The sequence below is a fragment of the Amycolatopsis sp. NPDC031561 genome (assembly GCF_055580625.1).
In genome coordinates, this window is record NZ_JBVILA010000019.1 from 79,220 (window position 1) to 128,194 (window position 48,975).

The 48,975-nt window shown below is 69.0% G+C and carries 43 protein-coding genes; 23 read left to right on the forward strand and 20 right to left on the reverse strand.

The window, feature by feature from the left end; all coding sequences use genetic code 11:
* Window positions 1-350: 350 nt before the first annotated feature.
* A complete protein-coding gene (locus ACZ5IK_RS30760; RefSeq protein WP_465490902.1) occupies window positions 351-2,048 on the forward strand; it encodes a DNA/RNA non-specific endonuclease in 1,698 nt (565 codons plus the stop codon).
* A 62-nt stretch (window positions 2,049-2,110) separates the two neighbouring features.
* Here ACZ5IK_RS30760 and ACZ5IK_RS30765 read toward each other — a convergent pair whose 3' ends face one another.
* Window positions 2,111-3,298 carry an MFS transporter gene (locus tag ACZ5IK_RS30765; protein WP_465490903.1) on the reverse strand — a complete coding sequence of 396 codons (1,188 nt, stop codon included), beginning with the start codon at window positions 3,296-3,298 and terminating at the stop codon, window positions 2,111-2,113.
* Window positions 3,299-3,351: 53 nt separating this feature from the next.
* Between ACZ5IK_RS30765 and ACZ5IK_RS30770 the strand changes: the two genes are divergently transcribed.
* The gene (locus tag ACZ5IK_RS30770) at window positions 3,352-3,741 is read left to right on the forward strand and encodes a MerR family transcriptional regulator (RefSeq protein WP_465490904.1); all 390 of its coding nucleotides are present in this window, start codon (window positions 3,352-3,354) and stop codon (window positions 3,739-3,741) included.
* A gap of 43 nt (window positions 3,742-3,784) precedes the next feature.
* On the opposite strand, the gene ACZ5IK_RS30775 is transcribed toward ACZ5IK_RS30770, so the two are convergent.
* On the reverse strand, window positions 3,785-6,454 hold the full coding sequence (locus tag ACZ5IK_RS30775; protein ID WP_465490905.1) for an NACHT domain-containing protein: 2,670 nt from the start codon (window positions 6,452-6,454) through the stop codon (window positions 3,785-3,787).
* A gap of 331 nt (window positions 6,455-6,785) precedes the next feature.
* Here ACZ5IK_RS30775 and pip point away from each other — a divergent pair, with 331 nt between their 5' ends.
* Window positions 6,786-7,727, forward strand: coding sequence for a prolyl aminopeptidase (pip, locus tag ACZ5IK_RS30780; RefSeq protein WP_465490906.1), 942 nt, complete (start codon window positions 6,786-6,788; stop codon window positions 7,725-7,727).
* A gap of 27 nt (window positions 7,728-7,754) precedes the next feature.
* On the opposite strand, the gene ACZ5IK_RS30785 is transcribed toward pip, so the two are convergent.
* A complete protein-coding gene (locus ACZ5IK_RS30785) occupies window positions 7,755-10,367 on the reverse strand; it encodes an AAA family ATPase (RefSeq protein ID WP_465490907.1) in 2,613 nt (870 codons plus the stop codon).
* Window positions 10,368-10,471: 104 nt separating this feature from the next.
* Here ACZ5IK_RS30785 and ACZ5IK_RS30790 point away from each other — a divergent pair, with 104 nt between their 5' ends.
* The 3 genes from ACZ5IK_RS30790 to ACZ5IK_RS30800 are packed head-to-tail and all read left to right on the forward strand — an operon-like array spanning window position 10,472 to window position 13,079.
* On the forward strand, window positions 10,472-11,545 hold the full coding sequence (locus ACZ5IK_RS30790; RefSeq protein ID WP_465490908.1) for an alkene reductase: 1,074 nt from the start codon (window positions 10,472-10,474) through the stop codon (window positions 11,543-11,545).
* Window positions 11,542-12,702: an MFS transporter gene (locus tag ACZ5IK_RS30795; protein WP_465490909.1), complete on the forward strand. Its 1,161-nt coding sequence runs from the start codon at window positions 11,542-11,544 to the stop codon at window positions 12,700-12,702. The genes ACZ5IK_RS30790 and ACZ5IK_RS30795 overlap by 4 nt, the downstream gene beginning before the upstream one ends.
* A 59-nt stretch (window positions 12,703-12,761) precedes the next feature.
* Window positions 12,762-13,079, forward strand: coding sequence for a hypothetical protein (locus ACZ5IK_RS30800; protein ID WP_465490910.1), 318 nt, complete (start codon window positions 12,762-12,764; stop codon window positions 13,077-13,079).
* 129 nt (window positions 13,080-13,208) lie between these two features.
* Here the strand turns inward: ACZ5IK_RS30800 and ACZ5IK_RS30805 are convergent, their stop codons facing one another.
* Window positions 13,209-13,628, reverse strand: coding sequence for a histone-like nucleoid-structuring protein Lsr2 (locus ACZ5IK_RS30805; RefSeq protein WP_465490911.1), 420 nt, complete (start codon window positions 13,626-13,628; stop codon window positions 13,209-13,211).
* 160 nt (window positions 13,629-13,788) lie between these two features.
* On the opposite strand from ACZ5IK_RS30805, the gene ACZ5IK_RS30810 reads away from it, so the two are divergent.
* Window positions 13,789-15,078 carry an FAD-dependent monooxygenase gene (locus tag ACZ5IK_RS30810; protein ID WP_465490912.1) on the forward strand — a complete coding sequence of 430 codons (1,290 nt, stop codon included), beginning with the start codon at window positions 13,789-13,791 and terminating at the stop codon, window positions 15,076-15,078.
* A gap of 118 nt (window positions 15,079-15,196) precedes the next feature.
* On the opposite strand, the gene ACZ5IK_RS30815 is transcribed toward ACZ5IK_RS30810, so the two are convergent.
* Complete coding sequence (locus tag ACZ5IK_RS30815; RefSeq protein WP_465490913.1) at window positions 15,197-15,412, reverse strand: hypothetical protein; 216 nt, start codon at window positions 15,410-15,412, stop codon at window positions 15,197-15,199.
* A gap of 95 nt (window positions 15,413-15,507) precedes the next feature.
* On the opposite strand from ACZ5IK_RS30815, the gene ACZ5IK_RS30820 reads away from it, so the two are divergent.
* The 3 genes from ACZ5IK_RS30820 (at window position 15,508) to ACZ5IK_RS30830 (ending at window position 20,329) form a co-directional block, all read left to right on the forward strand.
* The gene (locus tag ACZ5IK_RS30820) at window positions 15,508-18,183 is read left to right on the forward strand and encodes an AAA family ATPase (protein WP_465490914.1); all 2,676 of its coding nucleotides are present in this window, start codon (window positions 15,508-15,510) and stop codon (window positions 18,181-18,183) included.
* Between the two features lie 102 nt (window positions 18,184-18,285).
* Window positions 18,286-18,747 (forward strand): SRPBCC family protein, encoded by a 462-nt coding sequence (locus ACZ5IK_RS30825; RefSeq protein ID WP_465490915.1) that lies wholly within the window; start codon window positions 18,286-18,288, stop codon window positions 18,745-18,747.
* Between the two features lie 334 nt (window positions 18,748-19,081).
* Entirely contained in the window at window positions 19,082-20,329 is a 1,248-nt protein-coding gene (locus tag ACZ5IK_RS30830; RefSeq protein WP_465490916.1) for an HNH endonuclease signature motif containing protein, read from the forward strand.
* Between the two features lie 259 nt (window positions 20,330-20,588).
* Here the strand turns inward: ACZ5IK_RS30830 and ACZ5IK_RS30835 are convergent, their stop codons facing one another.
* Entirely contained in the window at window positions 20,589-21,365 is a 777-nt protein-coding gene (locus tag ACZ5IK_RS30835) for a S1 family peptidase (RefSeq protein WP_465490917.1), read from the reverse strand.
* A gap of 369 nt (window positions 21,366-21,734) precedes the next feature.
* On the opposite strand from ACZ5IK_RS30835, the gene ACZ5IK_RS30840 reads away from it, so the two are divergent.
* Window positions 21,735-22,208, forward strand: a complete 474-nt coding sequence (locus ACZ5IK_RS30840) for a Rossmann-fold NAD(P)-binding domain-containing protein (RefSeq protein WP_465490918.1) — start codon at window positions 21,735-21,737, stop codon at window positions 22,206-22,208.
* 42 nt (window positions 22,209-22,250) lie between these two features.
* Here ACZ5IK_RS30840 and ACZ5IK_RS30845 read toward each other — a convergent pair whose 3' ends face one another.
* Window positions 22,251-23,375 (reverse strand): serine hydrolase domain-containing protein, encoded by a 1,125-nt coding sequence (locus tag ACZ5IK_RS30845; RefSeq protein ID WP_465490919.1) that lies wholly within the window; start codon window positions 23,373-23,375, stop codon window positions 22,251-22,253.
* 95 nt (window positions 23,376-23,470) lie between these two features.
* On the opposite strand from ACZ5IK_RS30845, the gene ACZ5IK_RS30850 reads away from it, so the two are divergent.
* Window positions 23,471-24,028 (forward strand): PadR family transcriptional regulator, encoded by a 558-nt coding sequence (locus ACZ5IK_RS30850; protein WP_465490920.1) that lies wholly within the window; start codon window positions 23,471-23,473, stop codon window positions 24,026-24,028.
* A 303-nt stretch (window positions 24,029-24,331) separates the two neighbouring features.
* On the opposite strand, the gene ACZ5IK_RS30855 is transcribed toward ACZ5IK_RS30850, so the two are convergent.
* Complete coding sequence (locus ACZ5IK_RS30855) at window positions 24,332-25,561, reverse strand: serine/threonine protein kinase (RefSeq protein ID WP_465490921.1); 1,230 nt, start codon at window positions 25,559-25,561, stop codon at window positions 24,332-24,334.
* A 133-nt stretch (window positions 25,562-25,694) separates the two neighbouring features.
* Here ACZ5IK_RS30855 and ACZ5IK_RS30860 point away from each other — a divergent pair, with 133 nt between their 5' ends.
* Genes ACZ5IK_RS30860 through ACZ5IK_RS30870 form a run of 3 tightly spaced genes read left to right on the forward strand, consistent with a single transcriptional unit; the run spans window position 25,695 to window position 27,584 of the window.
* On the forward strand, window positions 25,695-26,435 hold the full coding sequence (locus ACZ5IK_RS30860) for a hypothetical protein (protein ID WP_465490922.1): 741 nt from the start codon (window positions 25,695-25,697) through the stop codon (window positions 26,433-26,435).
* A gap of 5 nt (window positions 26,436-26,440) precedes the next feature.
* The gene (locus ACZ5IK_RS30865) at window positions 26,441-26,836 is read left to right on the forward strand and encodes a hypothetical protein (protein ID WP_465490923.1); all 396 of its coding nucleotides are present in this window, start codon (window positions 26,441-26,443) and stop codon (window positions 26,834-26,836) included.
* Window positions 26,837-26,870: 34 nt separating this feature from the next.
* Window positions 26,871-27,584, forward strand: coding sequence for a hypothetical protein (locus ACZ5IK_RS30870; protein WP_465490924.1), 714 nt, complete (start codon window positions 26,871-26,873; stop codon window positions 27,582-27,584).
* Window positions 27,585-27,630: 46 nt separating this feature from the next.
* On the opposite strand, the gene ACZ5IK_RS30875 is transcribed toward ACZ5IK_RS30870, so the two are convergent.
* Window positions 27,631-28,395 (reverse strand): AfsR/SARP family transcriptional regulator, encoded by a 765-nt coding sequence (locus ACZ5IK_RS30875; protein WP_465490925.1) that lies wholly within the window; start codon window positions 28,393-28,395, stop codon window positions 27,631-27,633.
* A 165-nt stretch (window positions 28,396-28,560) separates the two neighbouring features.
* Here ACZ5IK_RS30875 and ACZ5IK_RS30880 point away from each other — a divergent pair, with 165 nt between their 5' ends.
* Window positions 28,561-30,429, forward strand: a complete 1,869-nt coding sequence (locus tag ACZ5IK_RS30880; RefSeq protein WP_465490926.1) for a hypothetical protein — start codon at window positions 28,561-28,563, stop codon at window positions 30,427-30,429.
* Here the strand turns inward: ACZ5IK_RS30880 and ACZ5IK_RS30885 are convergent, their stop codons facing one another.
* Window positions 30,430-31,086, reverse strand: coding sequence for a response regulator transcription factor (locus tag ACZ5IK_RS30885; RefSeq protein ID WP_101609134.1), 657 nt, complete (start codon window positions 31,084-31,086; stop codon window positions 30,430-30,432).
* A gap of 41 nt (window positions 31,087-31,127) precedes the next feature.
* Between ACZ5IK_RS30885 and ACZ5IK_RS30890 the strand changes: the two genes are divergently transcribed.
* The 6 genes from ACZ5IK_RS30890 to ACZ5IK_RS30915 all read left to right on the forward strand — a co-directional run bounded on the left by ACZ5IK_RS30890 (window position 31,128) and on the right by ACZ5IK_RS30915 (window position 39,466).
* Window positions 31,128-31,793: a response regulator transcription factor gene (locus ACZ5IK_RS30890; protein ID WP_410599509.1), complete on the forward strand. Its 666-nt coding sequence runs from the start codon at window positions 31,128-31,130 to the stop codon at window positions 31,791-31,793.
* Window positions 31,790-33,064 (forward strand): sensor histidine kinase, encoded by a 1,275-nt coding sequence (locus tag ACZ5IK_RS30895; RefSeq protein ID WP_465490927.1) that lies wholly within the window; start codon window positions 31,790-31,792, stop codon window positions 33,062-33,064. Before ACZ5IK_RS30890 ends, ACZ5IK_RS30895 begins: the two co-directional genes overlap by 4 nt.
* A 70-nt stretch (window positions 33,065-33,134) precedes the next feature.
* Window positions 33,135-34,088: an AAA family ATPase gene (locus ACZ5IK_RS30900; protein WP_465490928.1), complete on the forward strand. Its 954-nt coding sequence runs from the start codon at window positions 33,135-33,137 to the stop codon at window positions 34,086-34,088.
* Window positions 34,089-34,091: 3 nt separating this feature from the next.
* On the forward strand, window positions 34,092-36,188 hold the full coding sequence (locus ACZ5IK_RS30905; RefSeq protein WP_465490929.1) for a fibronectin type III domain-containing protein: 2,097 nt from the start codon (window positions 34,092-34,094) through the stop codon (window positions 36,186-36,188).
* A 9-nt stretch (window positions 36,189-36,197) separates the two neighbouring features.
* On the forward strand, window positions 36,198-37,370 hold the full coding sequence (locus ACZ5IK_RS30910; RefSeq protein ID WP_465490930.1) for a DUF58 domain-containing protein: 1,173 nt from the start codon (window positions 36,198-36,200) through the stop codon (window positions 37,368-37,370).
* Window positions 37,367-39,466, forward strand: coding sequence for a transglutaminase TgpA family protein (locus ACZ5IK_RS30915; protein WP_465490931.1), 2,100 nt, complete (start codon window positions 37,367-37,369; stop codon window positions 39,464-39,466). The genes ACZ5IK_RS30910 and ACZ5IK_RS30915 overlap by 4 nt, the downstream gene beginning before the upstream one ends.
* Window positions 39,467-39,468: 2 nt before the next feature.
* Here the strand turns inward: ACZ5IK_RS30915 and ACZ5IK_RS30920 are convergent, their stop codons facing one another.
* The 10 genes from ACZ5IK_RS30920 to ACZ5IK_RS30965 all read right to left on the reverse strand — a co-directional run bounded on the left by ACZ5IK_RS30920 (window position 39,469) and on the right by ACZ5IK_RS30965 (window position 48,039).
* Complete coding sequence (locus ACZ5IK_RS30920) at window positions 39,469-40,638, reverse strand: serine/threonine protein kinase (protein WP_465490932.1); 1,170 nt, start codon at window positions 40,636-40,638, stop codon at window positions 39,469-39,471.
* 51 nt (window positions 40,639-40,689) lie between these two features.
* Complete coding sequence (locus ACZ5IK_RS30925; RefSeq protein ID WP_465490933.1) at window positions 40,690-41,385, reverse strand: glycosyltransferase family 2 protein; 696 nt, start codon at window positions 41,383-41,385, stop codon at window positions 40,690-40,692.
* Window positions 41,382-42,662, reverse strand: a complete 1,281-nt coding sequence (locus ACZ5IK_RS30930) for a PIG-L family deacetylase (protein WP_465490934.1) — start codon at window positions 42,660-42,662, stop codon at window positions 41,382-41,384. Before ACZ5IK_RS30930 ends, ACZ5IK_RS30925 begins: the two co-directional genes overlap by 4 nt.
* The gene (locus ACZ5IK_RS30935) at window positions 42,659-43,654 is read right to left on the reverse strand and encodes an acyl-CoA dehydrogenase family protein (protein ID WP_465490935.1); all 996 of its coding nucleotides are present in this window, start codon (window positions 43,652-43,654) and stop codon (window positions 42,659-42,661) included. The genes ACZ5IK_RS30930 and ACZ5IK_RS30935 overlap by 4 nt, the downstream gene beginning before the upstream one ends.
* Before the next feature lie 14 nt (window positions 43,655-43,668).
* Entirely contained in the window at window positions 43,669-45,744 is a 2,076-nt protein-coding gene (locus ACZ5IK_RS30940; RefSeq protein ID WP_465490936.1) for a catalase, read from the reverse strand.
* A 63-nt stretch (window positions 45,745-45,807) separates the two neighbouring features.
* Window positions 45,808-46,200, reverse strand: a complete 393-nt coding sequence (locus ACZ5IK_RS30945; RefSeq protein ID WP_465490937.1) for a DUF4383 domain-containing protein — start codon at window positions 46,198-46,200, stop codon at window positions 45,808-45,810.
* 29 nt (window positions 46,201-46,229) lie between these two features.
* Window positions 46,230-46,664 carry an SRPBCC family protein gene (locus ACZ5IK_RS30950; protein ID WP_465490938.1) on the reverse strand — a complete coding sequence of 145 codons (435 nt, stop codon included), beginning with the start codon at window positions 46,662-46,664 and terminating at the stop codon, window positions 46,230-46,232.
* Window positions 46,665-46,693: 29 nt separating this feature from the next.
* Window positions 46,694-47,101: an SRPBCC family protein gene (locus tag ACZ5IK_RS30955; RefSeq protein WP_465490939.1), complete on the reverse strand. Its 408-nt coding sequence runs from the start codon at window positions 47,099-47,101 to the stop codon at window positions 46,694-46,696.
* Window positions 47,102-47,207: 106 nt separating this feature from the next.
* Window positions 47,208-47,534, reverse strand: coding sequence for a DUF6292 family protein (locus tag ACZ5IK_RS30960; RefSeq protein WP_465490940.1), 327 nt, complete (start codon window positions 47,532-47,534; stop codon window positions 47,208-47,210).
* A gap of 64 nt (window positions 47,535-47,598) precedes the next feature.
* The gene (locus ACZ5IK_RS30965; RefSeq protein WP_465490941.1) at window positions 47,599-48,039 is read right to left on the reverse strand and encodes an Hsp20/alpha crystallin family protein; all 441 of its coding nucleotides are present in this window, start codon (window positions 48,037-48,039) and stop codon (window positions 47,599-47,601) included.
* A 104-nt stretch (window positions 48,040-48,143) separates the two neighbouring features.
* Between ACZ5IK_RS30965 and ACZ5IK_RS30970 the strand changes: the two genes are divergently transcribed.
* A complete protein-coding gene (locus ACZ5IK_RS30970) occupies window positions 48,144-48,758 on the forward strand; it encodes an HSP18 transcriptional regulator (protein WP_465490942.1) in 615 nt (204 codons plus the stop codon).
* Window positions 48,759-48,975 lie beyond the last annotated feature (217 nt).

The following is a 48,975-nucleotide window of genomic DNA, read 5'->3' on the forward strand; positions in this document are numbered from 1 at the left end:
CACGTTTGCATTACCCCTCAAGAGAACCCGGGTGTCGCGAAAGCCACTTTCGGGACATCAGACGTCGCGAAAGTGGCTTTCGCGACACCCCGGAAAAGCTGGTGTGACCCTCACGGTGGCCTCTTGGTCGTGAGTGGCGTTTCGGGTTATTGAGGGGAAGGGCAAACGTGTTGTGTTCGCGGGCGGGCCGTGCCGGACTGAGGGCTCCTTTCACCGCGTCCGATGCGGCGAAGGGAGCCTTCGGCATCGCTGATCTGGACCGGCCACACCCTGACTGTCCACACGGGACATTCCCTGACGGCTGAATGTCCGATTGATGCCCATATGTACGCTTTGCAAGGGGGTCGTGAGTGGCAATGCGGGTTCTAAGCCTCTTTATCACTCACGACCCTCTCGAAAAACGCATATCTAGCCATCAATCGGACATTCAGCTGTCGGAACGTGTCCCTTGTGGACACTCAGGGAACGACTGGCGCCCGCGGGCCGATCCAGAACCATGCCGCGAAGGCCACCTCTCGACCTTGAAGCCAGCGACGGGTTCTTTCATCACAGAGGCTCTAGTCCGCCACCTTTGTCTTGCCCCTCAACAGAACCCGAAACGCCACTCACGACGAACCCGACCCACGCGAACAGGGCGGGAGCTGCGGGCAGTCGGCGGGAGCCACCGTAGGGCTGCTTCGAGCCGCGCCGGGATCGGCGATGGTCCGCTCGGCGCGGCCATGGGCGACGTGATGTCGCCGCCCGAACTTGCCAGCCGGATTCGTGCCGCACTGAATCGAACCACGGAGTTCCCACACGTCGAGGAGCCCGTCGACGGCACTCCCGCGCTGAAGGTCGCCACCCCGGACGGCGACCTGTTCATCACCAAGGACGCGCCCCACCACGTCCTCCGATTCGGCGATGCGGCATCCACACCTGCCGTACCGCCGCTCCCCACCCTGCCGCCCGGTGCGCCGACTCTTCCCGGTATGCCGTCGCTCCCCGTGGGTGGGGGAGCGGGAACGGGAGCGCACCAGCCCGGAAAGGTCCGCCTGGAGCTGTCGTACCCGGGTAAGTCGCGCGTCATCGGAGTGTACGAAAAACTGGTTGCCGAGGTAGGAAACCTTGAAGTCGCGATCGACGCCAGCGTGTTGTTCGAGGTCGACGCGAATGCCCGGTTCACCGACTGCGAAGCACTGGCGTGCACGGTGGCCGTCAAGGTGAAGGCGTCCTCGCCGGCAGGTCGCGTCGTCGGACCGGTGACCGCCGATGTCCGGCTCGACATGACGATCGACGGCATCCCGGCCGGTGAATGCCGCACGACCGGCCAACTACCCGCCACCAGGGTCGGCACCATTTCTTGCGTTCACGACGACCTCGAGTGGACCGCGATCTACACGCTGATGGAGGCGGCCAAGAAGGTCAAGCCGATCACGTTCATCCAAGCCAAGGGCGAACTCCAAGCCCGTGCTCTGATCAAACCAGACGTGGAGAAGCTCAAAGATCGGGTGCGCGAAGAACTCGCCGAACAACGTCGCGGGGGCGAGGAATGCGTCGGACTCGCGTCGCCGGCCGGTGAGCCGTGCCATGACCCGTGCCCACCCGGGACACCGGTCAATCAGTTCTTCCCCGCGGCCGTCGAGCCCGCCAGCGTCAACGGGAAGGTTTACGAAGACGGCAGGGCGATCGGTGGAGCGGTATGCCTGACCGCTCTGCGGCGTCCGCGCGGGCCGAAGCCGGAGGAACCGCACGACAAGATCTCCGGAATGGTCAAGGGTCACTTGGTGGCTGACCTGTTCTGGGGTTCGCGCATGATCGACAACGTGGTGGCGATGCACTCCCGGGCGAACAATCCCGGGATGCTGCACAACGTCGAGACGACGGTGCGCAAACATGTCGATGCCCACGAGAAGGTCTGGTATCGAGCGATCGCCCATTACCCGAACCCGCACACGCCGGTGCCGGACAGCGTCCTCATCGAGGTCGACGGAAGTCGTGGGCTGTCTTGCCGGATCACGGTCGCGAACACCCCGGAGGGCACCGCTTCAGGCAAGTGCAAGGGTTCGTAGGACGGCTGGGCGACGACCGGCGAGCGCGTCCGGTCCATGTTCCGGCGCGGTGGGGCAGGGGATCAAGCGGCGATCGAGGCTTCGCGTCCGGCCTCGTTCGCCGGCCTCCGTGTCCGGGGTAGCACGAGACAGGTCAGGGCCAAGCCGGTCAGGCTCAGTGCCGCGCCCGCCAGGCCGGTCCACCGCAGAGCGTCGGCGGCGACGATCGCGCCGCCGATGATCGAGCCCGCCGCGGCGCCGAGGTTGAAGGCGCCCACGTTGAGGGAGACCGCCAGGTTGGGCGCGGCGCCCGCGTGTCGCAGGATCATTCCCTGAAGCGGGGCGATGGTCGCGGTGGCGAGCAGGCCGAGCACGAGGACGGCCGCCACGGCGGTGGGCTGCCAGACCACGGCGAACGGGATGAGCAAGAGCGTTCCCGTCAGTCCGCCGAAAACTCCGCGTACGGTGGCGTTCAGCGACTTGTCCGTCAGCCTTCCGGCCGTGAGGTTGCCGAGGAAACTGCCCGCACCGTAGGCCAGTAGCAGACCGGAAACCGCCGCGGGGGAGAAGCCGGAGACACGGGTCAGCGGGGCGATGTAGGTGAACACCGTGGCCACTCCGGAGAAGCCCACCGCGGTGGTGAGAATGGCGAGCACGACCGGCCGACGTGCCACTACGCGTATCTCGTCACGCAGTCGTGTGGACGGCGCCTCCTGCCGGGGTAGCACGGCGGCCAGAAGCATGGTGCCCGCCAGGGACAGAACGGTCAGCACGACGAAGGGGGCCCGCCATCCGGCACTCTGCCCGAGCAGCGCCCCCAGCGGCACTCCGAGGAGCGTGGCCGCGGTGAATCCGGAGACCACGGTGGCGATGGCCGTTCCGGTCTTCTCGGCCGGCACCACCCGGGTCGCCGCTATCAGCGCCAAGGAAAGAAAAGCGGCGTGACTGAGCGAAGACATGACACGACCTGCCAGGAGCAGACCGAACGACGACGCCACAGCGCTGATCGCGCTCCCCGCGGCGAACAGCAGCATCAGTCCGATGGCGAGCCCCTTACGCGGCAGACGTGAGGTCAGCAGGGCCATGAGGGGTCCGCCGATCACGACTCCGAGCGCGTAGGCGGTCACCGCCTGCCCGGCGGTGCCCACCGAGACGTCCAGATCCTCGCCGACTTGGGGCAGCAGCCCGGCGATCAGGTACTCCGAGGTACCTACGACGAAGACGCTCGCGGACAATGCGCCGAGCGTCGCGAAACCCTTGTTCACCTTCATGCCGCAGACGCTAAACTCTCACATCGATATGAGAGTCAAGTCGGGAGGTCCACGTGCGCATCGGTGAGTTGTCCCGGCGGACCGGTGTGGCCGTGCATCTGTTGCGCTACTACGAGGAACAGGGGCTGCTCCACCCGCAGCGGCGCCCCAGTGGTTACCGCGAGTACGTCGATGAGGACGTCGCCGTCGTCCGCCGGGTCCGCAGCCTGCTGGCCGCCGGTCTGGGCACTTCGACGATCACCACGGTCCTGCCGTGCCTGCGGGATACCGGAGACCGTCTCGTCCCGACTTGTTCGGACCTGCTCGCCGATCTTCTCCAGGAGCGCGACCGCATCGCTCAGGGCATCAGCGATCTTCAAGCCTCCATGGACGCGCTCAACGACGTCATCGCGGCGGCTCCGGCCGACGTCACCCGCCAGGCACGGGCATCGCTAGGCGGGTGAACGAATCGGCACGCACAAAGCGACTCGGCCTGAGACAATTCTTTCAAGCGCTATCGATAGTAAAACGTTGCAACGCCTCTGAAGCACTAGGGCACCCTGTGATCGAAACCGTCTTCAGGGATTTCAGGAGCCGTTCGGCGCCGGCAAATGAAAGCAATTCTCCGCCTTCGATCCTAAGTTCTTCAATCGACTCCGTAAAAGTCAGGCAAGTGAGGTCGGCCAGCTCCATAAAGCGGAGACTCAGGGTTTCCAGCCGAAACTTTGTCCCGATCATCCACAGCTTTTCTTGTGGCCACCCGCAGAGTCTCAGGTCTGATACTTGTTGTAGAGAGCCATACTTGTCCGCGAGTACGGCGTCTGAGTCGGCGTCTGAGTCGAAGTAGACGAGCTCCAGTTGCTTGAGCGATTTCATGTACTGCGCTGGAACAAGGTCAAGAGCGCACTTCACTTGCAGGCTGGTCCGGGACGACTTCGCCAGTACCGCCTCGCCGAACGCGCGTTCGTCGAATCGTGACGTGCAGCGGAGGAGTTCTTCGGCCACGCGTGGGCGAGGATCGGAAGCGAACTTCGCGAGTAGCGGTAGCGCTTCTTCGAGCCTGGTCTCGGCCAGTGCCCGCATGGTGGCGGTAATCTCGTCGATGGTTTGCGGCTGGCATGCCGCAAGCAGGTCAAGCACGTACTCGCCGGCAGCCGCGACTTTCTGGGCCTGGGCCATCGAGGCCGGCGGAAGCAGCCGCGCCGTCTTGACCTGGATCTCCCGCCGCAGGTCACCGCTCAGTTCAGGCGCGGTCTCCAGGGAAGCCAGCACTAGCAAGTGCAGATCGCCTCGTTCGAGCAGGCGTGTCAGTAACTCCTCGCGTTGCTTCTGGGACGCATGTCCGACCGACATCACCACGACCTCGTGCCACTGGTCGAGGTGCGCATTCTGGACGACTGTGCCGACGTCGTCAGTGTTCATCGCATCCTGCGCCGCCAAGTACTCCTGGAAAGTTCGGTGGATAAAGTCGATCCGGCCCTGCACCGGCTGGCGAAGCAGGCCCGACCGTTCCAGCAAGTGGCGGTAGACATCCTGGTTGCCTGCCCTGACCTGCGGCATCTGGTGAAGCCGCTGAGAGATGCGGTAAAGGACGCGTGGCTCCTCAGCGTCGGCATAGCCGTTGCGGATGAGCCAGTAGGCGAGGTCGGCCAGCAGCAACGTCTTCTCGGTGCGCCCCAGCCCTTCGATGGACGAGATCCGCCGTTCGACGTCGCGGCGCTCCAGCAGCATTTGCAGTGCCACGTCATACAGTTCCATGCGGTTGCTGGGCAGCGTCGCCCGGCGGTCCTGGTGCAGGGCGCACAGCAAGGCGCACAACAGTGGGTATCCGGCCAGCTTGCGCAGGTGGCCACGGCTTTCCAGCTGCTCCAGCAACCGCACCTCGTAGTCATCGAGAGCTCGGTGCGACTCGTCGTCAGCGCGAGTCGACCGCATGGCATTGTGCCAGCGGCCGACGAATCGTCGGACGTCGCCGCGGCTCATGGGCTGTAGGTCCAGCACCTCGAACCCCGCGTCGGCCAGCCACTGGGGGTCGGTACCTGCGGGGCGAGATGTGACGATCATCCTGATCCGGGGGAACGCGTGGACGAGATCGCGCAGCCAAGTGCGTGCCTCGTCCCGGCGGTCCGCAACCAGCTCGTCCACGCCGTCGACCAGCAGGACCGCGCTGCCGTCACGTAGTTTTTCGAGGACGTATCCCGGCGGCATCGAATCGGCGACGTACCTGCCGCCTTCGTCGAGGAACTGCGCTGGCCCGGGAAGCTCGCGGCCGGCGTAACGGCGGAGTGGAATGAAGAAGGGGACTGTCCCGTTCCACCCCGCCAGTTGCTCAGGGAAGTCGCCCTGGGCGCTGCGCACGGCGACCCACTGCAGCAGAGTGGTCTTGCCCAATCCCGCGTCACCGCGGATAAAGACCCGCTGCGCATTCGCCAACAGACCCTCGACACGTCGCACAGGGCCGGATACATCGCTGGTAGCGGTCAGGCCGATGTAGGCCACGGAGAGCGGGTATCGGCGGCTCGCGTCGCCCAGGGTCACGCCGAACATCTCGACTTGGTCGAACTTCCGAGCAACGAGCTGGCGGTAGTCGTAGTCGAAGCCAGCCTCGCGATCGCGCTGCGGCAGGCGTGCCAGTACCTCACGGATGCCATCGAGCATTTCGCGGTCGCGCCGTAACACCTCGGTCAAAGCGTTCGCCGAGAATGCTGGCAAACCGCGGGAAATCTCGATGACGTAGCCACAGCACTCGCGCAGCAACAGGTCGTGCAACGCGGTTCCGTCCGCCGACAGCAAGGTGGTCCGCGACGAGACCCGGCGCCGAATCGCCCGGTCCAGGTGCCCGGCGTCGAGGTCGGCCGCGAACAGGTCGGCGTCGTCGAGCGACGCGTCTTCGAAAGTGTTGCGCACGGCCTCGACCGCAGCGAGCTTTTCGTTCTCCGGGAGCGATCGGAACTCGGCGTCGAGGATCGGCTCGATCCTGTCGACCACGGCCTCCGCAAAGTTGTCCAAGAGGCGCGCGAACCTGCGCCGGTCCCGCTCCTTCGTGAGCTGCCCGGACAGCTGATCGACCAAGGCGCCCCCGACCTCCGAGGCAACTTTGTGTTCACCGAGCCACAGCTTGGTGGCTGTCCGCACAGCCACGGTGCCAAGCGTAATCAACGCGGTTTCAATCGACATGAGCTCATCCAAGCCCATCCATACGATCCGGGACTCCTGACACGGGTGAGTTAACCTAGAAGCACTAAATCGCCGCCTTGAGCGATCCACCTCGACAAGTCACGCAGTGGCGGTGCTCGTGGGGCGCCGAACTGCGCTCGAAGACAGTGCTTCAGATACCAGCGCAGGCGCTGAGACTCATACACATTCAGGGAACACGCCAGCACGGTGAGCTTGACAGCCCTGCTGAAGACTTTTCAACCGGGCGACCGGAGCGGTCAGGCTGCCGCCGGAGCGTCCTAGTGGTCGACGTCTCGTCCGAGAACCGCGCCATATGAACGACGATAGGCTCATGTATCCGGAGATCGAGCCCCACGCGTCAGGCCACCTGGACACCGGTGACGGCAACCTCGTGTACTGGGAGGAATGCGGCAACCCCGACGGTAAGCCTGTGGTGTTCCTGCACGGAGGTCCCGGCGGCGGTTGCTCACCGTCGCACCGCAAGCTGTTCGACCCGTCCGCCTATCGGATCGTCCTGTTCGACCAGCGCGGGTGCGGGCGGTCGCTGCCGCACGCTTCGGCGTCGGGCGATCTTTCGTTGAACACGACCTGGCATCTCGTCGACGACATCGAGCGCCTGCGGGAGTCGCTGGGCGTCTCGCGGTGGCAGGTGTTCGGCGGGTCCTGGGGGTCGACGCTGGCGTTGGCGTACGCCGAGAAGCACCCGGAACGCGTGTCAGAGCTGGTGCTGCGCGGGATCTTCACGCTGCGTTCGTCCGAAGTGGACTGGTACTACCGGGGTGGCACGGCGCACGTCTTCCCGGACTTGTGGGAGAAGTTCACGGCGCCGATCGCCGGGCTCGACGGCGATCCCGTCGAGCTGTACGCGAAGCTGCTCGCCGACCCCGACCCCGAGGTGCACGGGCCGGCCGCTGTCGCGTGGAGTACCTGGGAGGCCGCGACGGTGACACTGCTTCCCAGGCCCGAACATGTGGCGGAATTCGCCGATCCGGAATACGCGCTGGCGTTCGCGCGGATCGAGAACCACTACTTCGTGAACAACGGGTGGCTCGAGGAGGGGCAGCTGATCCGGGACGCTGACGCCTTGAAGGACATTCCCGGCGTGATCGTGCAGGGGCGATACGACCTCGCCACGCCCGCGATTTCCGCGTGGGACCTGCACAAGGCGTGGCCGGAGTCGGAGCTGGTGATCGTGCCGGGTGCCGGGCACGTGTACGACGAGCCCGGCATCCTGGCCGCGTTGCTGGAGGCGACGGATCGGTTCCGCGACTAGCTCATCCGGGGTTGCCGCACAGCCAGGTCAGCACACTCGGCCGAGGTCCAATCGGGACAGCTCCCGGCGCGTCCGCACGCCGAGTTTCGGGAACGCCCGGTACAGGTGGTGTTCGACGGTACGCGGGCTGAGGAACAACTGTGCGGCGATCTCGCGGCTCGTACCGCCGTCCGCGGCCAGCCGGACGACCTGGAGTTCTTGTGGGGTAAGGCGGTCCAACAGGTTCTCGGCGGTGGGTTCGGCGGCCGGGCCGGAGTCGCCCGTGGCCTCGAGTTCGATCGACGCGCGGTCGGCCCACGGTTTCGCGTGCAGCCGCGAGAAGATCTCCAGTGCCGAGCGCAGCGGAACGCGTGCGTCACTGCGACGTCTGGCTCGGCGCAGCCATTCGCCGTAGAGCAATTCCGTGCGTGCTCGTTCGAAGGGGCGTTCGCCGGGTGTGTGGATTTCCAGTGCGCGTAGGTAATGCGCTTCGTCGTCGCCCAGAATGGCGCGGCAGCGCGCCGCCACGGCCTGGGCCCACGGCTGTCCGCCCGCCGTCGCCCACGCTTCGAATCGGTGGAACGCGGGTTCGGCCCGGCCTGGATCGCCCAGGCGCACCGCCGCCTCCAGCTGGTCCGCGGCGGCCGTGATCACCACCGTCGTGTACGCGAGCGGTCCGCGCTGCACGGTTTCCAGACGGTCCAAAGTGGACTGATAGCGGCCGAGGCCGAGGTCGAGCAGTGCGAGCGCGGCGGTGCTCGCCGCACCGCCGGCGTCCGGTGTCGCTTCTGCCAGCTCCTGGCAGCGCCGCTCGTCACCTTCGATCGCCGCCATCCGCGCCATCACGGCGTTCAGCCGCGGTAGCCGCCGGTGCGACCCGGTGTCGCGGGAGATCCGCGCCGCTTCGGCCACCGACGCGGCGGCGTCCTGGTGCAGTCCGGCCGAAATCTGCGCGCCCGCGAGGTCATGCAGTACCTGGGGGAGTACGCCGATCAGCCCGTCACGTCGGCAGCGGGCCACTTCGGCGGACGCGAGTTCCCTGGTGGTGGTGTCGTCACCGAGGATCATCGCGCTGTAGGTGCAGGCGAGATCGGAGTTCGGAGCGCGCCCGACGAACTCGGCCAGCAGCGGCAATCCGGTCGCGAAGTCGTCGTCCACCAGGCAGGCCATACCCCGTACCAGCGGATCGGTGCCGTCCAGCGCGTCGTTCGCGGCGCGCACGGTTTCCCGGTCGCCGGAGAACCAGGCGTACCGGGCACCGGTGCGCACCATCGCCACCGCATCGGCGGGTTCGGCGGACCGGGCGTGCTCGACGAGCAGACGCGCGGCCGCGCGCCCGTCTCCCCGTTCGAACTCCACGGCGGCACGCACCTGCGCCATGCCCGCGCGCGCCTTGGTGTCCTCGGTCAGCGGCTCCGCCTCGCGGACCAGTTCGGCGGCCTGCTCTCCGTGCCCGGCGGCGAGTGCCAATGAGGCCGCCTCTCCCAGCCGTGCCGCTCGCATCCCGGTTTCGGCGGTGAGTTGCGCGGCTTGCCGGTACAACCCGGCGGCCGCGGAGAACGCCGTACGCGCCCGCGCTCGTTCGGCCGAGCCGGCGATCTCGGCGGCGACCCGCTCATCGGGAGCGGTGGTGGCGGCCGCGAGATGCCGGACCCGGCAGTCGGCGTCCGAAGTGGATTCGGCGAGCGCCTGGTGCACCGAGACCCGGCGCGCGAGCACGGCACCCTGGTAGGCGGCGGTGCCGATCAGCGGGTGCCGGAAGGTGATCGTCGTTCCGGTGACGTCCAGGAGCCGCGCGGTCTCGGCCTGTTCCAGATCGGCGAGCCCGACGCCCAGCGCCTCGGCGGCACCGAGCAGCGTCGGCAGGTGCCCGCGTCCCTCGGCCGCCGCGAGGAGCATCATCAGCCGGGTCCGCGAGGGCAGCGCGCTGATCTGCGCGCGGAAGCCCGCCAGCACGCGGTCGCCCACCGGCAGCGGTCCGGCGGCGACGTGGTGTTCCCGTTGCGCGGCGGCGAATTCGAGCAATGCCAGTGGATTACCCGCCGATTCCTCGAATATCTGCGACGGCGACGGCGGTGTCAGCCCGCGTTCGGCGAGCAGCCGACCGGCGTCTGCCGCATCGAGCCTCGCCGGGCGCAGTTCGGGAAGATCCGGTGCGGTGAAACCGGTGTCCCTCGCTCCGAACAGCATCGCGACGCGGTCCGCGGCCAAGCGCCGGGTGGCGAACAGCACCGCGTCGGCGGTCGCGCGATCCAGCCACTGCGCGTCGTCGATCAGGCACAGCATCGGACCGTCGTCGCCGAGGTCGGAGAGCAGGGTGAGCACGGCGAGCCCGGTCACGAACCGGTCCTGGCCGCTGGTGCGGCCCGAATCCAGGACAGCGCGCAACGCCTCCGCCTGCGGACCGGGCAGCGCGGCGAGCCGGTCCTGGAGCGGCCACAACAAGTGCACCAGCCCGCCGAACGCCAGGTCGGCCTCGGCTTCGATCCCGGTCACCCGTAGCACGCGCAGTCCGGCCGCGGCCTCGTCCGCCCAGTCCAGCAGCGCGGACTTCCCGATGCCCGCCTCACCTCGCACCACCAGCGAGCCGCTGCGTCCGCCGCGAGCCGCCGCGAGCAGCGCTTCGATCGCCGCCTGCTCGCCGGCCCTGCCGTACAACACGCCAGCCTCCGTAACCGCGGGGGAGGTACGTAGGCCGAACCCCAGTACCCGGTACCGAAACCTTACCGATTCGGCGGCCGCTCGCCCGGACGAAGGTTCACCGCATGAACGTTTTGCTGACCCCGCACTCCACGGGCACCCTGCCACTGCCGAACCGCCTGGTCATGGCGCCGATGACGCGCAGCCGCGCGACAGGCGGCCGGGTGACCGGGCTGACCGCCGAGTACTACGCGCAGCGCGCCGGAGCCGGCCTGATCATCACGGAAGGTACACAGCCGAGCATCATCGGTCAGGGCTACATCGACACTCCCGGCCTGCACACACCGGAGCAGGCCGCCGCGTGGCGCGTGGTCACCGACGCCGTGCACTCGCGCGGCGGCCGGATCTTCGTCCAGCTGATGCACTCCGGCCGGATCGGGCACCCGTACCTCTACCCGGACGGTGCCCTGCCGCTGGCGCCGTCGGCGATCGCGTCGGGCGAAAAGCTGTACGTCCCGGGTGATCTGCTCGACCATCCGGAACCGCGGGAAATGACGCTGGCGGACATCGCCCGATCCGTGGACGATTTCGTCGCCGCCGCGCGGCTGGCGATGGAGGCCGGATTCGACGGTGTCGAACTGCACGGCGCCAGTGGCTACCTGATCCACCAGTTCCTCGCCGGCAACACCAACCGGCGCACCGACGCCTACGGTGGCCCGATCGCGAACCGCCTCCGGTTCGCGGTGGAGGTGGCGCGGGCGGTCGGCGACGCGATCGGCCCGGAGCGCACCGGCATCCGGCTGTCACCCGGCTCGACCCTCAACGGCATACGAGAGAGCGACACCGAACTGCTGTATCCCGCGCTCATCCGCGCCCTCGTCCCGGCAGGACTGGCGTACGTGCACATCTCCGAGTCCGGCACGCGGGACATCACCAAGCTCATCCGCGCCGAGTGGCCCGGCACCCTCATCCTCAACCCGCACCCGACGGGCGAGGAACCGGCGAGCGCGGCGGACGGCGCGGACGCGTTGCGGGACGACGTCGCCGACGCGATCAGCCTCGGCCAGTTGTGGCTGGCCAACCCGGACCTGCCCGCGCGGATCGCCACCGGCGGCCCGTTCACCACAGCCGATCCCTCGACGTTCTACGGCGGCGACCACCGCGGTTACACCGACTACCCCACCATGGACGAGCGATGAGCGCACGGATTTCGGCGCCGTGGCTGGCTTTGCTGGCCGGTCCGCTGTCGTTCGGCATCGCCGGGCCGTTGCTGATCCTGCCGGACGCGGCCGCGGCCCTCGGCACCGGAATCGCCACGGTGACGTGGATCGTGACGGCGTTCGGCTGGGGTATCGCCGTCGGCACGCCGCTGCTCGCCGGCCTGCAGAGCCATCGCGGCGTCCGGACCGCGTTGCTCACTTGCGCCGCGCTGGTGCTGGCGGGTGCCATCGCGGTGGCGACGGTTCCGTGGCTGCCGGTGCTCATCGCCGGTAGCGCCCTGCAGGGGCTCGGTACCGCCGGCTTCACCACGATGGCCATGAGCCTCGCCGGGTCGGCGCAGGCGATGGGCCTGATCACCTCGTCGCTGGCGGTGGTCGGCTCGGCGTCGCCGTTGATCGCCGATCTGGTCGGCGACGCGCTCGGCTGGCAGCTGGCGCTGGCACTGCCCGCACTCAGCTTGCTCGGCGTACCCGCGGCCCTGCGGCCAGGTCGAAACGTGACGCCCGCCGTGCCGTCCCGTTTCGACCTGGCCGGCGCGATTCTCGTGACCGCGATGGTCACCGCCCTGGTGCTCGTGCCGCATTTCTGGCTGTCCGCGGCCATCACGGTCGCCGTCATCGCGGTCCTGCTGGCCGGGCACCTGCGGGCGCGGCCAGACGGGTTCGTGCCCGCCGCGCTCTTGCGAACGCCGGTCTTCCTGATCGCGGCCGGGCTCGCGTTCGCGCTGGCGGTGGCCAACTTCGGGCTGGTGTACGTGCTGCCGCGGCTGTTGACCGAGCAGTCCGGCTGGACCAGCGGCGAGGTCGGGCTCGCCATCCTGTGGCCGCTGCTGTTCGGCGGGCTGATGTCCTATGTGGTCGTCGCGGTGACGGCGAAAGCCCCGTTCCGGGCGGTGGCGGTGCTGTTCCCTGCGCTCGCCGCCGTCGCGCTGGTGCTCGCCGGGGTGAGTGTTTCCCCTGCCGTACTGCTGATCGCGCAGGCCCTGACCTCGCTCGCGGCGGCCTCGGGCCAGGGTGTCTACGCGGTGCGTGCCGGGGACGCGGCCGGGTCGCATCGCGCGGCGGGGATGGGCTTGTTCAATCTCGCCTATTTGCTGGGGGCGGCGTTCGGTCCGGCACTGGCCGCGCTTCTCTGAAGACCGGTTCGCGGGAAATCTCCGTGCGGCGCGCCACCGCGGCGGTTTACCCTGAGGGCATGGCGCGGCGGATCATGTATGTGCAGCTCAAGACGGGCTATGACACCGATCGTGGCCCGTCGTGGATCACCTGGGTCCGTTTTTCCAAGACCTGGAGGACCGCGTACCTGCACGGCCGAACGCTGCGGCGCCGGCCAGGCGTCGACGGGAACTTCTCCGACATTGAGACCGGAGAAGAGTTCTGGGTCTCCGGTCCGAAGCGAGACCGGACCGATGGACGGTACGGCCGCGTGCCGCCAGAGATCGATGACGACGCTCGACGGCGGTACGAGCAGTTCCTCCGGGGAGCTCCACTGCCCGGACGTGAGCACGGGTAGCCACATCCGGGGCAACTGTCGACCGTGCTGCTGAACGTCCATTATGGACTCGGATCCGGCGCTTACATCATCGCTCGTCCCTATCCCGGCAGTGACAGGGAAGGGACGAGCGACGTGATCTTGCCGAGGTCAGGACTTCTTGCGAGGTGCACGCTTGCGCTTGACGGGAGCCTCTTCGGCGACCGGTTCGACGGGAGCCGACTCGGCGTTGTCGAACGCTTCGTAGATTTCGTTGGGAATACGGCCGCGTTCGGCGATCGCGTACCCGTTGGCCGAGGCCCAGGCGCGGACCTGCTGGTTGCGTTCCCGGTCGGTGGGCTTCGCCGTACCACTGACCACGGTGGACTGTCCGGTTGCGACCTTCACTTTGCGTCCGCCGATTCGCCTGCTGGCGTCGATGAAGCGCTCGAGCTCGTCGCGCAGGGTGCCTGCGTTGTCGTCGGAGAGGTCGATCTCGTAGGTGACGCCGTCGAGTGCGAAGGGCACTGTCTGGGTGGCTTCGCCACCGTCGATGTCGTCGACGATCTGAACGGATACCTTTTGTACCATCGAGAGTGCCTTCCGCTAGGTCATTTCACGCCGGTTCGGATTGGCGCAGTGCCAATGAGTCTAGCTGTCGTTCACCGCGCGGTGCCTGGCGAGCCTGCGCGGCCGCAAGATCGGTGTGTTCGTACAAGGGTGCCACCTTCGTTCCGGTGTCTCTCGTGAAGTGGAAAGGCAGGCTGTCATTTCGGTTCCGACCCGCCCTCGCGTCCTGATCGTCGGGCTGGGGGTCAGCGGTATCGCCACGGCGCTCCGGCTGCACGAGATCGGCTGGCAGCCGGTGATCGTGGAGCGAGCCGCCGGCCGGCGCACCAACGGTTACTTCGTCGGATTGTTCGGCGCGGGCAAGACCGCCGCGCGGCGGATGGGAATACTCGACGGCCTGCGCGATCGGGCGTCCGGCGGCGCGCACGTCGAACTCGACCGCGGCGGCCGCAGATCGCCGGGAATGGGTTTCCGGGATCTGCCGGGCAGCCCCTGGCTCATGCTCCGCGGCGACATCGAGCAAGCGGCGTACGCCGCGCTGCCCGCCGAAGTCGAGATCCGGTTCTCCACGGTTCCGGTGGCGATCGCCCAGGACGCCGATGGGGTGGACGTCGAACTGCGCACGACGACCGCCGGGACCTCGGTGACCGAGCGCTTCGACCTCGTCGTCGGGGCGGACGGACTGCGATCCGCGGTGCGCTCACTCGCATTCGGGCCCGATCGGCGCTTTCTGCGCCGCCTCGGGCACATGCTGGTCGCGTACGAATTCCCCGGCGTCCCCGAAGGCCTCGCCCGCGGGGAAGGGGCCACGATGATCGAACTGGGCCGATCCGTCTGGGTCTTCGCCTTCGAGGACCGGGACCCGACCATCCTGCTGTCCTACCGCAGCGACGACATCGACGCCGAGTTCACCCGGCCGTGTGCCGAGCGGGTGCGGGAGGTCTTCGGCCCCGAACCGTTCGGGGCGACGCTGGGCAGTGTGCTGGCCGTGCTCGAATCGGCCGACGACGTCCTGTTCGACTCCGCCGAACAGGTCCGCATGGACCGCTGGTCGAACGGACGGGTCGTACTCGTCGGCGACTCGGCGTGGTGCGCGACGGCCTACGCGGGCACCGGGGTGTCCGCCGGCCTGGCGGGCGCGGACCTGCTGGCCACCTTTCGCCAGGAACGGCCGGACGACGTCGGCGAAGCCTTACGCCGCTGGGAAGAAGTGTTGCGTCCCTACATCGAACGCTACCTGCGGACAGGGCTCGGCCAGCGCGGCTTCTTCACTCCTGGCAACCGGCGTGAAGCACGTCGGCGCAAAGTGATCACGCGGCTCGTCACCACGCCGATCCTCGGGCCCGCGGTGCTCCGTCTCAGCTCGCACACCCCCAGCGCGAAGCTGAAGGACACCGACATCGTCGCGACGATCACTCGCCGCCGTAGTCGAATTCCCCGCCGAAGTCGGGCCCGACGACGCGCGACTTGATCGAAGGGATGGCGTTGATGTGCTCGCCCATTTTCGCGAGACCGGCCACCCTTTCCTCCTCCGTGACGCCGGGCTTGAGGGTGAACCGAATGCAGTGGTAGATCATCGGAGCCGCCTTTCAACCGGCGTTCGCCACGGGGGCGAACGTGTGTACTTCGGCGGCTTCGCCTCTGGCGTAGTGGGCGTAGTCCTCGATGAGGCCGTCGAGCTGCCAGGGCGGGAGGAGACCGGTCAGCGCGGCGGTGAACCATCCTTGCGCGATGGAACTGGCGTAGGCGAGCAGCGCCTGGAGATACAGGTTGGGGCGCAGCACGAGGGGAGTTCCGGATGCCATGACGGTCTCGTGAAACGGCGCCCGCTCGCGTCGGTGACGATTGCCTACTTGTGCCGATGCCCTGGTGCGGCGGCGTCACCCCTAGGGTTCACCCCATGCCCACGACGTCCCGATCGCTCGTCGGAAGGCGCGACGAGATCACGGCACTCCTCGCTCTCGTCCGCGCGGCGGAACAAGGCGAGGGCGGTGTGCTCGTCCTCCGCGGTGAACCGGGAATCGGCAAGAGCGCGTTGCTGGAGCACGTCGAACACGCGGCGCCGGAGCGGTTCCGGATCATCCGTGCGTCCGGGGCGGAGTTCGAGGGTGAACTGCCGTTCGCGGCACTGCATCAGCTTTGCGTTCCGGTGCTGGCGCAGCTCGAAACGCTGTCCGCGCCCTACCGTGACGCTCTCTCTGTCGCGTTCGGGTTGGCGGAGGGCGCGCCGGATCCGTTCCGCGTCGGCCTCGCCACGCTGGAACTGCTCGCGGCCGCCGCGGCGGAACGTCCCGTGCTGTGCGTCGTCGATGACGCCCATTGGCTGGACGCCGCCTCGGTGAAGGCGTTGACGTTCCTGGCGAGGCGCGTCGCGGCGGAGCCGATCGCGATGCTGTTCGCGGCCCGCGACCAGGACGCCGTTCCCGGGCTGGACGATCTGCCGGGGTTGACGATCAGCGGCCTGACCGACGCGAACGCGCGCGCGTTGCTTGCCGAAGAGAAGACCGCGACGCTCGACGAGCGGGTGCGTGACCGCCTTCTCGCCGAGGCACGCGGGAACCCGCTCGCCCTGATCGAGCTGCCGAAGGCGGGTGGCTTCGCGTTGCCGACGCCGTCGCCGGTCGCGAGCCGGATCGAGCGGAGTTTCCGGGCCAGGATGACGGAACTGCCTCCGGACGCGCGGCTGCTGCTCCTTCTCGCGAGCGCGGATCCCACTGGCGACCCGGGACTGCTGTGGACGGCCGCACGGCTGCTGGGCATCGACGTGCCCGCCGCGAGCGCCGCCGCCGAAGCGTCCGGGCTGGTGCGGTTCGACACGCGTGCGCGCTTCTGCCATCCGCTGGCCCGCTCGGCCACCTACCGCGCCGCCCAGCCGGAGCAGCGCGTCGCGGCGCACCGGGCGCTGGCCGACGCCACCGACCCGGTCGCCGCCCCGGACCGGCACGCCTGGCACCGGGCGCAGGCCACCACCGGACCGGACGAGGAGGTCGCGGCGGAACTGGAGTCGTCGGCGTCGCGCGCGCAGGCGCGTGGGGGAGTCGCGGCCGCCGCCGCGTTCCTCGAACGCGCCGCCGCGTTGTCGCTGGACCCCGGCAAGCAGACCGAGCGCACACTCGCGGCCGCGCGGGCGACACTCGCGGCGGGCCGGGCGACCGCGTCCGCGGATCTGGTGGCCAGTATCGACACCGAAACGCTGGACGACGTCCGGCACGCGGAGGCGGACCTCCTGCGCGGGCAGGTCGCGTTCGTCCAGGGTGCGGACGGGGCCGTCAAAGGACCGGAACTCATCTTGCGGGCGGCGCAGCGGCTCGCCGCCGTCGATCCGGCACGGTCACGCGAATGCTTCGTGGCGGCGCTGGAGATGGGGCTGGCCGTCGGACGCGCCGCGGGAGTGATGGACCGGGTGCTCGACGCGGCCCGCTCGGCACCGCCGTCGCCGGGACCTCCGGATCTCCTCGACGCGCTGGTGCTGTTGAGCACCGAAGGACACCGTGCCGGGGTGCCCGCGCTCCGGCGGGTGCTCACCGGCGAAGACGCCGACTGGACCAGGGTGCCCGCATTGGCCACGGTGCTCGCGGGCGAACTGTGGGACCTCGACCTGCACACGTCGGTCGTCGAATGGCTGGTGCGGACCGGGCAGGACACGGGATCCCCGATGGCCATCCGGCTCGGCCTGTCGCAGGTTGCGGTGTCCGCGGTCCTTCTCGGCGACTTCGGGCGGGCGATCGACGCGGTCGCCGAGGAGGAGGCCATCGCCGATGCCCTCGGCGACCCGCCACAGCTCTATCCGAGAGTGCACCTCGCCGCGATGCGCGGCCGCCGTCAGGAAGTGCTCGACCTGTTCGCCGAGGTGACGAGCCGGGGAAGCGGCCAGCTCACCGCGAACGCGCATTGGGCGACGGCCGTGCTGTACAACGGCCTCGCCGAATACCCGGCCGCGCTGGAAGCGGCCACGCGAGCCGTGGCGGGCAACGATCTCTTCCTCGCCGGGATAGCGCTGCCCGAACTGGTGGAAGCCGCGGTCCGATGCGGCGAGAACTCCGTCGCAAGATCGGCGCTGGAGTCCCTGGCCGAGCGCACGGAACCCGCGGGAACCCGCTTCGCCCTCGGTGTGGCGGCCGGCGCTCGGGCGCTGGTCAGCGACCGGGAAGACGACTACCAGGAGGCACTCGAGCACCTGACGGGTAGCCCGGTGACCCCGCATCTCGCGCGGGCACACCTGCGGTACGGGGAGTGGTTACGCCGCGCGGGCCGCCGTCGCGACGCACGCGAACACCTGCGTACCGCGCATGAACAGTTGTCGGAGATCGGGCTGGAGGCGTTCGCCCGGCGGGCCGCGGGCGAGCTGCGCGCGACCGGGGAAGTGGCCCGGAGCCGTTCCGAGCACACCTACGACCGCCTGACCATGCAGGAGACGCACATCGCGCGCCAGGTCGCGGCGGGCGCGACGACGAAAGAGGTGGCCGGGCGCCTGTTCCTCAGCCCCCGCACGGTCGACGCCCACTTGCGCAACATCTTCCGCAAGCTCGGTATCACCTCGCGCAGGCAGCTCAGGGACATGTCCGACCTCGGGTGACCGGGCTAGGTGACTCCTACCGACGCGAACGGGGTCGACGCCGCACGACGATGGTCGCAGACACGCGGAGCGTGCCGCTCCAGTCCTCGCAAAGGTCTGCGAATGATCACCGAAATCGACGTGAAAGCACCCGCGGTGGTGCACCGCGACACCGTCGTCGACGTGCCGCTGCGGTGCGTGTGGCGGCTGCTCACCGAGGTGTCCTCGTGGCCGGACTGGCAACCCGACATCACCGCCGCGGCAGCCGATCGTCCACTTCGGACGGACAGCACGATCCGGTGGAGCACGGCCGGGCTCGACATCCAGTCCACTGTGTACCAACTACGGACCCCGGACCGGATCCTCTGGGGCGGAACCGCCGGCGGAATCACCGGCATCCACCTGTGGACGTTCGAGGTGATCGGGTCCTCGGTGCACGTCCACACCGAGGAGTCATGGGACGGAGGCCCCGTGCTCGCTGACGTCGACGGCATGCGGGCCGCCCTCGGTGAGTCCCTCGCCGCCTGGCTCGGGCATCTCAAGAAGGCCGCTGAGAAGCATCTCGTGTTCGCGTGGGGTGAGTGAGGCGAGTTTCGGCAGTGGGGGAGTGTCGACATCCATCCCAATCCCCGGTCAGTCGGTGCACGGCCGCACACCGAGAGGAGTACCGCCGCGGCAGGTTCGCGAAACAGCGCGATTCGGCGCGGGCACGCCGGTCGCGGAGTCCGCAGCTCGCCGAGCAGCCATCCGTTTGCGGTGCACTCGGGAAACTCGAGATCACGCGGACTCCTTCGCTCAAGCATGCTCGCGACGTGTGATCGAGTGACTTCGCCGAATCCCTCTTTAGTGGTGAATGCACGGGTTGTTTGTTGCTTAAAATTACGAACACCTGTTCGATTAATTGCGGTATTATTGTGGGGTGTCCGAGACGATCCTTCCCGAGTTGCCGCAGGAGTTGTGGCGCGCCGGCAAGCTGGAGCTTGCCCATGGCGTGCAGCAGTTTCTGCAGGTGATGCGGGTCGCGTCCGCCGGGTTGGGGCGGTATCTGGCGGAGGTCGAGGCTCGTGGCGTCAAGGATTTGTTCGGGTATGGGACGACGGTGGCGTGGTTCGCTGATGTCGCGGGGCTGAGTCAGGGCGAGGCGCGGCCGTATGTGAATCGCGCTATCGATCTGAATCCGACGCGTGCTTTGGATGGGACGGAGATTCCGGCTTTCGCACCGGCGACCGCTGTTGCGGCGGAGGAGGGTGTGGTCGGTGAGGAGCGGATCAAGCAGATCGTGGAGATTCTGCGGAAGATCCCGGCTGGGGTGTCGGTGGAGGATCGGGAGCACGCGGAGACAACCCTTGTCGATCTCGCCCGGAAGGCGGGGCCGCGGCAGGTGTCGGATCTCGGGGACCAGCTGCTGGGCTGGTTGGATCCGGACGGCAAAGAACCGAAGGATCCCGAACCCGCTCAGCCTCGCCGCGAGTTGACCTTGGAGCGCCGCAAAGACGGGTTCTGGAAGCTGAATGGTCTGCTGGATGACGAGTTGGGTGCCCGCACCGCGGCTGTGCTTGAGGCGTATGCGAAGCCGCGTCCGGTGGACGAGTTCGGCCAAGCCGATCTGCGCTCGAAGGCTGAGCGTCAGGGTGACGCCTGGGCCGAGCTAGTGGATTTGGCGATCGCGTGCCCGGACCAGCCTGGGACCAGCGGCTATCGGACGTTGATTCATGTCACCATCGGTCTCGACGAGTTGAAGTCGGGTCTGGGCACGGCGTGTGTGGACTTCGTCGGAACCATGACCGCGCGCGAGGCTCGGATGGCGGCCTGCGACTGCCTCATGCTCCCCGTCGTGATGAACGCCGCTGGTGAACCCCTCGATGTGGGACGGCTGAGACGGTTCGTCACCCCCGGGCAAAGACGGGCGCTCAACATTCGTGACGGGGGCTGCGCGTTCCCGGGGTGTCATCGGCGGCCCAAGAACTGCCACGCCCATCACATTCTTCACTGGGCAGACGGGGGACCCACCGATCTCCGGAACCTCGTGCTGCTGTGCGGTTTTCATCACCGGCTGATTCATCACGGGGATTGGGAAGTGCGGATGGCCGGGGATGGGCTACCGGAGTTCATTCCGCCCCAGTATTTGGATCCGTTACGAAGATCGCGGCGTAACACCCACGCTTGATTCGAGGAGCCCGCCAGCCACACCGGCGACGGGCCCCTCGGCATGCCCACACCACCCAACCCGTGCATACGCCAGGGCCAAGCCTGTCGCGAGTAAGGCACCTCCGCCGCATGCGATGCGATGAAGGGAGCCTTCACTGTGGCTCCATCGGGACGACAGTGTTGCGAAAGCCGTGTCCGCAACCTTCAACGTTGCGAACACGACTTTCACCACACCGCCACCGAGGGGTGGCATGAGCACGCCACCTTTGACTTACCTCTTAAAGTAACGACGTCTCCCACGCGGTCACCGCGCCACCCGTCACCTGGTCGATCCAGGTCCGATAGCCGGGAACGCTGTTGTAGATTCCGGGACCGTTGAGGCAGTTGCTGCTGTTGTTGCCGGATCGGCTGGTGGCGCCGGTCAGCTCACCGCCCAAAATGGACGGTCCTCCGGAATCGCCGTAGCAGGCACTGGTTCCGGGCGCGCCCTGGAAGCAGATTTCCTTGCCTCGCTTGAAATCGGCGGTACACCTGGAGTCCGCGACGGTGGTGGTGTCCACCTCGCGAAGCTGTGGCGACGCGCCACCGCAACCGGGGGTGCCGCACGTCTGACCGTGCCCGATCAGCTTGTTGACGGTGCCGACGGCCGGGCTGGAGGCCGCGATCTTGATCGGCTTGCCAGTGGCCGCTCTCGACAACTTCACCACGGCGATGTCGTTCGCGCCGAGGGTCGCGCTCGCCGCGGTGATGAGCTCGCCGCCGGAGCCGGTGTTGACCGCGCCGATCCGAGCCGAGAAACCGCCACCGGTGGAGCCCTGGACGCAGTGCTTCGCCGTGACGAGCCATTGCGGGGCGATCAGCGACGCCCCGCAGAAATGGCGGCCATTGCGTTGCAGTGACGCGAAGAACGAGTAAGGAGTGGTGACGACCTTGCCGCCGATGATGAAAGGTTCGATCGGCGGTCCGGCCGGTGATTCGGCCACCGCCGCGGGCCCGGCGAAGAGCGACCCGGCAAAGAGGGCGGCGGCGATCATGGACATACGTCGGATCCACATGATTTTTGGGCCTCCTGCAGCGAAAGGGGAGTCCAGCATGGGACGGGGTTCGGTAGTGTCAGATCGATCTACACCCGACCGTAGTGCTCTGTCGAGTATCCGGTACCCCCATTGGTACTGAATCGGACATACCATCGACGGGTAAGGCGAAGGGCGGCTGGGCGACGCTGTCCACGCGAACGCTGTTGGTGATCATGCGGGGTATTGGTGGCGTGCGGAGCGGATTTCGCTGATGGACCGTCACTCTGACAACGCTTATCGGAGTCGGAACTTTATTCGGCGTGAGCGTTGCCGCCATTCCTTGGCGGCCCATAGGCTGGCTTCGGGAATACGCGAAATTCTGGGGAGACCATATGATTCTGGTGACCGGTGCGACTGGAACCGTTGGCCGGCGTCGAGGCCATGCATCTCATCTCGTTCGGGGGTGAGGGTTACGCGCCGCTGGAAACGGCGCCGGAGATCGTCGATCTCGCCGTGCGGGCCGGTGTGGGCAAAGTGACCGTGCTGACCGGGTATCAGGTAGGTCCCGTGGAGCGGGCCGTGGAGGCCGGTGGTTTCGAGTGGACCCATGTGCAGCCGGTGGAGTTCATGGCGAACGCGGTCCGCGCGATCGGTGCGGCGATCGGCCGCGATCTCCGGTTGATCGAGCTCACCGAAGACCAAGTGCGCGATCAGCTCCGTGCTGCGGGGCAGCCGGACGAGGTCATCGAATCCCTCATCGGATTCGGCACGAACCCGCCTCCCGAGGTGCACGCGGTCCTGCCGACCGTCGAGGAGGCCACCGGCCGTCCGGCACGCACCTTCACGCAATGGGCCACCGAACATGTCGAGGCCTTCCGCTGACCCGAAGGCGTCCGGACTTGGCGGGCGGCTCCTGCGGGGTGCTCAGACCAAGTCGCGCCAGAGGTGAAGGACCTGCGCCATGAGATGGAAGGGGAGGGCTCGTCCGCGGGTGTCGTCGACGGTCCCGGTCAGGTGCAGGTCGAGTTCCGGGCAGTGGAACAACCAGGTCCCGGTGACGCCGGAGTGACCTACCAGCGTGAGCGGGCGTCGTCCTGCTGACCTGAGGCGGCCCACGGTGAAGAACATGGTGCCGAGCCCGTAGCGGAGGACCGGGATGTTGCGGAGCCTGTTCCGCCGCTCGGTGAGGAGTTCCACCGACCGGGTGCTGCGGAAGAGGTCGCCGGCGAGCAGTGCCCGCTGGAAGGTGAGGAGGTCGCCCGTGGTGCTGATCAAGTCGTTGCTGGACTCGATCATCGAGGTCAGTTCCACCCGGCGTTGTCCGGCGTAGAGCGAGCAGGGTGCCGCGCCTGGCCCGGGAAGCCGAGTGCGGGTGAGGCCCAGTGGTCTGGTGATCCGTTCGGCCAGCAACTCGGCGAAGGTGTGACCGGTCACCGTTTCCAGGGCTCGGATGAGCAACTGGAAGCCGGTGTCGGAGTAGCGGGCCTTCTGCCGTGGGGCTGTCAGGTCCTGTGGCACGAAGTACGGGCGCTGGTGCTCGCGGACGATCCGCAGTACGTCCTCGAAGTCCCATGCTCGATCCCGGCCGTCACGGAGGTGCTCGTACAGGCTCGTGTCCGATCGGCGTTTCTCGAAGTGGTCAGGCAGGCCGGAGGTATGGCTCGCCAGGTGGTGAAGGGTGAGGGCGTCGGTCCGGTCGACGCCGTGGAGGACGTGGAGGCCGGCGACCGTCTCTTCCGCCAGGTAGTCGGTGATCGGCGCGGACAGTGCGAGTTCACCGCGCTCGTGTGCCTGGAGCACGAGCGCGATGATGAACCGCTTGGTGATGCTCGCGGTGAAGAACGGGCGGCCGGTTCGCGGTGGGTCGTCGGCGCCGGCCGGGGTGCAGGCGGCCGACCAGCGCAGCTTCTCGTCCCCGCTCTCGATCGTGGTGACGAGGTGGTGGAGTCGCCGTCGGGCGACGAAGTTCTCCACCAGGCGCGTCAGTCGCACGTCCGCGTCGGCGGAGACGCTGTTGCCGGGCCCTGGAGTCGTGGCAAGTGGTGGCATCGCGGCGGTCCCCTCACGGCTGCTGACGCTCTATCAGTCTCTTAGACATGTCTACTAGACATGTCTAAGAGGGTCAATGCGCTAGGGTCGCCGCCATGGCGCACGTCATCCTCGGGCTGCTTCTGATCGCCCCGCAGAGTTACTACGGTCTCGTCAAAGGATTCGAGGCCGGTGTCGCGCTCTTCTACAGCGCCAGCTCCGGCAGCATCAAACGCGCTCTGGACAACCTGCTCGCCCGGGGGCTCGTCGAAGTGGCGAGCGTCGAGACCGGGGGGCGCGGCAAGAAGACGTACCGGGTGACCGAGGCCGGCCGGCACGAGTTCCGCGGCTGGATGACCGGCGAGTTGAGCGGGTCGGACCTGGAGAGCGCCGCACTCTCCCGGCTGTTCTTCCTCGGGCTGATGGCTCCCTCGGAACGCGAGCCCGTCCTGGAACGCATCACGGCTCGCATCGAAAGCGACCTCGCCAAGTTCTCGCGGCTGGACGAGAACCTCGACACCGCGGACTTCCCCGAGGAATTCGGCGATGTCTTGGCACATCAACGGGCCACCCTCGACTACGGCATCGCCTCGCTCCGGTTCGCCCGCGACTGGTTTCGCGACTACGCCGCCGATCCCGGCCGGAGAAACGAGATCTCGGGACCCGCCGAGTAAAGTATTCATTTTGTGCAAAACTGAGTACCGCGCCGGTGAACATTGGTCTACAACGGCATTTAGCCGCGTGATCGCCAAGATGGCCTCGCTACACTCGTGCTCGTATCGCGGCGAAGCTGCTATCGCGGGGGACGGGTAAATGCTGGGCTTGGGTGGATCGGAACAAGCCGACTCTGGCGATGGGCCCAGTGCCCCGGGACGCGGATCGGCCCGGCGGGGCCGGACCGTGACCGCGCGGGAGATCGCGGTCGTCGTGCACGCCCTCGATGCGGCGCAGCCACGCGGCCATCGTGATCTCGCGATTCACTGACGGCACGTCGCGCCCCGGATCGGGCGTGGCTCGCTTTCCCGGACCGATTCGCCGTCCGTGATCTGGATCAGGAAGCAGTACTTCCGGCCGGGTTCGACGGCCACGGTCATCGTCCGCTGCCGTCGGACGAACGTGGTCTTCGGTTCGCCCGTTTCGCCGGCGACCACGACGGCCGAGTCGTATCCGTCCGGCGCGTGCCACGCGAGATCGACCGTCGAGCCGTGGTCGATCGGCATGGCCAGTTCGACCTGGGACGCCGCCTTCACGGTGGGCGCCGACGTGGGCGGAGCGGGGGTGGACCGGGACGCCGGGGCCGGAAGCGACCGCGGTTCGGGGTCGCCGGAGCCGGGCAAGAGTGCCCACGTGGTGAAGCCGGCCGCGACCACGATGCCGGCCGCGACCGCCGTCCGCAGGGATCGCTTCCGGGGCTCGGGCGCCGGGGCTGCCGCGGGTTCGATGGTGACGACCGGAACGCCCTCGATACCCGATGCCACGGAAACGGGTCCATCGGTGTCCACAGTGGACACTTTGGGGAGAGAGGTGAGGATCTCTTCGACCAGTGTGGCGTCGTGCGGGCGGGAGGCCGGATCTTTCGCGAGGAGGTTCTCGACGAGAGCCAGCAGATCGATCGGCGCGTCCTCGCGGTGGAGCGGCCGGGAGCCGGGTGGTTCGCCGGTCAGCGCCAGATGCAGCACCGCACCGAGTCCGTAGAGGTCCGAGGAACGGTCGTTCGTCCCTTCCGGGGCGAGGAATTCCCATCCATGCCGGGGATCCCGGACGAACACGGGGCGAAGGGTGCGCTCGAAGTCGTTGATCACGGGTTCGCCCGACGCGCGGAACAGCACGTTGGAGGGGGTGAGCCTGCCGTGGACGATCCCGGCTTCGTGGGCGGTGGCGAGGGTCGAGGCGATCGCGGTGCCGAGAACGAGGACGTCGTCTGTCGACAGCGGTCCGGCCGCCGCGACCAGGTCCGCGAGCGACCCGGTGCAGAGTTCGCCGCGGAGGGCGCACCGGCCATCGGCCAGTTCCACGACCGTACCGGGCACCAGGAGTTGACCGTCCAAAGCGGATAGCCGGTCCAGTTCCCGCTCCAGCCGGAGCCGGGTCCGCCGGAACAGCCTGCCGGAGAAGACCTTGAGCGCGACATCGCCCTCGTCCGACGGCACCGCGAAGACGACCCCTGCCGAGCCGCCGCCCAGCGCTTCGCCGTCCTCCGGTCGCATCGCCCCAGCGTAGATGATCGGCCCGGTCTCGGGGACCACCTCCGCCGCCGAATGAACCGCCGATGTACCGGTGATGAACCGCCGCGCCGGAGACTGCGTTCCGGCAGCGCACCGGATCAGCGAGGTGGGACGGATGAAGCAGAAGAACAATCTCCGGCGGGCGGCGGTCTACGGCGTCGCCGGTCTCGCCACCGCGGCGATCGGCGCGTCCACGGCGAACGCGCTGACCGACGACGGGGCCGAGCACAAGCCGGTGCTCGACGCCGCGCAGGCGGCGAAACCGCAGCAGGTGGAGGCTCCCGCGTCGTCGAAGCCATCGGCCTCGGCCGCGACACAGGGCAAGAAGGCCGCGCCGCAGGAGAAGTCCACGTCGCAAGGAAGGACGGCCGCGACGCATGCCGAACCTGTCGCGCCGAAGCGGGTTTCGCCGCAGCAAGCGGCGCAGCCGGTCTTGCCGGTCCGTGCTCCCGCTGTGACCACGCCTGCCGCGCAAGTCAAGCGGGCGGTCAAACCCGCGCTGGAGATCAAGAAGACGGCTCGTACCACCCCCGTGGTGCGGAACGCGGCGGTCGTCAAGCCGCGGGTGACGAAGACCGCCGACGTGAAACGAAGCCAGCACCCTGTCGGGAAACAGTTCGTGGTCCGCGCCGCCATCGCCGACCCGGCGCCCGTGACCGTCCGCAAGCAACTGCGGAACGCGACCGAACTCGTCGAAGCCGCGAACGATGCCGTGGACAAGGCGGACAAGGTACTCGACAAGGCGAGGGCCGATCTGAAGAAGGCCAAGGGCGAGTTGGAAAAGCTTCGCAAGAGTCTCGAGAAGCCGAAGGAACACGACAAGCCCTTCAAGATCATGACCGGGCATCGGGGCTGAGCATCGTGACCACCACCAGCCTGGCCGAGCGTCCGACCTTGTCGTTGCGGTCCGCGTTCCGCAAGTTCGCCGCACCCCGGATCCCGGTGACGCGGTACCTGGTGATCCCCGAAGAGGTGTGGATCGGCCAGTCTCCGTCCCTTGTGGACGAGGGCGAACCCGTGCGGGACGAGTACGACTACTACCTGGAGCACGAGGACGCACCCCTCAACCGCGGCGTGCTGTCCGGCTTCGGCGGCGGAGCCGCGTCCCTCGCGTTCGGGGTGACCACGGGTCTGGTCATCGCGACTCCGGCGGGGATCGCCGTCGGAGTGGTCGCCGGAATCTTCGGCGGCCTGATGGGCCGGTCGCTGGCCGAAGAGTTCTACGAACGCCACCACGAAGACGAACCCCGGCCGTGACGGTCACCGCCGGAACCGGAAGATCGAGGTATCCATGAACATCAAACGAGCTGGGGTCATCGGCGTCGCCGGACTGACGACCGCCGCGGTCGGCGCCTGGACGTTCGGCGCCTTCGACGGCGGCCAGGAGGTCTCGGCGAGCCCGGCGAACCACGTCGCGGCCGCGCCGAAACAGGCGGCCGCGCCTGTCGTCCCGCCTGTGCAGAAGGCCGTCTCACCCGCGGTGGTTCCCGCCGCGGCGGCCGCGAAGCCGGTGCAGGTGAAGAAAGTGGCGAAGGTGACGAAGGCGAAACCCGTCGTCAAGCAGACGAAGAAGAAGGTGCACCGGCAGAAGGTGCGGACACCGGTCGTCAAGACCGCGGCGGCCAAGGACGTCAGGCAAGCTCAGCCGACCCGGTTCGTGCCGCGGGTGGTCGTCGTCGAGAAGCCCGCCGCGGTTCCGTCCGGCGTGAAGAAGATCGCCGAGTCCGTCGGCAAGGCGACCGGTTCCCTCGCCAAGGCCGAGAAACTCGTCGACCAGGCGAGGGGTGAGGTCAAGAAGGCCAAGGGAGAGCTGGACAAGGCCAAGGGCGAACTGAAGAAACTCAAGTCCGCCAAGCACTCGCACCGGCATCAGCACGGAAAGCCCGGTCACCGCGGATCCGTTTCCGTGGACGGCAAGGGGCTCAAGCCCGGCCAGTCGCGCACCGCCTCGACGTCGAGCCCGGACGGCTCGTCCTGGTCGAGCGCCACGGTCTCCGTCAAATGAGGCGAGGCGATGGTCGTCGCGGACGCGGCGACCATCGCCTCCGGCTTCATCCGGCGAGGCTGTGAAGGTCCGCGCAGCCGCGAAGAGCGTCGTGATGGGCGCCGGCGAGCACGGCGCCAGGTTCGACACCCAGCTCTCGGACGATGATCGAGCGAGCCCGCCCGTACGTGGCGAGCGCTTCGTTGCGCCGTCCCGTGTCGGTGAGCAGCCGGATCAGCTTCGCCCACACGTGTTCCCGGAGCGGATCCTCGTCGAGGAGACCGTGCAGCACGGTGATCGCGTCCCAGTGCCTGCCGAGACGGTGGTATGCCTCGGCCAGGTCTTCGCGCATCCGGGTGTGCAGCCGGGCGAGGCGCGCGCCTTCGACGGCGGCGGCAGGCGTCTGCAGGCCCTCGAACGGACGGCCACGCCAGAGCGCCAGCCCGTCGGCGAGCAGCTCGGCGGCACGTTCGGGCTCGCCGAGGAGCGTTCGGCTGGCTTCCGCGGCCCGGAGATCGACGAGGTCGACGTCGACCTCGTCCGGTTCGACCCGGATCCGATACGCGCCCTGCCTGCTTTCGATGCGATCGCCGCTCACGGGCGGTGGCAGCACGCGGCGCAGGCCGCAGATGTGCGACTTCAGATTGCCCGCGGCGGACACCGGCGCGGGCCGGTCGTGCCAGGTCGAGTCGATCAGGCTGTCGACGGCGACCCAACGCCCTCGATCCAGCAGCAGCGCCGCCAGCACCGTGGCAGGCTTGCCGGGCTTGATCGTGGCGGGCGCCCCGTCCGGAGCTTGGACTTCGAGTGGTCCAAGGAGCTGGAACAGCATCCGATGTCCCCCTGTGAATGAGCTTGGTGCGGTTGGACCCGCTCAGCATGCAGGAGGAGGTATGAGGATTCCATGACAGTCGGCCGCGGCGATGTACCGCGGATGAACCGGCGCTGAACCCCGCCCGGTCACCATTCCGGAGTCGCCGAGGTCCGGAGGATTGCGATGAAACACACCAACATCGATTTACGTCAGGCTGTCCTGTACTCCGTTTCGGGCGGGGTGCTGACGGTCGTTTTCGGCGTGCTGGGCGCCGCCGCGGCACAGGCGGCCACCGAGCCGGGCGGGTCGCCTGCCCAGCAGAACGCCGAGAAAGTGGCGATGAACAAGGCGAAAGCGTCGAAGGCCAAGGCCGCCCAGCCTGCGCAGGCGAAACCGAAGGCCGAGCCCAAGCAGCAGCAGAAATCCAGTCCGGCGAGGGCTCGGCAGGAGCAGAAGGAGAAGAATCTCGGCTCGCCCCAACGGGGTGAGGAGGGGGCGAAGAAGAATACGAAGGCCGAGGAGCAGCGCAATCGGGGTGAGGAGGCGAAGCGGAATCCGGGTAGGGCCCGGCAGGAGCAGAAGGAGAAGAGCGTCGGTTCGCCTCAGCGGGGTGAAGAGGGGGCGAAGAGGGCTGAGCAGGACGCAAAGAAGTCGAAGGCCGAGGAGCAGCGCAATCGGGGTGAGGAGGCGAAGCGGAATCCGGGTAGGGCCCGGCAAGAGCAGAAAGAGCAGAACTTCGGTTCGCCGCAACGGGGCGAGACCGTGTTGACGCCTCAGCAGCGGCGGGGTGAGGAAGCCAAGCGGAATCCGGGCAAGGCTCGGCAGGCACAGAAGGAGAAGAATTTCGGTTCGCCGCAACGGGGCGAGGTGTTGTTGTCGACTCAGCAGCGCAGGGGCGAAGAGGCGAGCAAGAGGCCCGGCCGCGCGAGGCAAGCTCAGAAGGAACAGAACTTCGGTGTCATCCAGCGCGGTGAACAGGGTCGTGCGCTGGAGATTCTGAAGGCCGCCGTGCAGCGGGAGCTGGGTGAGGCGGCGAGGCGGAATCCGGGTAAGGCGAAACAGGCGCAGAAGGAGCTGAACTTCGGTGTCATCCAGCGCGGCGAGGAGGGTCGCGCGCTGGAGATCGTGAAGGCCGCGGTGCAGCGGGAGCTGGGTGAGGCGGCGAGGCAGAATCCGGGCAGGGCCAGGCAAGTACAGAAGGAGCGGAATCTCGGCACCCCGCAGCGCGGCGTGGCGGCTCCCGGCGGTGCGAAGGGGCGCGCCACGGTCATGCCGGTGAGCGCTCTCGCCGTACCCCGGGGGCAGGGCTGGTTCGATGACGACGGCGACGGTACGCCGCCGATCCGGATCAACCCGCTGTGCGACACCGAAGAATGCAACCGGACGACCTGGGAGATCCTGAACCGGCTTCCCCGCTTGGTCGATCTGGGGGCGAAAGCCGATGGCGAGGCCATAGAACCGGACGGCAAGGGCGGTTTCGGTGGCTACAAGGGCTATGCCTACGCCGTGCGGAACAAGGTGGTCACGGCGGGCGGCCAGGTCATCGGCAAGAACTACATCGGTGCGGACGGCAAGATCGAAGGCGGGATCTCACTCAAGGACGGCATCAAGGGCAGCGCCGAGGGCTTCGTCGGCTACCGCGGCGTCGGCCCGGAGGTGGACGAGAACCTGGGCGGGGTCGACGTGGCCGGCGCGCCGGGAACAACGGTCGGTCTCTCCGGGAACCTCGAAGCCGGGATCACCGCGAAGGAGGGCCTGAAGCTCGGTGCCGGGGCCAAGGCGGCGGTGACGAACACGTTGCCGGAAGCCGAGTGGAACCTGGGACCGATCACCGTCAAGGTCCAGCCCGAGACCTGGATCGGGATCGGAGGCGAGGCGGAGGCCGGGTTGAGCGAGAGCGACGGCAGGGTCCGCCTCAGGGGCAAGGTCGGGGCCGCCACGGCGGGCGGCGGCGCGCTGGGCCTGGACGTTTCCTGGCCCACACTGGACCAGGCCATCATCGACATCGTGAAGAAGGCCAACGAGGAAGCCCCCAACTCCCTCGGCTACTGATCAGCCGATGCGGTAACCGACCCTCGGCACCGTGGTGATCAGCGGCGGATCCAGCAGCTTCCGCCGGAGGCCGGTCATCAGCACGTCGAGGACGTTGGACGCCGGAGTGGTGAGCTCGTCCCAGCCCGCTGTGATGAGCTCACCACGGGAAACCGGCCGCCCGCTGTTCTCCAGCAGGCACCGCAGCACGGTGAATTCGGTCCGGGTCAGGCTCAGCAGCACTCCGGCACGCCGCACCTCGTGCCGTCCGGTGTCCAGTTCGAGGTCACCGGCCCGCAGCAGGGGCGGTGGGGCGGTCCGGCCGCGGCGGCAGAGGCTGCGGATCCGGGCCACCACCTCGGCCATGGCGAACGGTTTCTCGAGATAGTCGTCGCCGCCACGCCGGAGGCCGGTGATCCGGTCGCCGGGAGTGCCGAGGGCGGTGAGGAACAGGACCGGAGTCGTCCAGCCGCCGTCGCGTTTCCGCTCGACGTAGTCCAGCGAATCGCCACCGGGCAGCATCCGGTCGAAGACCGCGCAGTCGTACTCGCTGACGAACAACGCCTCGTCGGCCGGCCCGAGGTCGCCGACGGCGTCGACGGCGAAACCGGCGGCGCGCAGGGACGACGACACCGACGAGCGCAGGGCGTCGTCGTCCTCGATGACCAAGATCCGCACCGGTTCAAAGTAGCGAGCCAGGGACGTAAGCTCCAGCCGACATGAACACGAGGACGCTGGTCGTCGAGGACGACGAGGACATCCGCAAGGCCGTGTCCGCCGAACTGCGGGCGGCCTCGTTCACCGTGGACGCCGTGGGCACGCTGGCCGCCGCGGCCGAAGTGCTCGCCGCCGCGGGCGGGGCACACGCTTGCGCCGTGTTCGACCGGATGCTGCCCGACGGCGACGCCGCCGGATTCGTCCACGAGCGCAGGCGGCGGGGGTGGACCGTGCCGGTGCTGTTCCTGACCGCTTTGGACTCCAGCAGTGCCAGGGTCGAGGGGTTCGAGCACGGCGGGGACGATTACCTCGTCAAACCGTTCGTCATGGCCGAACTGCTCGCCAGGGTGACGAACCTGTGCCGCCGAGGGGGTGGCAGCCCGCCGGTGCTGCGGCATTCCGATCTCGAAGTCGACTTCGCCCGCTGCGAGGTGCGCCGGGGCGGTGTCCTGCTGTCGCTGAGCAACCGGGAATTCGCGATCCTCGAATACCTCGCGACCCGGCAGGGACTGACGGTGTCCCGCGCGGAACTCATCGAACATTGCTGGGACCTCGAGAACGAGCCGGTCGCGAACGTGGTCGAGTCGGTGGTGAAACGCCTGCGCCGCAAGCTGGGGGAACCCGACCTGGTGGAGACGGTCCGCGGGATCGGATACCGGCTCTCGTGACCGAGTCGTCGACAGGCAGGTTGCGCCGGCTCCGCCGCCTGCTGACGCTGCTGTTCACCGCGATGAACGCGTTCGGGCTGGTGGTGCTGGCCTGGCTGGTGATCGAGGCGGACGCCGAGCAGGGGAGGCAACGGCTGGACAGCGACGTCCGCCAGGTCGCCGCGACGGTGGCCCGGCTCGTCGCCGCCGACGGGGGCAGCATCGTCACCGCCTACATCGGCACCGACACCGTAAACGAACAGTGCCCGCGGTTCGCCGTCCTTCCCGGGAGTGCGCCGCGATTCGAGCCGTACCGGGGCAAACGCGAATGCGTGCCCGTGGACGACGGCCTGCTGAACCGGCTCGCGACCGAGGCGACCGGGACGAACACGTCGAAGGCCGGATACGAGACCACCGCCGCCGGACGGCCCGTGTACGTCGCGGCCGATCCGATCAAGGATCGCGGCGGACAGGTCGTCGGCGCCATCGTCGTGGTCGCCGACGCAGGAAGCACGCAGGAGCGGCACGAGGAGTGGGTGCTGCTGGTGATCGGCGGCTGCGTGCTGCTGGTGCTCGGTCTCGGCGCGGCCGGATACTTCATCGCCGGCCGGGCCATGCGGCCGGCCACCGCCGCGCTGGAACAGCAGAAGTCGTTGCTGGACGGCGTTTCCCGGCTCCTCGACGGCGTCGTGCACGACCTCAAGACCCCGGTCGCCGGTCTGCGCGCGCTGGCCGAGGCGGCGTTGCGGAACCCCGCCGAACGGGACGAGCTGCTGCCCAGGACGATCCGGCTCGCGTCGATGATGGGCGACATCATCGATCTGTGGCCGAGGCGCGCCCGGGTCACCGCCGGGGTCGAGGAGCTGTCGATCGGGCCGTTGATGCTCGATCAGCTGGTCGAGACGGTGGTCGAGGATCTGCCCGCCCAGGACGCGCGGATCACCGTCACCACCGTGCCGAGCCGGGTCGACGGCGACGCGACACTGCTGCGGCGAGCCGTCGCGAACCTGATCGGGAACGCGCTGAGCCACGGTCGCGCACCCGGCGAGGAGGCCGAAATCCAGGTCACCGTCGCCGACGGCCGCGTGATCATCGCCGACCGCGGCCCGGGAGTCGACCCGGGGCAGGCCGCCGCCCTGTTCGAGCGGTTCGTCAGCGGCGGCGGCTCGACCGGGATCGGGCTGGCCGTCGTCAAATGGGTCGCCGACGTCCACGGCGGCACGCTGCGTGTCTACAACCGGGAGCAGGGCGGGGCGATCTTCGAACTGGCGCTGCCTGCCGACGCTTCCTGAGCCGCCGGGACCGGTCCCCGCCGGAAGAGGGGAGTATCCGGGGCGCAAGCATTCCTCTCGAGGGAGCACGATGAATCCGACGGCCGCCACCGGGGTCTACCAGGCCCTCGCCGAGAACGTGCAGCGAGTGCTGCGCGGCAAACCGGACGTCGTCCGGCTCGCGATCGCGGCACTGCTGTCCGAAGGTCATCTGCTGATCGAAGACGTCCCGGGCCTGGGGAAGACGACGCTCGCCCGGTGTCTCGCGCGGAGCGTCGGCGGCAGCTGGAGCCGCATCCAGTTCACCCCCGACCTGCTGCCGGGGGACGTCACCGGGGTGATGGTCTACCACCAGAACAACGAGAAGTTCGAGTTCCACCCCGGCGGCATCTTCGCCAACGTCGTGCTCGCCGACGAGATCAACCGCGGGACCCCGAAGACGCAGTCCGCGCTGCTCGAAGTGATGGCCGAGCGCCGGGCGACGGTCGATTCGAAGCCGTACGCGGTACCGCATCCGTTCCTGGTGATCGCCACCCAGAACCCCATCGAGATGGAGGGCACCTATCGGCTGCCCGAAGCGCAGCTCGACCGGTTCATGATGCGGATCTCCGTCGGCTATCCCGAGCACGACGCGGAGGTGCGGGTGATCATGGGCGACTGCGCGCGGGTCAGCCCGGACGAACTCGATCCCGTCGTCGACCTGGAGACCTTGCGCCGTGCCATCGACGAGGTGCGCGACGCCTACCTCGACCCGGCGATCTGCTCGTACGCGGTCCGGCTGGCCACGGCGACCCGGGAGCACGCCGCGGTCCGCTACGGCGCGAGCCCGCGCGGGAGTATCGCGCTGGTGCGCGCGGCGCAGGGGATCGCGGCCACCGACGGACGCGCCTACGTGACCCCGGACGACGTCAAGGCCATCGCGAAACCGGTACTCGCCCACCGCCTCGTGCTCACCGCCGACGCCGAGCTCAACCAGCGCCTCGCCACCGACATCGTCGACGAGGCGCTGGCGGCGACGCCGTCGCCCGCGATCAACGCGGTGTGACCGATGGGAACGCACAGGGACTTCGCCTGGTTTCGCGCGCGGGCGCCGATCGCCGCGATCGTCGCCTGCTGTGTCGCGGTGGTGGGCGTCGCGATCACCGGCGCGGCGAAACCGTTGCCGGGCCTGGACATCGCGCAGACCGGGCATTGGATCTACAGCTCCGTACTCGGTTCCGCGTTCCATGTGGACGGATCCGGTAAGTACGCCGACGCGCGGGTCCCGGTCCCGGGCGCCGATCCGGGCAGCCCGGTCGCGCAGGGACCGACGCAGGGTTACGTGCTTCCGCCGTCGAGTGTCATCGAATTCGGGAAATCGACGCTGTCGGTCGAGAAGACCACGCCGTCCCCCTCGAACGAGTGGCCGGTCGCGGTGGAGACCATGGGCGGGCCGTACGGCGTGTACCGCCAGGCCGGCGTCGTCATCCGGCTCGGCGAGGCTTCGGCGAAGATCACCGTCGGGGGCAGGCTGGGTGACCCGGTCGCCACCGCGGACGGGCGGTTGTGGCTGCACCGGATCGACGACGGGCTGCTGTGCGAACTCGCGCCGGGCGCCGACCGGGTCTCGTGCCCGATCGTGCTCCCTGGCAGGCACAAGGGTTCGCTGGCGCTCACCGAGGACGGACCGGTCTTCGTGGACACCGACGACGACACGGTGCGGCGCGTTTCGCCCGCGGGTCTCGGTGAGCCGGTCCGGCTCGGCGTGGACATGCCCGAGACCGCCGTCGTGGCGGCCAACGAAATCGACGGCAGGCTGGCGATCCTGGACAGGCAGGGCGCGCGGCTGCATCTCGTGGACCCCTCGGGACGGTCGGCGGGGCCGGTGACCGTTCCGCTGCCTCCCGGCGACTACGTGGGTCTCGCCTCTTCCGGATCCGCGGTCGCCTTGGTGGACAAGAAGAACCACACTCTGTCCACTTACGACGGTGCCGGCCGGCGGCGGGACAGCAGGCCGATTCCCGGCGGGGCGGAGCATCCTCCGGTCCGGGGCCAGGACTCACGGGTCTATGTGGACGGTGCCGACGGTGCGCACGTCCTCGTCGTGGATCCCGGTGGCGCGGTGAACGACGTCGCGGTGACGGGTGAGAAGAAGCCGGCCGAGACCCCGGCACCGGCCGACCCGCCGTCCGGGAACCCCGGTGACAAGCCGGCTTCGGATCCGCCGCCGCGCGAACCGGCCGACCGGCCCACCGTGCCGGTCCAGCCGAAACCCCAACCGAAACCGCAGCCCAAGACCACTCCCGTCGCCGTCCCGGCGAGCCCGCCGGGTGCGCCGCGCTCGGTGACCGCGACCGCGGGAAACGGCGCGGCGACGGTGAAGTGGGGCGCGGCCCCGGCCAACGGCGCCGCGCTCACCGGCTACCGGATCACCTGGGCGGGCGGGGAGAAGACGGTCGGCGGGGGAGTGCGGACCACGACGATCACCGGCCTCGCCAACGGCACGGCGTACACGTTCACGGTGTCCGCGGCCAACCGGGCGGGCACCGGCCCCAGCGCCTCGTCGGCGTCGGTGACCCCGGCCGCGGCCCTCCGGCCACCGGGCGCCCCCGCCGGGCTCAACGTCCGCATCAAGACCGGCGACACCGACGCGAACGTCACCTGGCGGGCCGCGGCGGCGAACGGCTCGCCGGTCACGGCGTACCACGTCTCCTGGCGGCGGGCCGACGGTTCGGGCGCGGGTTCGGCGAGCCTGCCGGGTTCGGCCACGGCGCGGCTCATCGCGGACATCGGGATCGAGCAGCCGATCACCGTCTCCGTGGTCGCCGAGAACGCCGCGGGCCGGGGCCCGGCCGCGACGGTGACGAAGGGGAAGGGCGACGAGCCCGCCGCCCGGAGCATCGTCATCTCCCGCGGCGCCGACACCACGGCCGACCAATGCGAACCACCCGCCTGCGGGCTGATCCACATCGTCATGTCCGGGTTCACCCCCGGCAAGACGGTGTCGATCACCTGTACCACCGACGACGGTGTCCACGGCAGCAAGTCCGTCAAGATCGGGCCCGACGGGAAACTGACCGTCGAGGCCTTCCCCCAGGGCACGATCGGCCGCAACGTGTGGATCAGCTCCGAGGGCGTCCAGTCCAACAAGCTGGCCTGGAAATAGCCGATGGGAATGCGGCTCACCGGACGGGGCATCGGACTGCTGGTCGCCGCCGTACTGAGTTACGGTGCCGGCGAACTGGCCGGGTATCCGCTGTTGCGCGTGCTGGCGGGCGCGGCGGCCGGGGCCGTGCTCGCCGGGGCGGCGATGGTCTTCCGGCGGCCACAGGTCACCGTGCGGCGCGAGGTGCTCCCGGACCGGGTCGAGCGCGGCCACCCGGCGCTGGCCAGGCTGCTGGTCGGGAATCCCGGCGAGCGGCGGCAACCGGGGTTCACCGCGCGGGAGCACGGAGAGCACGGCGCGGACCTGGCGGTTCCGGTGCGGCCGCTGGCACCGGGCGCCGAGGCGACGTACCATTACGAACTGCCGACCCGGCGGCGCGGCCGGTTCACCGTGGGGCCGCTCGTGCTCGAACGCGCCGACCCGCTCGGCCTGGTGCGGCGGCCGCTTCCGGCGGGCGACACCGCCACGCTGTGGGTGTTCCCGAAGCTGCATCCGGTGCGCGCGCTCGCGTCCGGACATCCGCGCCACCATCACGAAGGCGCGACGACGGACGATTCACTGCGCGGTTCGGCGGATCTGCGGGACGTCCGCGAGTACGTCGTCGGCGACGAGGTCCGTCATCTGCACTGGAAGGCGACCGCGCGGACCGGGCGGCTGATGGTGCGCGACTACGTCGATCCCGAACATCCCCGGTTCACCCTGCTGCTGGACACCCGCGCGAAGGTGCTGGCGGAGGACGAATTCGAAGAAGCCGCCGAGCTGGCGGCCTCGCTGGCGCACGCCGCGGCGACGGCCGGGCACCGCTGCCGCCTGATCACTTCGACGGGCGACGACCTCACCGTCGCCGGCGGGACGCAGGCCACCCGGCGGTTGATGGACATGCTGTGCGAAGTCCGCCAAGACCCGGACGGCGACCGGCCCCTGATCCCGAATACTTTGTCCCGCAAGGGAGTCCGTGGCGGCTGTCTCGTGGTCGTGACCGGAAGGGCAGGCCGGGAACTGAGCGCGCTCGCGGTCGTCCGGCCGCATTTCTCGACCATGTTCGTGCTCGGCGTCGGCACCCACGGACTGGGGATGGACGGCCTCGGCGTGCACGGCGTCGAAGGGGTTCCGCGAGCCCGTCGCATCAGCGCGGCGGACGCGGCGGAGGCGGTGCGCCGGTGGAACGAGGTGGTGTCGTGATCCGGCGGGTGGCGGACGTCGCCGTACTCGCGGGCGCGGCGTTCGGCGGGCTGCTCTTCGCGCCGGTCTTCGGTCTTCCCGCGTTGCTCCTGCCCCTCGGCGTGGTGACGCTGGCGGTCTACGGGGTGACCGAGCTCGTGAGGCGGTACCCGGGCCTGGTTCCGTGGCGGCCGGTGCTCGCCGTCGTCGCCGGGCTCCTCGCGGTGATCGAGACGGTTCTGCCCGCGACGACGATGGCCGGGATCCCGACCGGGGAGTCGTTGGCGGTACTCGCCGACGGGGCCGTCCACGGCTGGCAGCTGACCCTGCAGTCGACCTGGCCCGCCCTCCCGGAAGGGCGGCTGCTGGTCTTCGTGCCGTTGGCCGTCCTGATCGCCGCGGTGCTGGGGATCGAGGTGCTGCACCGGCTCCGGCGGCCGGCGGTCGCGCTGGTGCCCGGGTTGCTCGTGCTGGTGTCGAGCCAGGCTTTCGGCGCGGTGACCGGGACCGCGGCGGTGCTCGCGGGCCTCGGCTACGCCGCGATCGCCGGTCTGGCGCTGGTGAGCGGCACCCGGCGGCTCAAAGCGTTCGTGCCCGCCGTGGTGCTCACCGTCGTCGGGGCGTTCGTCCTCTTCGCGGCCGACCCGCTCGCGAGGCCCGCCTATTCGTTGAAGGACGGTGAATCCGTCCCGCCCGCCGCCGAGTCCGTCACGAGCCCGCTCTCCGAGATCGCCTACCGGAGCCGGAATCCGGTGCCGCGGGTGTTCCGCTACACGGGGGACACCCCGGCATCGCGGCGCTGGCCGCTGGTCGTCCTCGACGACTTCGACGGCTCGAACTGGTACCCCGGCGGCGGTTTCCGGCGGCTGGGGGCGGAGATCCCGCCCACCACGGGGATCGGGGTCCCGGTTGCCCGGCGCCAAGCCGCTCTCGAGGTGACCGGTTCGTCCGGGCCGTGGCTTCCCGGACAGGCGTCACCCGCCTCGGCCGCCGGGGCCGACGTGCTCGTGGACGAGGCGCGCGGAACCCTGGTCGCGGCGCGACCGGCGCCGTCGGCGCGGTACACCCTCGCCTGGTGGGAACCCGAAGTCGGTCCCGAAGCGCTGCTCGGCGCCGCGACGAGTCCCCGTTTTCCCGGCGGGCTCGGTGGCCTCGGCGCGGTGCCCCCGGCGATCGGCGACCTCGCGGATCGGATCCTGCCCGATCTCCGCCCGTCCTTTCAGACCGCGGTCGCGCTCGAACGGTTCCTCGTCGAGGACTACCGGCTGGCCACCGGTGACGACTTGCCGACCGGGCACGGCTGGCCGCAACTGAGCCGGTTCCTGCTCGGCGACAAACGGGGCACGAGCGAGCAGTTCGCCGCGGCGTACGTGGTTCTGGCCCGGCTCAAGGGAATCCCGGCCCGGCTGGTCGTCGGCTATCGCGCGCCGGACCGGCCGGAGGGGGACGGCGCGTACACGGTCCGCAACGCCGACGTCGTCGCGTGGCCGGAGGTCGCGGTGGACAAGGTCGGCTGGGTCCCGCTCGACCCGTCGGGAGCGGCGGCGCGGAGCGGGTCCGGATCCGCGAGCGGGATCGCCGCCGCGGTGGCGGAGGTGCGGATCCGGCTTCCGCCGGAGCGGCAGCTGGAGAATCCGCGGCTGCCGCCAGGGGAGTCCGAAGACGAGCGCGTGTCCGGAGCGGTGGATTGGGCCATGACGGCCGCCGTGGCCGGTCTCGGTCTCGGCGGGTCGGCGGCGCTCTGGGGTGCCGCGGTGCCCGCGGCGACCGGGCTTCGAGCCTGGCGGCGTCGACGCCGGAAGGGACGGGCCGCGGCCATCGCCGCCTGGGCCGAGGCCAGGGACCGGTTGCGGGCACACGGTGTCCCCGTGACAGCCGGGATGACCGTACGCGATCTCGCCCAGTCCGCCGTCATCTTCGGCGAGAAGTCCACTGTGGATGGTCTGGTCTCGCTGGCGAGAACGGTGGACGCGGCGCTGTGGTCGGGGACGGCGCCGGACGTCGCCAGCGAGGCGTGGGCCTCGGTCCGCTCCGTCCGAAAAGGACTCGGTAGACGGCCGTGGCGCCTGAGGCTGCGGGCGGCGGTCAACGCGAGAGTGCTCCGTCCGCCGCGCTGAATTCACCGTGTGCAGACGGCGCCGCGCAGGGGCCGGAACCCGCTTTCGTAGGTGCCGCGCGGCCCCGTGCCCTGGACCTGGAAGCAATAACGCAGCCCCGGCCGGACGTCCACCCGGTAGTGGTCGCTCCGCCGCGCCATGAGCACTTGGGGTTCCGCGCGCCCTTCCTCGGCCATGACGACGGCGTAGTCCAGCTCGGCGTTCGACGTCCACGACAGTTCGACGTAGGTTCCGTGGTCGGCGGGTGGTGCCAAGTCGATCGCGATCGGGCCCGGTGTAACGGCGTCGTCGTCCTTGGTGGCGAGAAACCAGGCCACGGCGGCTATGACGCCGGCCCCGGCGAGGATCCCGGCGACCAGGCCGGTTCGCCGCCGTGGCCGCGGCGGCCGGGCCGGTTCCAGCACGAGGACCGGTTCGGCGGGCAGGTCGAACGGGAGGCCGGACGACGCGCCGCGCAGGCGGCTCAGCGCGTCTTCCGGACGACGGCCCGGTTCGGCGGCGAGCAGTTCCCCGACGAGCGTCACGAGTTCGCCGGGGACGTCGGGCCGGGTGATCGGCGGGACCGGCTCGGCGAGCACCCGGTGAAGCCGCGCGGCGGGCTGCTCGCCGACGACCGTCCGATGTGGAGGCTCGCCGGTCAGCATGAAGTGCAGGACCGCGCCGAGGCCGTACCGGTCCGCGCGCTCGTCCATCGTCTGGTCGCGGACCGTCTCCGGGGCGGTGAACTCCAGGTCGTACAGCGGATCGCGGCGGAACCGCTGCCGGAGCGTCACCCCGAAGTCCGCCAGCACGGGCTCGCCCGAGGGCAGGAACAGGACGTTCCGTGGTGTGACCGAGCCGTGCACGACGCCTGCCGTGTGCGCGGCGGCGAGCGCGCGGGCGACGACCTGGCCGATGCGCAGTGTCTCGTCAACGGGCAAAGGCCCCGTCACCGTGGCGAGGGAACGCTCGCAGCGCGGCATCCGCAGACTCGTCCGGCCGTCGGTGAGCGTGCCGACCTCCCGCACCGGCAAGATCGCCGGGAAGGGTCCGATGGCCGAGAGGAGCGCCTGCTCGCGGGCCAGCGCCGACCGGGTCTCGCGATCCAGCGGGACCGGGTACACCTTGAGCACCGAGTCGCCGGGGCCCGCCACGACGGTGGCCGTCGGGCCCTTTGCGAAAGCGCTGCTCATCGGCCGGATTCCCGGTCAGGCCACGACATCGAGAAGACTCACCCGATCAACCTAGCCTGCCGTGGTGAGTGCGCGCAGCAGTGTCGAAAGACCGTCCGGTGCCCGGCCGTCCAGCCGGGCGCTCGTCATCACTTTCGCCTCCTCGGCATAGGCCAGCCGGAAACCGGCGTGGGCGAGGCGGCGCCACAGGTCGTGGTCTTCGGCGGTCCGGAGCGGGAGGAAGCCGCCGACCGCGTGATAGGCGCTGGCCCTGATCGCCAGATTGGCACCGTAGACGTTCCCGTGACCGGCCGGGTTCCGGACGTCCGCCAGCAGCGCTTCGTAACGCGGCTGCGCGGGGGCTGCCAATCGGGCGTTCAGTTCCGCCGTTCCGGCGACGGCGTCCCAGCCCGCGTCCGCCCGGTGGACGTGCCGGACCGCCCAGTCGCGGTCGACCACGGTGTCCGCGTCCGTGCTCAGCAGCAGGGTGCGGGCCGAGGCGTGATGATCCAGGCCACGCAGCAGATGCCGCGCGCCCAACGCCCGGATCGCTCCTATCGTCAGATCGCGAGTGTTGACGATGACCTCGGTTCCCGCGTCTCCGGCCAGCTCGGCGGTGTTGTCACGGCAGCGGTCGGCGATCACGCAGACACGGCGTTCCAGGCCCGGAGGGAGTTCGCGCAGGGCGGCGGCCAGCGCACGCAGGCAGGCCGGGAGGCCGGTTTCCTCGTCGCGCGCCGGGATCAGCACACCCACGGACGTGATCAACGGCGTTCCAGGACGTCGACCAGGAAGTCGTCCTCGGTGTGCGTCACGAGGCTCCGCAGACCGGGATGCGCTCGCAGCCGTTCGTGGACCTCCATTCCGTGGTGAGGAGCGTCCGGCGCTTGCGGGCGCCAGTGCACGGCCAGGACCTGTCCATCCGGTCGCAGTGACGCCACGGTGCGGTCCAGTGTCGCCTTCAGGTCCGCTTCGCTCAGGTAATAGAGGATTTCGCTCAGCACCACCAGATCCGCCGGGCCACGCAGATCGCCGGGAAGCGAACCCGCGGAAAGCTCCACAGTGGACAGATGTGCCAGGCGATCCCGCGCGGACGTCAGAGCGGCGGGAACCGGGTCGAACGCGCGGACCCGGTCGCAGCGGCCGGCGAGCTCCAGCGTCAGCGCACCCGTGCCGCACGCGGGTTCCATGGCGAGGGCGTACCGCTCGCGCGGTAGCGCGGCCATGGCGACCGTCCTCTTGCGACGCTCGTACCAGCCGTCCATCGTCCACGGATCGGGCTCGCGGTAGAGCGTCTCGAATCTGCTCACCGGCGTCGAGGTCGTCCTCGGTTCGTGGAACAGGATCTCCCGGTCGCGCGCGAAATGTTCCAGCACCTCCGGCGCCAGGATCGGATCCTCGCCTCTCGGGCCGGGTTCCAGCTGTGACCGGAAGACTTGGACGGCTTTGGCCTTGACCGCCGCGGTCGCGTCGTCGAGCCGGACCTCCGCGGCCCGGGCCCAGGGGATGGCCGGGTCGTCCGGCGCCACGAGGTGCCAGAGCCAGATCGGGTAGGACCACCGGTGCGCGCCCAGCGGCGCGGCCCGGAACGCGGCCCGGCCCGCCACCCGGTGATCCGGATGGGGATCTTCCGGCCACGGCGCCAGACAGAGCTCGGTGTCCGCCGCGACCGCACGGACGATGTCGGACAGTTCGGCCTCGTGCTCGATCAGCGCCGAGTCCGGAAGGCCCGCCCATAGCGGCTCCACGTCACCCATTCCCTGGCACCGCAGCGACTCCAGGAGTTCGACGCGGCGACGCGCGCCGAGAGCCCGGCGTTCGGCGGGCGAGGAGCCGGGGAACGCGGCCTCGCCGTCCGTGGCGACGACCAGCCGGATTTCGGCTCCACGGGCGTGCAGGCGCTGGATGAGCCCGGAGACTCCCAGGGTCTCGTCGTCCGGGTGCGCGGCGACGACACAGACGCGGCGGACGTCCTCGGCCGGGAACGGCGGGAGCCGCGCCAGGTCGCGCCAGCCCGCTTCGGCGTGGAAAGGGCCCCAGGTCATCGCCGCCCGTCCTTCAACAGCTCGGCGCCCAACGCGGCGAGGTCGCGGGCTCCGTGATGCTGCCGGACGTAGACCATCAGGTCGGCCAGCTGCTGCGGCAGCCGCCGGTCGCGGCAGAGCGCCGTCGGCCCGGTGATCTCCGGCGCGCGGTCGAGGACCTGCCGGGCGGCGTGCTCGACGGCGGCCCGGCAGATCCCGGTCAGCAGCGGCAGGTCCTCGCCCGGTTCGGTGTCGATGACGCCCGCCGTCCGCACGAGCAGCGCGTCGGCCTGGTGGATCGCGGTGTGGAGCGCGCCGAGGTGGGCGTACTGATGGTCGTCCGCCGAACCCCGGGCCAGCAGGTACGCCGTCACGGAGTCCACGACGGCCGCGCAGCCGCCGAGCCACACCGCGGCGACGCCCGCGCCGCCGAGGGCGAACCCCGGCCTGGACACGTACCAGCCCGGCTCGCCGACGATATGGGCCGCGGTCACCGGGACCCCGTCGAACCGGACGTCACCACTGTCGGAGGCGTCCATCCCGATCGCCTGCCACGTTTCCGGCAGTGCCTGGACGCCCGGCTCGTCCAGGCCGATCTCGAGCAGGATCGGCGGTCCGTCCTCGAAGTCCGCCACCACCAGGGCGCGGTCGAGGACCTGAGCGCCGGAGCAGAACCGGACGGTACCGGTGAGGGCGCCGCCCACGACGGCCGCGCCGGTCCCGCCCGAGCGGGCGGCCCAGACGCCGTACAGCGCGCCCGGCACGGGTTCACGGCCGGCTTCGGCGAGGATCGCGAGGGCATCGGTGTGGCCTTCGGTGAGCCGCCCGAGCACCAGATCCCGGCGCCCGAGCCCGGCGAGCGTCGTCCAGCGGCCCCACGTGTCACCCTCGCCGGGGCGCGGCAGGTCGAGGACGCCGTTCGCCATCAACAGCCGCACCATGGCGGTGATGGTCTCGACGGATCGCGGCCCCGCCAAAGGTTCCGGTGCGGCCGGTTCGAGCAAGGTCTTCATCAAGGTACGACTCCTCAGCCGTTCATCACCTGTTCGGCCCGCTCCCATACGCGGTGCAACCCCACGGTGGTCAGCAGCTCCGAGGAGAACGGTTTGGCGACCTCGTCGGCGAGCACGATCCCCGGCGCCTCGACGTCGATCCCGGCGTCGAGGAGAACCTGCCGTCCGTCGCCCCACGCACCGATGGCCTTGCAGTGCCGGAAAGTCTCCTGCAACAGCACGGTCAGCTTGATGTCGTGCAGGCCGGCCGTGCCACCGGCCACCACCACCGCGTCGAATTCGATGGACCGGGCGGTGAGGAAGGTCCTTTCCACCGCTTGCTGCCCGCGTCCCCGTTTCAGCGTTCCGCCGACCGGCGCGAGAACCCGCAGGACCGCGCCCTGGGCCTCGACGGTTCGGCGGAGTTTGCCGATCCCGCCGAGATCGGCACCGGGAGTCGCCACGACCCCGATGATGCGGCCCGTGATCGGGCCGGGGCCCGAGGGGATCTGTGACAGCGCGGCCGACGGCGCGACGTCTTCGGCGGGAGTACCTTCCGGAGCGGGCAGCCCGAGCCCTTCGGCGACCGCCGCGCAGAGTTCGGCGTCGACACGGGCGAGCGACAAGAGGACCCGTTCCTGGACCGACTGTGCGAAGCACTTTCCCAGCTCGAACGTGAACGCTTCGATCACGTGGATCTTCTCGATGCCGGACAGGCTCTTCCAGAAGAGCGTGGCCTGCGAGAAGTGATCGTCGAACGAAACCGGGTTGGCCCTGACCTTCGGCCCCGAGACCTCGATGGGCCGGTGGACGTAGGCGCCTTCGGCTTCCGTCGCCGTCGTCGGCAGAGCGTCGTCGACGCTGTTGGGCAGATACGGGGCCTGCCCGTGGTGGATGAGGGTCTGGTGCATCCCGTCGCGCAGATTGTCGTTCACGGCCACGTGCGGGCAGTTGATCGGGAGCTGGGTGAAGTTGGGGCCGCCGAGCCGGGTGAGCTGAGTGTCCAGATAGGAGAACAGCCTCGCCTGCATCAGCGGATCGTCGGTCACCTCGATGCCCGGCACCAGGTTGCCGGTGTGGAAGGCGACCTGTTCGGTTTCGGCGAAGTAGTTGGTCGGGTTCCGGTCCAGGGTGAGCTTGCCGACCAACTGGACCTCGGCGAGTTCCTCCGGGACGAGCTTGGTGGGGTCGAGCAGGTCGATGCCCTCGAACATCTCGTCGTCGGAGTCCGGCATGACCTGCAGGCCGAGCTCGTATTCCAGCGGTGCCCCGGCGTCGATGCCGTCGGCCATGTCCCGGCGATGGAAGTCGGGATCGGCACCCGCGGCGATCTGGGCCTCTTCCCAGACCAGGGAGTGCACCCCGGCCACCGGTTTCCAGTGGAACTTCACCAGGCTGGTCTCGCCCTCGGCGTCGACCAGCCGGAAGGTGTGCACCCCGAAGCCTTCCATCGTCCGATACGAACGGGGGATCCCGCGGTCGGACATGGCCCACATGACGTGATGCGTCGCTTCGGTGTGCAGGGAAACGAAGTCCCAGAAAGTGTCGTGCGCCGACTGCGCCTGCGGGATTTCCCGGTCCGGATGGGGCTTGCCCGCGTGGATGACGTCGGGGAACTTGATGCCGTCCTGGATGAAGAAGACCGGCATGTTGTTGCCGACCAGGTCGAAGTTCCCTTCTTCCGTGTAGAACTTCACCGCGAACCCGCGGACGTCCCGGACGGTGTCCGCGGAGCCCCGCGAACCCAGCACCGTCGAGAACCGCACGAAGACGGGAGTCTCCCGGTCCTTCTCCAGAAAACCGGCCTTGGTCACCGAAGAAGCGTTGCCGTAGGCGCGGAAAGTGCCGTGCGCGGCCGCGCCTCGCGCGTGGACGACCCGCTCCGGAATGCGTTCGTGGTCGAAATGGGTGATCTTTTCGCGGAGGTGGAAATCCTCCATCAAGGACGGTCCTCGCGGGCCTGCCTTCAACGAGTGATCGGTGTCCGGCAGCCGGACCCCTTGCGCTGTCGTCAGGTATTTCCCGCGCTGCCCCTCACCCGACCGGCCGACTGTCGCGTTCGATTCGCTTTCAGCCGGGGTCGCTCGCTCGCGCTGACGTTTCGGGGGCATGATTCTCCTTGTCGAGAGTGGTGGTGCTCGGGGGGTTGAGTGGGCGAATTGCCCGTGTACCGGCTATTTGCGCACCGTTTCCGATGGCCGTTTCGCCTGCTGGATGACGACGATCGCCACGACAAGCGCTGCGAGCGAGGTCAGTGCGTGAAGGACGTTGTCCGCCCAGTTGAGATTGACCGCGTCTCCGGCGGATGTCGTCGCCGCGGAGAGGATGCCGAAACCGGTGAGTCCAGCGAAAGCCACGAAGACGAACCAGCTGTAGAGGGAAATCAGGGCCGGCCTCAGCGCCGCGACGAGCCCGATCACCCCCGTCGCGGTGCGGAGGAGGTCCACCATGCCGATCGAGCTGAAGATCCAGACCGTGTTCTCTCCGGTCTGGTCGTTCTCGGGCATGAAGAAAAACCCGAGGACCCCGACGGTGAGGTGCACGAGAGCCAGAATCAGCACTGTCACTCGGAGAGAAGACAGCGTCGTCGGTTTACTCATCTGGTGCTGAAAATCCGGACGAGGCTGTCCTCGGTGTCCTTGCCGACCTTTTCGAACACGAGCTTGGCGATGGGAGAGGCGAGTTTCGCCGCGCCATGGAATTCGATGGTGGCGTGGTAGGTGAGCTCGGCCGTTCCGTTTTCGCCGGTGGTGACCGTGATGTCGTCGGTCGAGGTCGCGGTGTCGTTCTTGCCGACGAAGACGACCCGGCCGGGTTCGAGGCGGGTCAGTTCGTAGGTCAGCTCGGTCTCCATCCCGCCGATCTTGGACACGTTGTGCCACTGGGTACCGACGGCGACCGGGCCGGGGCTGGTCTGCTCGCAGGTCACCGTGCCCGGATCCCATTCGGCGGCGCGGGAGAAGTCGCGCAGGTAATCGACGACGGCCTCAGGAGTGGCGTCGACGGTGAAATTCCGGGTGACTTCGACCATGGTGATCCTCCTCGGCGAAGACGCCGTTTTCAGCGGTTTTCCGCGGCTTCTTTGATACCGGAGAGGGTTTCCTTCAGACCGTGATCGACCTGGTCCCCTTCGGTGCGTTCGGTGTGCAGCTCGACGACGAGGGTGGAGTCCCGTTCCGTGTCGCCGGGGCCGATGTGGAGTTTCCCGTGGTAGTCGTGCGGCCCGGCGGCGCCCCATTCCAGGCTTTTGCCTTCTTCGACCACCTTGACCCAGGCCTCGCCCGCCACGTCCTGTTCGGGAGCGTCGTCCGGGTCGATCCGTGCGGTGACGTCGACCTTGTCGCCGCCCGAGGGTTCCGCGGAAGTCAACCGGGGCATGTATTTCGGAAGATTGTGCACGTCGGCGAGGTAGGAGAACAAAAGTGCCGGAGGTACGTCGACGGTGATCGATTGCCGATAGTCGCCCATGAACACCCACTCCGAATCGAGGTCTGCGTCGCTCTTGATCGATCTGTGTCCCGGATACCCGGACAGAGCGGCTTTACACCTCGCGAAGACGAAGTGCCGGAGAGGTTCAGCCTGCCGTGGTCCTGACGAAGTGGGCGACCCGGGCGGGTGGCGGGACCGGGGAATCCCCGCCGAGCCGCCGGACCACGGAAAGATCGTTCCCGGACTGGGTTTCGGTGGCGAGAGCCCAGCCGCTGAGTTCGTCCCAGAGCAGGGCGACGTCGCGCTCGGGATGGTTCCGCAGCCGTACGTCCAGGGCGATGTAGGCGGAGACGGGGCTGTCGTAATCGACGGTGCAGGATTCGAGCCCGATGCCCAGCGCGTCGGCGACTTCGGCGAGATACGCCCAGAGCGCGGGGGCGGCCAACTGCGGGTGGGTGAGGGACGCGGTCAAGACGAGTGCCCTTCCTGCCTCGGGGTCCGGTGCGGGACCGCCGGTCCCGCACCGGACGAGGTGCTCAGGCCTGGATCTTCTTGCGTTCGGCGTCGGTGCCCGCGACTTCGATGCGCCGGGGCTTGGCCTTCTCGGCGACCGGGATGCGCAGGGTCAGCACGCCGGCTTCGTAGTCCGCGGTGATGCGGTCGGTGTCGAGGGCTTCGCCGAGGAACAGCTGACGGGAGAAAACACCCAAGGGCCGTTCCGACACCTGCATCTGGACTTCGCGCCCGGTGGTGGGCCGTCGTTCCGCCTTGACGGTCAGGACGTTGCGTTCGATGTCCAGCTCGATGGCGTCGGCCGCGACGCCGGGGAGATCGAAGCAGACGACGAAATCCTCACCGTCGCGATAGGCGTCCATCGGCATCGCGGCGGGTTTCGACCAGGTTCCGGGGGTCGCGTTGCCGAACATCTGCTGGGTGAGACGGTCCAGCTCACGGAACGGGTCGGTGCGCATCAACATGGGTTCCACCTCCTGGGTTCGGGTTCTCTGGCGTCAACACGCCCTTTTGTTCTAGCATGTCATCGGATGGATGACAACAGGGAAGTCGTCGAAGGGATGACAAGGTGGACGTGACTCCGGCCCGGACGGTGCAGACCGTGTACGACGTGGTGGCCGCCGCCCGTGCCGGCGCCGTGAAATCCGAAGACCTGCTGGCCGCCTTGGCCGCCCTGAGGACGGTCCGTGAGGAGCTGGGCGCCTGGGAACCGGAACTCATCGCGGCGGCCCGCGACGGCGGGGCCAGCTGGAACGCCCTGGCGCCGGTTTTGGGGGTGGCGAGTCGCCAGGCGGCGGAACGGCGATTCCTGCGACTGCGGCCCTCCGCGACCGGCGAGAATACGGGGGAGGGCCGCGTGGACGCGGAACGGGATCGGCGGGCGGGTGATCGCGCCGTGGCGGACTGGGCCCGGCGCAACGCGACGGTCCTGCGCCAGCTGGCCGGGCAGGCCGGTGCCCTGCGCGGATTGGATGCCGGTGCCCAGGCAAGCGCCGATCGGCTCGGCGTGGCCTTGGGTGAGGACGACGCGACCAGTCTCCTGCGGCCCCTGGCCGACCTGCGCGACCACTTGCCCGGTGAGCACGGCGGGTTCGCCGAGCGGCTCGCCGAGATCGGCGAGCGCACCGACCGGATCCGGCAGGACGCGCTCGACCATCGCCGGGGCGGCGACACTTCGTCGTGATGGGTGCGGATAGGGCAGGCAGGTCGTGCGCTGACTGTCCACACGGGACACTGCTGGTGAGGGAAGGGCGAGGTGGCATGTGGGGCGGGTTGGTCGTGAGTGGCGTTTCGGGTTAGAACACGAATCGCCACTCACGACCAACCCGACCAGACACGCCACCTGGTGTCGCGAAAGCCACTTTCGCGACGTCTGATGTCCCGAAAGTGGCTTTCGCGAC

Coding starts and splice junctions, on each gene's coding strand:
- ACZ5IK_RS30765 (WP_465490903.1), bottom strand. CDS start 3,298: ATGAAGGTGAACAAGGGTTTCGCGACGCTCGGCGCATTGTCCGCGAGC.
- ACZ5IK_RS30775 (WP_465490905.1), bottom strand. CDS start 6,454: ATGTCGATTGAAACCGCGTTGATTACGCTTGGCACCGTGGCTGTGCGG.
- pip (WP_465490906.1), top strand. CDS start 6,786: ATGTATCCGGAGATCGAGCCCCACGCGTCAGGCCACCTGGACACCGGT.
- ACZ5IK_RS30790 (WP_465490908.1), top strand. CDS start 10,472: ATGAACGTTTTGCTGACCCCGCACTCCACGGGCACCCTGCCACTGCCG.
- ACZ5IK_RS30795 (WP_465490909.1), top strand. CDS start 11,542: ATGAGCGCACGGATTTCGGCGCCGTGGCTGGCTTTGCTGGCCGGTCCG.
- ACZ5IK_RS30800 (WP_465490910.1), top strand. CDS start 12,762: ATGGCGCGGCGGATCATGTATGTGCAGCTCAAGACGGGCTATGACACC.
- ACZ5IK_RS30805 (WP_465490911.1), bottom strand. CDS start 13,628: ATGGTACAAAAGGTATCCGTTCAGATCGTCGACGACATCGACGGTGGC.
- ACZ5IK_RS30815 (WP_465490913.1), bottom strand. CDS start 15,412: ATGGCATCCGGAACTCCCCTCGTGCTGCGCCCCAACCTGTATCTCCAG.
- ACZ5IK_RS30820 (WP_465490914.1), top strand. CDS start 15,508: ATGCCCACGACGTCCCGATCGCTCGTCGGAAGGCGCGACGAGATCACG.
- ACZ5IK_RS30825 (WP_465490915.1), top strand. CDS start 18,286: ATGATCACCGAAATCGACGTGAAAGCACCCGCGGTGGTGCACCGCGAC.
- ACZ5IK_RS30835 (WP_465490917.1), bottom strand. CDS start 21,365: ATGTGGATCCGACGTATGTCCATGATCGCCGCCGCCCTCTTTGCCGGG.
- ACZ5IK_RS30845 (WP_465490919.1), bottom strand. CDS start 23,375: ATGCCACCACTTGCCACGACTCCAGGGCCCGGCAACAGCGTCTCCGCC.
- ACZ5IK_RS30850 (WP_465490920.1), top strand. CDS start 23,471: ATGGCGCACGTCATCCTCGGGCTGCTTCTGATCGCCCCGCAGAGTTAC.
- ACZ5IK_RS30855 (WP_465490921.1), bottom strand. CDS start 25,561: ATGCGACCGGAGGACGGCGAAGCGCTGGGCGGCGGCTCGGCAGGGGTC.
- ACZ5IK_RS30860 (WP_465490922.1), top strand. CDS start 25,695: ATGAAGCAGAAGAACAATCTCCGGCGGGCGGCGGTCTACGGCGTCGCC.
- ACZ5IK_RS30870 (WP_465490924.1), top strand. CDS start 26,871: ATGAACATCAAACGAGCTGGGGTCATCGGCGTCGCCGGACTGACGACC.
- ACZ5IK_RS30875 (WP_465490925.1), bottom strand. CDS start 28,395: ATGCTGTTCCAGCTCCTTGGACCACTCGAAGTCCAAGCTCCGGACGGG.
- ACZ5IK_RS30880 (WP_465490926.1), top strand. CDS start 28,561: ATGAAACACACCAACATCGATTTACGTCAGGCTGTCCTGTACTCCGTT.
- ACZ5IK_RS30890 (WP_410599509.1), top strand. CDS start 31,128: ATGAACACGAGGACGCTGGTCGTCGAGGACGACGAGGACATCCGCAAG.
- ACZ5IK_RS30900 (WP_465490928.1), top strand. CDS start 33,135: ATGAATCCGACGGCCGCCACCGGGGTCTACCAGGCCCTCGCCGAGAAC.
- ACZ5IK_RS30905 (WP_465490929.1), top strand. CDS start 34,092: ATGGGAACGCACAGGGACTTCGCCTGGTTTCGCGCGCGGGCGCCGATC.
- ACZ5IK_RS30910 (WP_465490930.1), top strand. CDS start 36,198: ATGCGGCTCACCGGACGGGGCATCGGACTGCTGGTCGCCGCCGTACTG.
- ACZ5IK_RS30920 (WP_465490932.1), bottom strand. CDS start 40,638: ATGAGCAGCGCTTTCGCAAAGGGCCCGACGGCCACCGTCGTGGCGGGC.
- ACZ5IK_RS30930 (WP_465490934.1), bottom strand. CDS start 42,662: ATGACCTGGGGCCCTTTCCACGCCGAAGCGGGCTGGCGCGACCTGGCG.
- ACZ5IK_RS30935 (WP_465490935.1), bottom strand. CDS start 43,654: ATGAAGACCTTGCTCGAACCGGCCGCACCGGAACCTTTGGCGGGGCCG.
- ACZ5IK_RS30940 (WP_465490936.1), bottom strand. CDS start 45,744: ATGCCCCCGAAACGTCAGCGCGAGCGAGCGACCCCGGCTGAAAGCGAA.
- ACZ5IK_RS30950 (WP_465490938.1), bottom strand. CDS start 46,664: ATGGTCGAAGTCACCCGGAATTTCACCGTCGACGCCACTCCTGAGGCC.
- ACZ5IK_RS30955 (WP_465490939.1), bottom strand. CDS start 47,101: ATGGGCGACTATCGGCAATCGATCACCGTCGACGTACCTCCGGCACTT.
- ACZ5IK_RS30965 (WP_465490941.1), bottom strand. CDS start 48,039: ATGTTGATGCGCACCGACCCGTTCCGTGAGCTGGACCGTCTCACCCAG.